Annotated in this window: 49 protein-coding genes, 1 rRNA gene and 1 pseudogene (1 of these 51 running past the window's edge); 15 read left to right on the top strand and 36 right to left on the bottom strand. The window is 45.0% G+C overall.

Annotated elements, in window-relative coordinates; genetic code table 11:
* The 8 genes and pseudogenes from FYJ66_RS08650 to FYJ66_RS08615 all read left to right on the top strand — a co-directional run.
* Positions 1-940, top strand: the 3' portion of a protein-coding gene (locus FYJ66_RS08650; RefSeq protein ID WP_154573102.1) for an alpha/beta hydrolase. It extends 44 nt beyond the left edge of the window; 940 of the gene's 984 nt are visible here — the last part of the coding sequence; its start codon lies beyond the left edge, outside the window; the stop codon is at positions 938-940.
* Positions 941-1585: 645 nt separating this feature from the next.
* On the top strand, positions 1586-3505 hold the full coding sequence (tet(W), locus tag FYJ66_RS08640) for a tetracycline resistance ribosomal protection protein Tet(W) (RefSeq protein ID WP_033523205.1): 1920 nt from the start codon (positions 1586-1588) through the stop codon (positions 3503-3505).
* A 50-nt stretch (positions 3506-3555) separates the two neighbouring features.
* Complete coding sequence (locus tag FYJ66_RS09540) at positions 3556-3726, top strand: hypothetical protein (RefSeq protein ID WP_465250566.1); 171 nt, start codon at positions 3556-3558, stop codon at positions 3724-3726.
* Positions 3680-4042: pseudogene (locus FYJ66_RS09535) on the top strand (recombinase family protein); the annotation flags it as partial. The gene FYJ66_RS09540 and the pseudogene FYJ66_RS09535, both read left to right, overlap by 47 nt.
* A gap of 213 nt (positions 4043-4255) precedes the next feature.
* Entirely contained in the window at positions 4256-4540 is a 285-nt protein-coding gene (locus FYJ66_RS09530; RefSeq protein ID WP_022050196.1) for a DUF4368 domain-containing protein, read from the top strand.
* A 199-nt stretch (positions 4541-4739) separates the two neighbouring features.
* Positions 4740-4883 carry a DapH/DapD/GlmU-related protein gene (locus FYJ66_RS08625; protein WP_154573101.1) on the top strand — a complete coding sequence of 48 codons (144 nt, stop codon included), beginning with the start codon at positions 4740-4742 and terminating at the stop codon, positions 4881-4883.
* An 88-nt stretch (positions 4884-4971) separates the two neighbouring features.
* The gene (locus FYJ66_RS08620) at positions 4972-5514 is read left to right on the top strand and encodes a flavodoxin family protein (protein WP_154573100.1); all 543 of its coding nucleotides are present in this window, start codon (positions 4972-4974) and stop codon (positions 5512-5514) included.
* 340 nt (positions 5515-5854) lie between these two features.
* Positions 5855-7072, top strand: a complete 1218-nt coding sequence (locus FYJ66_RS08615) for an IS256 family transposase (protein WP_417281406.1) — start codon at positions 5855-5857, stop codon at positions 7070-7072.
* 509 nt (positions 7073-7581) lie between these two features.
* Here the strand turns inward: FYJ66_RS08615 and FYJ66_RS08610 are convergent.
* The 17 genes from FYJ66_RS08610 to FYJ66_RS08530 form a co-directional block, all read right to left on the bottom strand.
* Entirely contained in the window at positions 7582-7971 is a 390-nt protein-coding gene (locus FYJ66_RS08610; protein ID WP_154573098.1) for an RNA 2'-phosphotransferase, read from the bottom strand.
* A 91-nt stretch (positions 7972-8062) separates the two neighbouring features.
* Positions 8063-8425 (bottom strand): hypothetical protein, encoded by a 363-nt coding sequence (locus FYJ66_RS08605; protein ID WP_154573097.1) that lies wholly within the window; start codon positions 8423-8425, stop codon positions 8063-8065.
* Positions 8426-8617: 192 nt separating this feature from the next.
* Positions 8618-9340 carry an EcsC family protein gene (locus tag FYJ66_RS08600; RefSeq protein ID WP_235897399.1) on the bottom strand — a complete coding sequence of 241 codons (723 nt, stop codon included), beginning with the start codon at positions 9338-9340 and terminating at the stop codon, positions 8618-8620.
* A gap of 109 nt (positions 9341-9449) precedes the next feature.
* On the bottom strand, positions 9450-11195 hold the full coding sequence (locus FYJ66_RS08595) for an RNA-binding domain-containing protein (protein ID WP_154573095.1): 1746 nt from the start codon (positions 11193-11195) through the stop codon (positions 9450-9452).
* A 156-nt stretch (positions 11196-11351) separates the two neighbouring features.
* Positions 11352-14558: a type I restriction endonuclease subunit R gene (locus FYJ66_RS08590; RefSeq protein ID WP_338071203.1), complete on the bottom strand. Its 3207-nt coding sequence runs from the start codon at positions 14556-14558 to the stop codon at positions 11352-11354.
* A 24-nt stretch (positions 14559-14582) separates the two neighbouring features.
* Complete coding sequence (locus tag FYJ66_RS08585) at positions 14583-15254, bottom strand: GIY-YIG nuclease family protein (protein ID WP_154573093.1); 672 nt, start codon at positions 15252-15254, stop codon at positions 14583-14585.
* Between the two features lie 2 nt (positions 15255-15256).
* Positions 15257-16483 carry a restriction endonuclease subunit S gene (locus FYJ66_RS09205; protein ID WP_206157041.1) on the bottom strand — a complete coding sequence of 409 codons (1227 nt, stop codon included), beginning with the start codon at positions 16481-16483 and terminating at the stop codon, positions 15257-15259.
* The gene (locus tag FYJ66_RS08575; RefSeq protein WP_154573092.1) at positions 16480-18048 is read right to left on the bottom strand and encodes a type I restriction-modification system subunit M; all 1569 of its coding nucleotides are present in this window, start codon (positions 18046-18048) and stop codon (positions 16480-16482) included. Before FYJ66_RS08575 ends, FYJ66_RS09205 begins: the two co-directional genes overlap by 4 nt.
* 5 nt (positions 18049-18053) lie before the next feature.
* Positions 18054-18275: a helix-turn-helix domain-containing protein gene (locus tag FYJ66_RS08570; RefSeq protein ID WP_154573091.1), complete on the bottom strand. Its 222-nt coding sequence runs from the start codon at positions 18273-18275 to the stop codon at positions 18054-18056.
* 684 nt (positions 18276-18959) lie between these two features.
* On the bottom strand, positions 18960-19457 hold the full coding sequence (locus tag FYJ66_RS08565) for a nucleotidyltransferase domain-containing protein (protein WP_009247521.1): 498 nt from the start codon (positions 19455-19457) through the stop codon (positions 18960-18962).
* An 84-nt stretch (positions 19458-19541) separates the two neighbouring features.
* Positions 19542-21086, bottom strand: a complete 1545-nt coding sequence (locus FYJ66_RS08560) for an ATP-binding cassette domain-containing protein (protein ID WP_009247522.1) — start codon at positions 21084-21086, stop codon at positions 19542-19544.
* Positions 21087-21539: 453 nt separating this feature from the next.
* Positions 21540-21917, bottom strand: coding sequence for a TnpV protein (locus FYJ66_RS08555; RefSeq protein ID WP_009247523.1), 378 nt, complete (start codon positions 21915-21917; stop codon positions 21540-21542).
* A gap of 26 nt (positions 21918-21943) precedes the next feature.
* Positions 21944-23104: a plasmid recombination protein gene (locus FYJ66_RS08550; protein WP_009247524.1), complete on the bottom strand. Its 1161-nt coding sequence runs from the start codon at positions 23102-23104 to the stop codon at positions 21944-21946.
* A 334-nt stretch (positions 23105-23438) separates the two neighbouring features.
* Positions 23439-24593 (bottom strand): AAA family ATPase, encoded by a 1155-nt coding sequence (locus FYJ66_RS08545; RefSeq protein ID WP_154573090.1) that lies wholly within the window; start codon positions 24591-24593, stop codon positions 23439-23441.
* The gene (locus FYJ66_RS08540) at positions 24583-24918 is read right to left on the bottom strand and encodes a plasmid mobilization protein (RefSeq protein ID WP_009247526.1); all 336 of its coding nucleotides are present in this window, start codon (positions 24916-24918) and stop codon (positions 24583-24585) included. Before FYJ66_RS08540 ends, FYJ66_RS08545 begins: the two co-directional genes overlap by 11 nt.
* On the bottom strand, positions 24908-25999 hold the full coding sequence (locus tag FYJ66_RS08535) for a site-specific integrase (RefSeq protein ID WP_009247527.1): 1092 nt from the start codon (positions 25997-25999) through the stop codon (positions 24908-24910). Before FYJ66_RS08535 ends, FYJ66_RS08540 begins: the two co-directional genes overlap by 11 nt.
* Complete coding sequence (locus tag FYJ66_RS08530) at positions 26000-26188, bottom strand: helix-turn-helix domain-containing protein (protein WP_009247528.1); 189 nt, start codon at positions 26186-26188, stop codon at positions 26000-26002.
* 448 nt (positions 26189-26636) lie between these two features.
* Between FYJ66_RS08530 and FYJ66_RS08525 the strand changes: the two genes are divergently transcribed.
* On the top strand, positions 26637-27167 hold the full coding sequence (locus tag FYJ66_RS08525; protein WP_009247529.1) for a helix-turn-helix domain-containing protein: 531 nt from the start codon (positions 26637-26639) through the stop codon (positions 27165-27167).
* Positions 27168-27459: 292 nt separating this feature from the next.
* Here the strand turns inward: FYJ66_RS08525 and guaA are convergent, their stop codons facing one another.
* From guaA to FYJ66_RS08510, 3 genes are all read right to left on the bottom strand, one after another.
* Positions 27460-29037 (bottom strand): glutamine-hydrolyzing GMP synthase, encoded by a 1578-nt coding sequence (guaA, locus tag FYJ66_RS08520; RefSeq protein ID WP_154573089.1) that lies wholly within the window; start codon positions 29035-29037, stop codon positions 27460-27462.
* Between the two features lie 64 nt (positions 29038-29101).
* Complete coding sequence (locus FYJ66_RS08515) at positions 29102-30607, bottom strand: IMP dehydrogenase (RefSeq protein WP_154573088.1); 1506 nt, start codon at positions 30605-30607, stop codon at positions 29102-29104.
* Positions 30608-30908: 301 nt separating this feature from the next.
* Positions 30909-32276, bottom strand: a complete 1368-nt coding sequence (locus tag FYJ66_RS08510) for an MATE family efflux transporter (protein WP_154573087.1) — start codon at positions 32274-32276, stop codon at positions 30909-30911.
* Between the two features lie 450 nt (positions 32277-32726).
* Between FYJ66_RS08510 and FYJ66_RS08505 the strand changes: the two genes are divergently transcribed.
* The gene (locus FYJ66_RS08505; RefSeq protein WP_154573086.1) at positions 32727-34226 is read left to right on the top strand and encodes a C40 family peptidase; all 1500 of its coding nucleotides are present in this window, start codon (positions 32727-32729) and stop codon (positions 34224-34226) included.
* 97 nt (positions 34227-34323) lie between these two features.
* Here the strand turns inward: FYJ66_RS08505 and FYJ66_RS08500 are convergent, their stop codons facing one another.
* From FYJ66_RS08500 to FYJ66_RS08430, 15 genes are all read right to left on the bottom strand, one after another.
* Positions 34324-35064 (bottom strand): TVP38/TMEM64 family protein, encoded by a 741-nt coding sequence (locus FYJ66_RS08500; RefSeq protein ID WP_154573085.1) that lies wholly within the window; start codon positions 35062-35064, stop codon positions 34324-34326.
* Between the two features lie 69 nt (positions 35065-35133).
* Positions 35134-36534, bottom strand: a complete 1401-nt coding sequence (locus FYJ66_RS08495) for a glutamate synthase-related protein (protein WP_154573084.1) — start codon at positions 36532-36534, stop codon at positions 35134-35136.
* Between the two features lie 143 nt (positions 36535-36677).
* On the bottom strand, positions 36678-37352 hold the full coding sequence (locus FYJ66_RS08490; protein ID WP_154573083.1) for a C40 family peptidase: 675 nt from the start codon (positions 37350-37352) through the stop codon (positions 36678-36680).
* Between the two features lie 125 nt (positions 37353-37477).
* On the bottom strand, positions 37478-38314 hold the full coding sequence (locus tag FYJ66_RS08485) for a pyridoxamine kinase (protein ID WP_154573082.1): 837 nt from the start codon (positions 38312-38314) through the stop codon (positions 37478-37480).
* 295 nt (positions 38315-38609) lie between these two features.
* Positions 38610-41567, bottom strand: a complete 2958-nt coding sequence (locus tag FYJ66_RS08480; RefSeq protein ID WP_154573081.1) for an AAA family ATPase — start codon at positions 41565-41567, stop codon at positions 38610-38612.
* Positions 41564-42757, bottom strand: coding sequence for an exonuclease SbcCD subunit D (locus tag FYJ66_RS08475; RefSeq protein WP_154573080.1), 1194 nt, complete (start codon positions 42755-42757; stop codon positions 41564-41566). The genes FYJ66_RS08480 and FYJ66_RS08475 overlap by 4 nt, the downstream gene beginning before the upstream one ends.
* Before the next feature lie 191 nt (positions 42758-42948).
* On the bottom strand, positions 42949-43299 hold the full coding sequence (locus FYJ66_RS08470) for a hypothetical protein (protein ID WP_154573079.1): 351 nt from the start codon (positions 43297-43299) through the stop codon (positions 42949-42951).
* A gap of 1 nt (position 43300) precedes the next feature.
* The gene (locus FYJ66_RS08465; protein WP_154573078.1) at positions 43301-43720 is read right to left on the bottom strand and encodes a hypothetical protein; all 420 of its coding nucleotides are present in this window, start codon (positions 43718-43720) and stop codon (positions 43301-43303) included.
* Positions 43721-43819: 99 nt separating this feature from the next.
* A complete protein-coding gene (gene hypB / locus FYJ66_RS08460; protein WP_154573077.1) occupies positions 43820-44491 on the bottom strand; it encodes a hydrogenase nickel incorporation protein HypB in 672 nt (223 codons plus the stop codon).
* 15 nt (positions 44492-44506) lie between these two features.
* Complete coding sequence (locus FYJ66_RS08455) at positions 44507-44866, bottom strand: hydrogenase maturation nickel metallochaperone HypA (protein ID WP_154573076.1); 360 nt, start codon at positions 44864-44866, stop codon at positions 44507-44509.
* Positions 44867-44883: 17 nt separating this feature from the next.
* Complete coding sequence (locus FYJ66_RS08450; RefSeq protein WP_338071198.1) at positions 44884-47691, bottom strand: FAD-dependent oxidoreductase; 2808 nt, start codon at positions 47689-47691, stop codon at positions 44884-44886.
* A gap of 211 nt (positions 47692-47902) precedes the next feature.
* A complete protein-coding gene (locus tag FYJ66_RS08445) occupies positions 47903-48628 on the bottom strand; it encodes a FadR/GntR family transcriptional regulator (RefSeq protein ID WP_154573075.1) in 726 nt (241 codons plus the stop codon).
* Between the two features lie 22 nt (positions 48629-48650).
* Positions 48651-50009, bottom strand: coding sequence for a PFL family protein (locus FYJ66_RS08440; protein ID WP_154573074.1), 1359 nt, complete (start codon positions 50007-50009; stop codon positions 48651-48653).
* 84 nt (positions 50010-50093) lie between these two features.
* A complete protein-coding gene (locus tag FYJ66_RS08435) occupies positions 50094-50357 on the bottom strand; it encodes an ACT domain-containing protein (RefSeq protein WP_154573073.1) in 264 nt (87 codons plus the stop codon).
* Between the two features lie 100 nt (positions 50358-50457).
* Positions 50458-51930 (bottom strand): aminotransferase-like domain-containing protein, encoded by a 1473-nt coding sequence (locus FYJ66_RS08430; RefSeq protein WP_206157040.1) that lies wholly within the window; start codon positions 51928-51930, stop codon positions 50458-50460.
* Positions 51931-52102: 172 nt separating this feature from the next.
* Between FYJ66_RS08430 and dltA the strand changes: the two genes are divergently transcribed.
* The 5 genes from dltA to FYJ66_RS08405 all read left to right on the top strand — a co-directional run bounded on the left by dltA (position 52103) and on the right by FYJ66_RS08405 (position 56639).
* Entirely contained in the window at positions 52103-53632 is a 1530-nt protein-coding gene (gene dltA, locus FYJ66_RS08425) for a D-alanine--poly(phosphoribitol) ligase subunit DltA (protein ID WP_154573071.1), read from the top strand.
* Positions 53632-54789 carry a D-alanyl-lipoteichoic acid biosynthesis protein DltB gene (gene dltB, locus FYJ66_RS08420; RefSeq protein WP_154573070.1) on the top strand — a complete coding sequence of 386 codons (1158 nt, stop codon included), beginning with the start codon at positions 53632-53634 and terminating at the stop codon, positions 54787-54789. The genes dltA and dltB overlap by 1 nt, the downstream gene beginning before the upstream one ends.
* 111 nt (positions 54790-54900) lie before the next feature.
* Entirely contained in the window at positions 54901-55152 is a 252-nt protein-coding gene (gene dltC / locus FYJ66_RS08415; RefSeq protein ID WP_154573069.1) for a D-alanine--poly(phosphoribitol) ligase subunit 2, read from the top strand.
* 133 nt (positions 55153-55285) lie between these two features.
* On the top strand, positions 55286-56512 hold the full coding sequence (gene dltD / locus FYJ66_RS08410; protein WP_154573068.1) for a D-alanyl-lipoteichoic acid biosynthesis protein DltD: 1227 nt from the start codon (positions 55286-55288) through the stop codon (positions 56510-56512).
* Positions 56478-56639: a hypothetical protein gene (locus FYJ66_RS08405; RefSeq protein ID WP_154573067.1), complete on the top strand. Its 162-nt coding sequence runs from the start codon at positions 56478-56480 to the stop codon at positions 56637-56639. Before dltD ends, FYJ66_RS08405 begins: the two co-directional genes overlap by 35 nt.
* A 910-nt stretch (positions 56640-57549) precedes the next feature.
* Here FYJ66_RS08405 and rrf read toward each other — a convergent pair.
* Positions 57550-57666: ribosomal RNA gene (gene rrf, locus FYJ66_RS08400) — 5S ribosomal RNA — on the bottom strand.
* Positions 57667-57671: the final 5 nt, after the last annotated feature.

Genomic DNA, 57671 nt, shown 5'->3' with positions numbered 1-57671 from the left:
GACATTTAAGAAAAGTGATAAGGTAGACCACGGCAAAGTTACATTTGTAAACAGATATGGAATCACCCTTGCGGCAGATATGTATGTTCCAAAGAATGCAGATGGTAAGCTCCCTGCAATTGCTGTATGCGGGCCATTCGGTGCAGTTAAGGAGCAGTGCTCAGGTCTTTATGCTCAGACAATGGCAGAGAGAGGATTCTTAACAATAGCATTTGACCCATCATTTACAGGAGAGTCCGGTGGGAACGTAAGATATATGGCATCTCCTGATATCAACACAGAAGATTTCATGGCTGCAGTTGATTTCCTTTCACTTAATGAAAAAGTAGATCCTGACAGGATTGGAATCATCGGTATCTGTGGATGGGGAGGAATGGCTGTAAACACAGCAGCTCTTGATACAAGGATCAAAGCTACAGCTGCAATGACAATGTATGACATGACAAGAGTAAATGCCAATGGATATTTTGACTCCGAGGACAGCGAGGAAGCAAGGTATCAGAAGAAGGCTGCCATGTGCGCTCAGAGACTTGAAGACCTTAAGGCAGGTGAGTATAAGCTTGGCGGCGGAGTTGTAGATCCACTTCCTGAGGATGCCCCTTTCTTTGTGAAAGATTACTATGACTACTACAAGACCGACAGAGGTTATCACAAGAGAAGCCTTAATTCCAACGGAGGCTGGAATGTGATCGGTTGTGAGTCTTTCGTTAATCAGCCAATCCTAAAGTACAGCAATGAGATCAGAAGTGCAGTATTACTTGTCCATGGAGAAAAGGCACACTCATGTTATTTCTCAAAGGATGCTTATGCAGATATGATCAAAGACAGCAAGTATGCTGATAATAAAGAACTTATGATAATCCCTGATGCGGTGCATACAGATCTATATGATGGCGGAGATAAGGATTATATTCCTTATGACAATGCTCATGTACGGTAAGGAAGCAAGCAACCGAAAACAAGAGATAGACCGCCAGCACTACACTATTCCGAACCAAAGACCAAAAGATAAGCATTTTGAGAAAATCTAAACTTTTGGATTTTCCTACAATGCCGACTACGGCGGAATCCCTCCCACTCCTTATATATTTCTTTCTGTATACATTGAATTTGTATTTAGTAAAATGCAGACAACACCACGGATCGGCTTTTGGCTGGACAATTCCAACCAAACACCGCAGCAGACAGTAGAAACCATTCTGAACGTTAGGAAGCCGGTATGATTGTTACATATAAGGGGAAGAAAAATTTCTTTTAGATACTTGTTTTCCTAAAACTGATGTGATATAATAATTCAATTCCAGAAAAGGAGTAAAAAATATGCGGCAAGGTATTCTTAAATAAAACTATAATCAAATAGTGGGAACAAAGGATTATGATAGTCCCTTTTGTAGGGGCTTAGTTTTTTGTACCCAATTTAAGAATACTTTTGCCTTATCAATTTTGACATATCCCCAAAAACAGCACTCACAAACAGGTGTATGCTGTATATGTGTATGTCCGCAAATTATCATCCCCAGTGGTAAAAGTATTTTACTGCTGGGGATTTTTATGCCCTTCGGGGCAGTAAAGGGAGGACAATCACATGAAAATAATCAATATTGGAATTCTTGCCCATGTAGACGCTGGAAAGACGACCTTGACGGAGAGCCTGCTATATGCCAGCGGAGCCATTTCAGAACCGGGGAGCGTCGAAAAAGGGACAACGAGGACGGACACCATGTTTTTGGAGCGGCAGCGTGGGATTACCATTCAAGCGGCAGTCACTTCCTTCCAGTGGCACAGATGTAAAGTCAACATTGTGGATACGCCCGGCCACATGGATTTTTTGGCGGAGGTGTACCGCTCTTTGGCTGTTTTAGATGGGGCCATCTTGGTGATCTCCGCTAAAGATGGCGTGCAGGCCCAGACCCGTATTCTGTTCCATGCCCTGCGGAAAATGAACATTCCCACCGTTATCTTTATCAACAAGATCGACCAGGCTGGCGTTGATTTGCAGAGCGTGGTTCAGTCTGTTCGGGATAAGCTCTCCGCCGATATTATCATCAAGCAGACGGTGTCGCTGTCCCCGGAAATAGTCCTGGAGGAAAATACCGACATAGAAGCATGGGATGCGGTCATCGAAAATAACGATAAATTATTGGAAAAGTATATCGCAGGAGAACCAATCAGCCGGGAAAAACTTGTGCGGGAGGAACAGCGGCGGGTTCAAGACGCCTCCCTGTTCCCGGTCTATTATGGCAGCGCCAAAAAGGGCCTTGGCATTCAACCGTTGATGGATGCGGTGACAGGGCTGTTCCAACCGATTGGGGAACAGGGGAGCGCCGCCCTATGCGGCAGCGTTTTCAAGGTGGAGTATACAGATTGCGGCCAGCGGCGTGTCTATCTACGGCTATACAGCGGAACGCTGCGCCTGCGGGATACGGTGGCCCTGGCCGGGAGAGAAAAGCTGAAAATCACAGAGATGCGTATTCCATCCAAAGGGGAAATTGTTCGGACAGACACCGCTTATCCGGGTGAAATTGTTATCCTTCCCAGCGACAGCGTGAGGTTAAACGATGTATTAGGGGACCCAACCCGGCTCCCTCGTAAAAGGTGGCGTGAGGACCCCCTCCCCATGCTGCGGACGTCGATTGCGCCGAAAACGGCAGCGCAAAGAGAACGGCTGCTGGACGCTCTTACGCAACTTGCGGATACTGACCCGCTTTTGCGCTGCGAGGTGGATTCCATCACCCATGAGATCATTCTTTCTTTTTTGGGCCGGGTGCAGTTGGAGGTTGTTTCCGCTTTGCTGTCGGAAAAATACAAGCTTGAAACAGTGGTAAAGGAACCCACCGTCATTTATATGGAGCGGCCGCTCAAAGCAGCCAGCCACACCATCCATATCGAGGTGCCGCCCAACCCGTTTTGGGCATCCATCGGACTGTCTGTTACACCACTCCCGCTTGGCTCCGGTGTACAATACGAGAGCCGGGTTTCGCTGGGATACTTGAACCAGAGTTTTCAAAACGCTGTCAGGGATGGTATCCGTTACGGGCTGGAGCAGGGCTTGTTCGGCTGGAACGTAACGGACTGTAAGATTTGCTTTGAATACGGGCTTTATTACAGTCCGGTCAGCACGCCGGCGGACTTCCGCTCATTGGCCCCGATTGTATTGGAACAGGCATTGAAGGAATCAGGGACGCAACTGCTGGAACCTTATCTCTCCTTCACCCTCTATGCGCCCCGGGAATATCTTTCCAGGGCTTATCATGATGCACCGAAATACTGTGCCACCATCGAAACGGTCCAGGTAAAAAAGGATGAAGTTGTCTTTACTGGCGAGATTCCCGCCCGCTGTATACAGGCATACCGTACTGATCTGGCCTTTTACACCAACGGGCAGAGCGTATGCCTTACAGAACTGAAAGGGTATCAGGCCGCTGTCGGTCAGCCGGTCATCCAGCCCCGCCGTCCAAACAGCCGCCTGGACAAGGTGCGCCATATGTTTCAGAAGGTAATGTAAAGATACATAATCGTCAAGACGGCAACAATCAGAAGTTATGGAGGGTAACAATGGAATATAGTAAGGAAGATTTAATGGAAGCAAAAAAGCAAATTTGGGGAGTGGGAGAGAACATGGGAACAGAGGAAAGTAAAAAAATCTGGGAGGAGAACGCACAACCTCGAAAACCGAGAGTACACCGGATGTCTGGTGAACTTCAAAACGGAAAAGCCTTCTTATAAGGTCAAGCACAGCATAGAGAACCCCGTCGAGAAGCAGGCCATTTTCGAGAACCACCATGAGCCGATCATCGACAAGGAAACATGGGAACGGGTGCAGGAGTTACGCAAACAGCGCAAACGCCCGAACCGCTACGATGAAGTGGGGCTGTTCTCCGGGATTTTGTTCTGCGCCGACTGCGGCCATGTGCTGTATCAGCAGCGGTATCAGAACAAAGACCGCAAACAGGACTGCTACATCTGCGGCAGCTACAAGAAGCGCACCCGCAACTGTACGGCGCACTTTATCCGCACCGATCTGTTGACCGCTGGTGTCCTGGCAAATCTCCGGCAAGTGACCGAATACGCAGCCAAGCATGAGAGCCGGTTTGTGAAACTACTTGTCCAGCAGAACGAGATCGGCGGCAAGCGAAAGACCGCCGCAGCCATCAAGCAGCTTGAACAGGCGCAGGAACGCATTTCTGAAATCAGCCGCATTATCAAGCGGCTGTATGAGGACAATGTAAACGGCAAAATCAGCGATGAGCGTTTCATGGAACTGTCGGCTGACTACGAAGCCGAGCAAGCGGAGCTGAAAAAGAGAGCCGCCGCCCTGCAAGCCGAACTGGACAAGTCACAGGCAGCTACCGTCAACGCCGAGAAATTTATGGGCATTGTCCGCAAGCACCTTGCCTTTGAAGAACTGACCCCCACTCTCTTGCGGGAAATGATCGAGAAAATTGTGGTGCATGAGTGCAGCTATGATGAGAACGGCACCCGCAGGCAGGACATTGAGATTTATTACAGCTTTGTCGGCAAGATTGACTTGCCCGAATAACCGCCCGACCTATCCGACACAATGGCCAAGTGTCGGATAGGAACGGCAAAATTTTTTGCACTTCTATTGCTTCTTTATCACACATAAGCAAAACTGGAGCGCTTCTTTAAGGAGAATTTAAAGTAATGATAACGGTTGAAGAAATACTGGAATATCTTAATTCGGACAGAGTAGAAGATATGACAGAAGAGATGCATGAATGTTCCATACGGATTTTGGAAGAAACATTCACATCGGAAAAAATGTATTCATCAATTCCGGATGCAGCTTCCAGGATGGTGTGACAATTGGTGATGGTGCTGTAATTGCAGCCGGAGCTGTTGTGACAAAGGATGTTGAGTAAAACACAATTGTGGGAGGCGTTCCCGCAAAACTGATTAAGAAGATAGAAAATGTCGTGCCAATAGAAAAGAAATAAAGGATGGGATGATATGAGTAAAGTGTTAGTGATTTCTACAAGTCTTCGAGCAAAGAGTAATTCCGATATACTTACGAAAAAGCTTATAGAGGGAGCAAAAGCTTCAGGTCATGATGTGGAACATATAAGCCTGAAAGGGAAAAATATCGGTTTTTGTATAGGCTGTCTTGCCTGTCAGAATACTCAGAGGTGTGTCACTAATGATGATGCTGTTGAGATTGCAGAAAAAGTAAAGAACTCAGACACGTTGGTATTTGCAACTCCAATTTATTACTACGAGATGAGCGGCCAGATGAAGACTCTTTTGGACAGGCTCAATCCTCTGTATCCTTCAGACTATAAGTTCAGGAATGTATATATGCTCTCTGTTGCGGCTGAGGATGAAGAGTTTGTGCCCCAAAAGGCTGAAAGCGGACTCAAGGGATGGGTTGATTGTTTTGAAAAGGCAGAATTCTCCGGTTCCTTATTCTGTGGAGGCATAGGCGATATGGGAGAGGCTTCAAGTAAATCCGAGGAATTAAGTGAAGCCTATGAGTTTGGAAAGGCATTAAAATAGAATGGGTTTGCGATGAAAACGAAATTGATCTTGATGACGTTTAGTGTGTTCATGATGCTTTTTGTCAGCGCCTGTTCAGGTGATACTAAGACAGCATATGCAAATCATGATTCGCTGGCTGCCAGTTATGCATCGGAAAATGTAGAAGAAACTGTTTTATCAGAAGACTCAGAAATATATCGCGCCGATTGTAACATCAAGTTGAACAGGTAAATGAAAGGGACAATAGAAAAAAGTCTGTAAAAATGTTTGACAAGGCCTTTCGTGACAGCAATCATTAATTCATGGAGGGCCTTTTACTATGACCAGAAAACCAAAGAAACCAGTGCATCATGTCGAAATGACTGAAGGAAAACGTGAGATCATCCGCGGGCTGCTTGAAGAGTACGATATAGAGAGCGCTCAAGATATACAGGATGCTCTCAAGGATCTGCTCGGCGGCACGATCAAGGAAATGATGGAAGCCGAGATGGATGAACATATCGGCTATGAAAAATCTGAGCGGGCGAATTCGGATGACTTTGAACGCAATTATCGAAACGGATATAAGAATAAACGAGTCAATTCAAGCTACGGCAGTATGTCAATCGACGTTCCACAGGACCGCAATTCCTCTTTTGAACCTAAGGTCGTAAAAAAGCGTCAGAAGGATATTTCGGATATAGACCGGAAGATCATATCGATGTACGCAAAGGGAATGACCACAAAGCAGATATCTGAAACGATCGAGGACATATATGGCTTTGAGACTTCAGAAAGTTTCATTTCAGACGTAACAGATAAGATCCTGCCGCAGATCGAAGACTGGCAGAACCGTCCGCTGGAAGCGGTATACCCGATCGTATTCATTGATGCAATTCATTTTTCTGTAAGAGAAGACGGTGTTGTACAGAAGCGTGCAGCGTATGTTGTCCTCGGTATCGACGCAGATGGAAAAAAAGATGTCCTGTCGATAGATGTCGGAGAAAACGAAAGCAGCAAATATTGGCTGTCTGTTCTGAATTCGTTGAAGAACAGAGGTGTTCAGGACATATTGATCCTTTGTTCAGATGGGTTGACCGGAATAAAGGATGCTATTTCGGCCGCATTTCCGAAAACAGAGCATAAGCGTTGCATCGTACATATGGTCAGAAATACGCTGAAATATGTGGCAAATAAAGACATGAAGGCCTTTGCAAAGGATCTTAAGACTATATATACAGCTCCTGATGAAAAGTCAGCACTGGCACAACTTGATCACGTTACAGATAAATGGAGTCCGCAGTATCCATATGCTATGAAACGCTGGAGCGACAACTGGGACGCCATATCCCCGATTTTCAAGTTTTCCAGGGATGTCAGAACAGCCTTCTATACGACCAACGTCATAGAATCACTGAATTCAACGTTGCGGCGGCTGAACCGTCAGAGGAGCGTATTTCCAGGGTCTCAGGCGCTACTGAAGTCGCTGTATCTCGCAACATTCGAAGCCACACGTAAGTGGACAATGCCAATTCGTAACTGGGGAAAAGTGCGAGGCGAATTGTCAGTTATGTACCCGGAGCGCCTGCCTGAATAGCAGAGATCACAAGATCATATGTTCAAGACATGCCCTCCTTGACAAGGGCATGTCTTGACATGGAAAGATCATTCTGTTAAACAATGTTCAAGAGCTGGTCAGAAGGAACTGACCAGCCCACTATACACTTCTCACGGAAGACCTTTATTTACAGAAAAAATTACATACCCCCAAATGAAAAGTCGGGTCTATCTTACTTTTCCTGGACATAACAATACCCCCAAGTAGGTTTCATTTTTCAATGTCCTACTTAGGGGTAGCATATCAAAGTGTTTTCGGGATTTATTTCTTTATATTTCGTTATTCCATCTCGCTGCTCTTTTCCAAATACTAAACAGTTTTGTATAGGATCTTTAATCAATTTTGACTTTTATTGACTTCAATTACCATGTTCCCCGGTGTCTATCCGAGCTAATGTTGTCACTGTGTTGTCAGTATTATATCATGTCAAAATGGCTTACTCCATTAAATCATCTATCCTAAGCATCTCTACACAATGACTCTTGATCTTATAATGAACTTGAAAGATAATCCGCTGGAACCTTCTTCGTCAGCCAGACACCATTGACCGATAAAAAGAACTTGTAGCCATCCGCCGACATCCTGGCTGCATCTACCTTATAAACAAACGGCTTTCCATGCCTCTGTCCGACTTTTACCGCGGTATCATAGTCCTGTGACAGATGCACATAGAGCCGAGACTTCGGTATCAGTCCCTGCTGGTCAATGGAATCCTTGTATTTGACACCAGTTCCATGATAAAGAACCACCGGCGACAGCATCTCAGGAAGTTCCACATCCACTGGGATAGAATGTCCCTGATTGGCACGAATCAATGTCTTATCTTCATTAAATGAATACCTCTGCTTATTATCTGTACGGACAATCTCCTCCAACATCTCCACTCAAAACAGACGACTTAGCTATCTCCGGACTCGACATCTTCAATCGAAGGCAGAACACCCTCAAATTCTTCTGGGTTGAAATTTCTTAAAAGTCAAAAGAAATCCCAGTATCATATAGAATAGCTTTCCCAACGTAGTCAAACATCACTTTATAAACAGCGCTGATTATTGGATCTACTTCCTTTTGCAAATGTGTTTCCAGCCAGGTTTTTAAGCGCATACATTTATCTGGGGGAAGAAATTCGTAGTCCCCCCATTCCAAAGGAATCTCCAGTTCATCCCACATTTCTATGAGGAATCCATCGTTTTCAAGTGCATTTGCAACCTTTTTATCAAAATAGTATTCTTCACTACTCTGACCATCGATATAGGAGTAGCCACTATGGTCATTATAATGAACCGAGTCCTTACTTATGGCTACACGCAACCACATTTTCATTTCCTCCATCAGCACTTCTAATCATTTTATTGCTTATCGCTTGTATTCTTTGCAAGCGATAACAATATCATTCTACACTAGTACAGTTGTTCCTCGTTGATATTCCAATAGTTTATACCGAAAGCCAAATCAAAATATCGCTTGTTTAATTGCTTGTCGCTTGTTTTCTATAGATAATAGCAAGCTATTCTACAGTTCCAATCATTCCTCATCTTGAAATTCGTAATCGAAGAACTCATCGGTTAAATCATCCTTCACCCCTTGCAGAATGCCATCATCCTCTAATGGTTCAGCTTCAACTTCGTAATCTCCGAATGCCATAATATCCGCTTCATAGAATGACTTATACGCCCTATTTGCAATCAGCTTTGTTTCCGCGAGATTAAAGCCTCCACCGATTGCGCCACCGACACCTGGGACCAGCTTGCCTAGATTTACTATGCCCGTCTGGCCGAACTTAGTTACAAAACGAAATCCCACAGCACGGTTAATTTTTGTCAGTACTTCTCCCGGAACTTTCTTAATCATCGCTTCTGCAAATTTCATTGAGAACTTTATCCCTGCATCGGCAAGGGTTTTGTCAATAGATACTCCTGCCAGGCAAGCATAAATAAATGTCTTCGTCTGATCGCTATCAAGTTCATAGCCCGACATATATGCAGTTGCCGCTACCATCCGCAGCTGAACATACAGAACTGATCCAATGTCTGCTGAAACTGCAACAGGAAGTGTAATGGCTCCACCCAGGCCGGTCATTACTCCGGTCACTGTACATTTCGTAACCTGATTCCTAAGCATTTTCTTTATCGCAATATTGGTATTCGAATAACGCTTGGTATAGTCGTATGCCAATTCACTAACCGGCTTACTCACTTTAGGAATTCCGTTAACAACTTGATTGTATAAGGAATCCAGCAAAGTCATAGTCCTCTCTTCTGTCATCGCACCCATATCTTGCTCCCTGATTCAATACATCAACTAATACATCAACTCAAAGTCCAATACATCAACTAATACATCAACTCTTATTAATCTATTTCCCTACCAATGTATAGAAAATGTGTCTTCCTTGACGTTCCTTTTGCATTAATCCTTTTTTAATGAGTCGATTCAACGCAACTGAGGCTCCCGATGTCGTGCCGATAGATGGTGTAATATCAACCACTTGCTGCGTTGTGATCATTCCATTAATCTTTGCAAAATCAAAAATCTGTTGATCTGTTGCATTTAGTTCAACTGATTCACCAATTATCGACGAAATATCAATTTGTGATTGATTTTTAACATAATCACTGTTGATATAATAAGTACTCCATCTCCCTCGAGAGTTCATAATCAGGTATCCATTCTGTGTCAGTTGAGCTAATAATTTTCCAATCTCAATAGGGTTAAGGTCTAATAGTGACTGCAACCTATTGTTGCTCACTTCCTTTTCCAAATAGGCGGTTGCTAATACTACCTGCTCTGGAGCAGACAAAGTATCATAATCTGTTCCGATCAAATTCTGTAAATACGTTGTACACTCTGCAGGCATCATTGAAATCATCCATAACTTCAATTCGACAAGATGAAGTTCTGTGTTCTCACTCAAATCCGGCTTTCTCCAATTCTCATTCCCCCATGCAGATAAGATAGTAGGGAATCCTGACCCAATATTATCACCTGCACCAATCATGCGGAACATTGTCTGTATTCTTGGATTTCGAGCAACGGAATTACCACCTTCATAGATATCGTGAATAGGAAGCTTCAAATTCCCAGGATTGGAAAACAAGAACCCATCCTCTTTCTTAACAACCTTAAGCACACCATTTATCATATAATCCGCATGAATGATAAGATTCACTACAGCTTCTCGCATTGCTTTATGGATCGAAGTATCATCGGTGCGTGCCATTCCTTCCAGTCTAAATGGACGTTTCAAATCACTAATAAGTTTTGGCATTACTCGCTTCATGAAGTTGTACAGGTTATTCTCCCACATACCATCATATGTGAGTCGATCGCTCCATCGTGCCCCCTCTGAAAGGTTCGTCTCATCAATGTAATCCATGCGAATGTTATCAAACCTCTCACGAATGGATAAGCCTTTACCGAACATAAGCAGTCCAGCAGTAGTGAGTCCCTCTTTTCCGGTTTCACGCTCCACTGTGTATCCGCCGATATTGCGTAGGAAACTCTTGTCATCAATATTATTCCAGATATGATCTGGGTTATTACGAGAGTATTCGATTCGATATGCATTCAATGTATCCTTATCAACATCTTCCATTGTATATCCATCGACAAGGCCACCATCGTTTCCGGAATCATTACTGTCACGCAACATAGCTTTAACTTCTTCCTCAGTACAGTGATAATCACCTTCATGATTTCTCTTGTACGAGCCTTTAAGAGGATTCCCATTTATATATACTGGTTTACTTTTATAACTAGCCTGAGGAACATCAATTACAATAATTGTCTTCCCCTCATATTCAACTTGATATACATCATCATCAACCAAAAGGTTCACATTGACCTTTTCGCTATTAATAGTATTCCAAAAGTCGCTGATGATCCGCTCAGGATTCTCGATGTCACCAACCGTAAAACGCTTATTAAAATCTTCTTCCGACATGTTCTCTTTAATACCGAACAGTATAGTTCCTCCACTTGTATTCGCGAAGGACGAGTAAGTCTCCCAAACTGATTTGGGAAGTCCCTTTTCAGCTTTTTTACACTCAAGAGATAAGTGCTCACCGAACTTCAGTAATTCACCTATATTTATGTCCTTCATAAAGCTCTCCTCTACTGCATTATCCAGTATTTATAACTTAACGCCTTCGACAACCTGCAAAAGCAACTTACCAGCAAGTTAAATCATCGCCTGCAAGCCCTTGCAATTCCAACATTTCTTCCGTCAGTAATATTTTACTACTACCCGAAAAGCAAGTTAAATCTCCGATTTCTCCGCCACCATCATCAGCGTTTCTCCTTCTTCCGGCAGTGGATAATCTACCATCTTATCGGCCTTGAACTCGACTCCGCCAACACCGAAGAACTTCTCGAAGAATCCCTTCAGCTTGCCAATGACATTCTCCTTCTTCTTGTCTCTGCCGCCACCGAATCTGGATACCGGTGGCATGATTTTATCGATATCTGTTCCGGTAGTCTTGATTTCTCCATCCCGGAAAGCATTCTCAATGAACTTCCTGGTTTCATGTTCCTTGAGCTTCTCTTCTCGAATGATCGTCTCGAGTTCTTTCTCGCGCTCTTCTGCTACATATCCACGCCATTCAACCAGGACATCTTCAGCATCGTTGATACCAGCAATAAAGGTCTCAATCAGCTGCTTCTTACTGCGCAGTTCCGGACTGGCATCGATAGCCTTCTGAATCGTAATCAGAACTTCTTTATCAGTACAATGACTGTCGTGATACTTCTTGACCAGAATCAGGATGTAATCAATATTTATCTCGATCTGCTTGATCAACTCCACTTCGAATATTACATCATCCGTGATATCCGCAAGCTCGCCCTTCATTTCTTCACGGCGTTTCTTCCACTCGTCTCGCAGATCCTGGTAACGTCCCAGATAGTCCTGCATATCACGTTCCGAAATCATCTCCATTCCTGCGAACTCATCAAAGGATAAAAGCAGGTTTCGCATCCGCAGAATAGCACCGAACAGCGAAATGAAATCCTTCTGATTCTGCTCACCAGTAATCTGTGGCTCAGACAAAGGAAACTTCTTCAGCAACTCATCCACCATCTCTACATAGCCAGGATGATGAACGTCATCCGCATCCTCATAGCCCTTGTAGTAATCTTCAAAGGTCTTTAGCAGAACGATGCCCCCTGCATCTTTATCTCCGAACAGAGAAATCGCGTCATCAACTCTCTTCTGGAGATTACGGAAGCATACGATATTACCGAAGGTCTTGATAGAATTCAGGATTCGATTCGTTCTGGAGAAGGCCTGAATCAGTCCGTGCATCTTCAGATTCTTATCAACCCACAACGTATTCAGCGTTGTAGCATCAAATCCGGTCAGGAACATATTGACCACAATCAGCAGGTCCAGCTCCTTATTTTTCATTCGAAGTGACACATCCTTATAGTAGTTCTGGAACTTGTCGCTGGATGTATCATAGTTAGTGTGGAACATCTTATTGTAATCCCGGATTGCTTCATCCAGGAAATCTCTGGACGGCTTGTCCAGTGCACTGGTGTCTTCGGAGTTTTCCTCTCCCATCAGGCCATTTGCTTCGTCCACTTCCTCATTCGGGGCAAAGCTGAATATGGTTGCTACCCGCAAATTCTTAGTTGGATCAGCTGCCATCTGTTTCTTGAACTCTTCATAGTAGAGCTTTGCCATAGGTACAGAAGCAACTGCAAATACTGAGTTGAAGCCACTGATACGCTGCTTCTGCTTCACCTCATCAACCTTACCGCGATCTGCTGATGCAACATCAGCTATATTAGTCAGTGTATTGAAGACATAAGTCTTATCCCCACGGTAAGTCTTCTGATCAAAGTGCTCCAAGATGTACTTTGTTACAAGCTGAATACGAGCCGGAGCCATAAATGCCTTCTCACGATCGATATCCCATACCTTCTCATCATCGATATCCGGATCAGTATCCATGGTCTTAATATAGTCTACCCGGAAAGGAAGTACATTTTTATCGTTAATCGCATCAACGATAGTATAAGCATGGAGCTGGTCTCCAAAGGTCTGCTCTGTGGTAAAGAACTGAGTCTTGGATGCTCCTGCGTTCGCAGCAAAGATCGGAGTTCCGGTAAAACCAAATAGATGATATTTCTTAAAGTTCTTTACAATCGCAGTATGCATATCTCCGAACTGGCTTCGATGGCACTCATCGAAGATGATAACCACATGATCCAGGTATACCGGATGTTTCGGATTCTTCTTGATGAAAGTCGACAGTTTCTGAATCGTAGTAATGATGATGCGAGCATTCGGATCCTCCAGCTGTCTCTTGAGGACTGCCGTGGAGGTATTGCTATTCGCTGCTCCCTTCTCGAAGCGGTCGTATTCTTTCATTGTCTGGTAGTCCAGATCCTTACGGTCTACAACGAACAAAACCTTATCGACATATGGCAAATAGCTTGCTAGTCTTGCGGTCTTAAAGGAAGTCAGAGTCTTTCCTGATCCCGTTGTATGCCAAATATAACCGCCACCTTCGACGCTGCCATACTTCTTATAGTTATTGGCGATCTCGATGTGGTTCAGAATTCGCTCTGTGGCAGTAATCTGATAAGGTCTCATTACCATGAGCATATCTTCAGAAGTGAAAATACAGTACTTGGTCAATATATTCAGGATCGAGTGCTTAGCAAAGAAGGTTTTGCTGAAGTCTACCAGATCCGGAATCACACGGTTATTTGCATCGGCCCAGTAGGACGTAAACTCAAAGCTATTGCTTGTCTTCTCTTTTTTCTTCGTCCCACTCTTTGCATCCTTGATTGCATTGAAGCGCGTACTATTGGAATAGTATTTTGTATTTGTTCCATTGGAGATGACGAATATCTGAACGTATTCATATAGGCCGGATCCTGCCCAGAAGGAATCCCGCTGATAACGCTCGATCTGATTGAATGCTTCTCTAATAGGCACACCACGTCTTTTCAGCTCCAGATGTACCATTGGCAGTCCATTTACAAGCACAGTAACATCATACCGGTTATCATACTTGGCTCCGGCTTCTGTTCCGATGGCATACTGATTGATTACCTGAAGACTGTTGTTATGGATGTTGTGTTTGTCGATCAGCTTGATGTTCTTGGATGATCCGTCACCACGCTTCAGGACTTGAACAAAATCTTCCTGGATTTTTCTCGTCTTCTCAACGATATGCTCGTTAGGGTTTGCTACAGCCTCACTAAAAAACCGACTCCACTCATCGTCAGAGAACTGGTAGTTATTCAACAGCTCCATCTTCTGACGAAGGTTCGCGATAAGCTCTTCTTCCTTATGAATCGGCAGGTATTCATAACCCTGTTCACACAGAATGCGGATAAAGTCTTTCTCCAAATCTGCTTCACTCTGATAGCTGTCAGATCTGACCTTGACTGGTTCGTATTCTGTTACAACCGTATTTTCATTTGTCTGGGCAACAATATTGAAATATGGCACAATAACTCCTTTCAGAAATAACGACTATTTATATTCGCCTAGTTTTTCAAGTTCTTCTCTGTAATCCTTCAAGGACTTTCCCTGATAATACCAATAGATAGTCCCCTGAACCGGATGTTCGACATTCTCTATCATCTGTGCAGATGCAGATAGTGAAGTAACCGTTCCATTAAATTTGATAAAGCGATCATCATAAACCTCTGCTTTGATATCATCACGGTGGTAGTAATCAAGCTGCGTTCCAGGTTTCAGATGGCACTTTTCAAAAGAGAATGGACTCTTTCTTTCCTTACGCTCGGTTCTGATTTCCTCGGCTAGTTCTTCATCTGTGATCTCATGTCCTGTTGGATCGCATTTATGTAGCTTACTCGATGTACCACTGATAGCTGCAATGTTTTCGAGAAGTGCATATGCTTCTTCCGCAGACATCTCATAGAACTCACGGATCCTTGGTTTTCCATCGAATTCTTCGACTGCACGAAGATTTGGGTTCAGCTGATCAATCAGGTTATGTACCTTTTTATCGCTTAGCTTTTCCTCAACATCATAAGTCGCATACACACGAAAAGCATAAGGAATGCATTCGCTCCTGTTGAGTTCACCAAGTCTTCTTTCAATGTTACTAGCATATCCGATCTTTACATAGTCTGGGAAAGATGGATTGGTAAGAATATATATACATCCTTTCGTACTCATGTCTATGCCTCTTTTTCTTTGAATGTGAGCAACTTATCTCGGTAGTATTCGTACTGCTTTTGGCGTGCTTCGATTTCAGCCGGGATACTTGTCTTAATTCCTCCACACAACACATCAAAGTTATCCAAGCAATCAACAATATAATTCTGTACTTCGATATCCGGCACCGGCACTTTGACATCCTTAACTTTTGTGGCTAATACATGTTTTATAGTCCCACCAGTGATTGCTAGTTTTAAGCTTTTGAATCCAATTGCAGTATGAAAGTAGTGCATATAAAATCGTGAATTGCACTTACCCCCGTTACTCATAATAATTAATGCATGACAATTCGATCCCTTATACTTCTCTCCAACAACTGCACACTCCCCGATGTGCCCAGATTGTACCATTAATAAATCATCAGCTTTAAGTTCATTGCGAATATATTTCTGATGAAATTCTTCCGTTACATACAGCACTTCATTATCTGAAATGATACCATCATGAATATTGGTACCCTCTAAATACCTTACCCCATGCTCCTCATCAGTAAAGTACGGTTTAATTGTGCCTACAAATCCATTTCTTATATATGGAAAAAGTTCACCTAACTTCTGAAACTTAACATTCTCAAAGTTCATCATTTGCTCTCTATAGAATTCATATTGCTGCTTTCTAGCTGTAAGCTCTGCTGTAAGCTCTGCTGTAAGTAACGTGAAAGAGTCCAGGATACGGACTATTTCACGCTGTACCTCCAGTGGAGGTACTGGAAGCAGAATTGCATCAAGTGCTGACGGTGTTACCTCAATGACCTTGGTTCCATGAGCGAGTTTTACCTTCTGCTTATAAAACAAATTCGAGTTAAGATAATACGATAAGTATTTTGGTTCTAGTTCATGATGAATTATCGCTGTATGTCCGCTCACTGCGATTTCGCCTTCACCGAGCCAAGCAACACATTTGCAAACATCCTCAATATTTTCACTGGTAACAGCCATGATGATGTCACCGGATGTAGCCTTCTTTTGCTTCACTGCCTTTTCTTCGGATATAAAACTGACTGTCTTATCTAAATACAGGTTATAAATCGTGTATATCTGCCCATAATGGATACATGGTACTCCCGATTCAATATAATCCCTCTTTTGAAAACTTCCGCCTCTACTTATTGTCGCTATATCACCAAGTCTTTTATACTCCACACCATCCGGGCAGAGCTCCTGGATCAGTTTACTGAGTCTGCTCATTCTCCCACCTCGATTTCTTCGATGATGTTACGAATGGCTTCGCGCAGTTCATCTTCACGCATAACGATTTCTTCGATTTCCGCATTGAGCTTTACGATATCGATTTTCTCTCTTGTATCCTCAGCTTCCACATAAGTCGAAACGGAGAGGTTATAGTCGTTCTCTTCAACCTCTTCGAATGCAGCCAGATGAGAGAAGTACTCAACTTCTTCACGCTTTGCGAATGTATCAACAATTTTATCGATATTCTCTGGGGTCAGCTTGTTATTGTTTGTAACCTTGATGCACTCGTTGGTAGCATCGATGAACAGTGTCTTATTATCCGTCTTTCCCTTCTTCAGAACCATAATGCATGTGGCAATACTGGTTCCAAAGAACAGATTACTCGGAAGCTGAATGATGCAATCTACGAAGTTGTTATCCACCAGATACTTACGGATCTTCTGCTCCGCACCGCCACGGTACATGATGCCCGGGAAGCAAACAATAGCAGCCGTTCCGTTAACAGCAAGCCAGGAGAGACTGTGCATGATAAATGCCATGTCGGCCTTGCTCTTTGGTGCCAGTACACCGGCTGGAGCAAATCTCGGATCATTGATCAGAAGAGGATTGTCAGTTCCATCCCATTTAATGGAATACGGAGGATTGGAGACAATCAACTCAAATGGTTCTTCATCCCAGTGCTGCGGCTCTGTCAGCGTATCTTCGCAGGCGATATTGAATTTATCGAACCCGATATCATGCAGAAACATATTGATTCTGCAAAGGTTATAGGTCGTAATATTGATTTCCTGACCATAGAATCCATTACGGATGGCCTCTTTACCAAGGATTTCTTCGGCTTTCAGCAGAAGGGATCCAGATCCACAAGCCGGGTCATATACCTTATTGATCTCTGTTTTTCCAACAGTGCCAAGTCTGGTCAACAACACAGAGATATCTGCCGGAGTGAAGAACTCACCACCGGATTTACCTGCATTGGAAGCATACATGGACATCAGATATTCATAGGCATCGCCGAATGCATCAATATCATGGTCCTGAACATTGCCAAGATTCATGTCAGAAATACCATTCAACAGCTTTGCAAGTTTATCATTTCGCTTAGCGACAGTCGCACCGAGCTTATTACTGTTCACATCAAAGTCATCAAACAGTCCGGCGAAATCAGATTCACTCTGGCTACCCTTTGCCGAATCTTCAATGTGACGAAAAACAGTTTCCAAGGTCTCATTCAGATTCTCATCATTTGGAGCCTTCTTGCAGACATTACAGAAAAGCTCACTCGGCAGAATAAAGAATCCTTTTTCCTCTACCAGACCTTCTCTTGCAACCTCTGCATCCTCATCTGGCATCTGAGCATAATCAAAATCAGTATTACCGGCAGCAGCTTCTCCCTCGTTAACATAGCTACAGAGATTCTCCGAGACGTAGCGATAGAACATAGTACCCAGTACATAGTTCTTGAAATCCCAGCCGTCTACCGCACCACGCAGTTCATCCGCAATCGCCCAGATAGCACGATGAAGTTCATCTCTCTCCTGTTCTTTCTTAGTATCTACCATTGTTATTACTCCTTTACTTCATCCTGTTCTGGTACAAATTCAAGCATCTGATCAACGCTACATCCCATAACACCACAGATTTTTTCTATGCTGTCCAATGAAATGTAACGATCATGCTTCAATTTGGATATAATGTTCGCACTGATTCCCGCTCTTTTCCTGAGCTCCGCATTACTGATCTTCTGATCAATCATCAGCTTAAACAGCTTGTTATAGCAAACGGCCATGCTGACCCTCCTACTGTTTTCTACACTAAAATATACTAATATCGTATCACGAAAAGATGAATTATTGAATATTAAGATTATCGCTCTATGTCAATTGTCCCATTTTACGACCAGCAAATAGATTCAACTTGGTCATTCCACACCCAAATGACCAAGTTATTTTCTCAAATGACTAAGTTAACTATCCCAGTAACCGTATGGATGAACTCCGGACAGCCGGCTCCCCAGTCTGAAGATAAGTAAATCGAATTATTCTAAGCATGCAAAAAGGCCTTTCTAAGCTAATTCACATTAGCTCAGAAAGACCTTATTTTTATTTACGGGTAGTATCTGATATAAGCTATATCAAGCAATCAGATACCCATGGTAATTATGATGTTGTCAATTTGTTGTCAACAGCCGATTTTCCATTCAAGAAACCCAGTATTTGCAAGGATTCCAGAGGTTCATCAACTTATTCCATCTCTACAAAGACTAACGCTTTTTGTTTAGGAATTATTCTCTGTAATGTTTCTCGTTCTTTTGATTATTTGATATATCCATATTATCCTGCCTATACGAGCTAATGTTATCATTTTGTTATCGGCATTGATAACACCTACTCGATAACTGTGGATAATAACTATATGTAGCATGTCAAATTATAAGCTATTTTGCTTAGAGATTCAACACAAAACTGAAATTTTACTTTTCCTTATATTCATCTGGTATTGCTATTTGAAATGTTTCACACAACAGCATCACATCATGCACATCATTTTTATCGTGTTCATATCCCAAATGAAGCATTACCTGACTCAATGGTTCAATACAAGAAACAGTTATATCTCCAACTTTTCCAATACCGGAAAAAGTTTTTGATGGAAATATATCTCCCTCATAAACAATTCCGTCATCTGTAAATTCAAAACAATGTAAATCAATGATTCTTTGTTTATCATCTTTCCAGACAGTATGACCATCCGTTGTATAATCAGTATTTACTTCCTCAAATCCATGCTGCTTAATCACATAAATATAATCATGATAATGTTTCAGTTCAACAAACAAATCAATATCATTGTGTATTCTTGATTCTCTTTTAAGAAGTGCATCAACACCCCATCCGCCATCTAAATATACTTTAATTTCGTTTTGCAAAGCATATTTTATAATTTCACATGCATCTTCTGTACGTACCATAATCTATCCTCCAAATTCAAATCTTTGTATGCTTTCCAACTCACTAAAAGCCTGAAATTTGTCAGTCTTTCATCCTTTTTGTTATCAATCACCAATTAGCTGTAATCCATTAGGATTTAGCTGATATATTTTATCGCACACCTCTTCAATATACTTTCTATCGTGAGAAATGCTAATGACAGCCCCCGGAAATTCTCGGAGCATTTTTCTTATTACCGGACCGGACAATGGTGAAAAATTTCTTGTCGGTTCATCCAGAATAAGAACATTTGCACCACTTAAGCTCATCCTCAAGAGAAGCACTTTCGCCTTTTGTCCGCCTGATAACTCCCGAATCGGATGCTCCATTTCATCTGGTGTGTATTTAAGTGAACCAAGGTATGTTCTAATTCTTGTACGCTCTTCTTTATCTCCTGTTTTATCAAGGTAATCAACCGGTGTAACATCCAAATCCAGCAGGTCTTCATAAGTTTGAGGCATATATTCTGCTTTAATGTCATTCCGATTTAGGAGTTCTTCCGCTATCTTTTTTAGAAGAGTCGTTTTTCCTGCCCCGTTGGCTCCTATCATACAGATTTTTTCTGAACCTTTTATTTTTAAATGAATTCCTTCTGCTAAAATTCTTTTGCCATCCGGAGTCACAAGCTTTGAAAGTTCATATTCTATGACCGTTTTTCCTGCGGGAATGTGTGAGTTTTCATCCCCTAATTTGACAAAGATTGCTTCTTCCTGTTCCGGCATCTGAGTCATATTTTCATCTTCTTTTTCAAATCTTCGTTCCATTGCCTTAACCGTATGCATTTTGTCCTTTAAGTTTTTGGCAACAGACGGTGCTTGTCTGGTACAACTTCTTAATGCACCTTGTACACTCTGCATAACTCTTTGATATTTTTCATCGCGAATCTTTTTCTCCCTACGGTCACTCAGTGCCCGCTGTTTTTGGATTTCAAATTTATGAAGCCGTTCTTCCACATAGCGTCTATAGGGAAGCTTTGCCACGGTATATCTCGCCTTTGTTTTTCGTATAATCTGCTCGATATGTATCACCATGTTGGCAGTACGCTCTATCAGCGTTTCATCGTGTGAAATAAAAAGCACAATGTGCTTCCAGTCATTTATGATTTTTTCCAGTAATGTAAGCGTCGCAATGTCGATGTCATTGGAAGGTTCGTCCAACAACAGCACAGAAACATCGCGAATGAAAAGCCTCATAAGTTGTGTCTTGACTTTTTCGCCTCCTGAAAGACTACCCATTGTCTGGTTACTGTAGAAAAAATCATTTTTCATTCCAAATTTTCCCGCAATAACAGACAATTCTTTAGGCGTTTTCTCCCAGAATATTTCCTCTTCAGAAAAATATTCGTATATTGTTTTTTCCTTATCTTCATCGAGCATCTCCTGCGGAAGATAACCAAGACGTTCGTGTCCCATTATCCTTTCCCCATCTGCTTCTATATAGTTTTCTACAAGCGACGGATTGTATATCCACTTCATTAATGTCGATTTCCCATTTCCCTCTTCTCCAATAATAACTGCCTTATCTCCATCATTTAGCACAAGGTTGAAATCATTAAGAATTATTCTCAGGTCTTTTTTATGTGTTAAATTTAATTTTTTTATCTGCAACATTAAAGTTTCTCCTTTTCGAAGTCTGAGCCAATTATTATTTTGAACACACAAAAACGAGTCTTTTTTGCATACGCAAAAATAGACTCGCTAAATAGACCCTTATTTCTTTTCCAAAAGGAAAACAAAGGAAATGCCTCTTGCGATAATCCAACTTAAGCGTACACAAAACAAACCTATTCTCTACAGGCTCAATAACTATATGTGTCTTACTTAAATCAAATTATCTATTAATCATTTCCTCACCTTACACAAAATGTGCCTTTCTTTCTTCTAATGGCAATACTATCATACTGTATTTTTTGTGTCAATACATTTCACCTTATGGAAGTGCAAATTAAAATTTTCACTTCCTAATTATACATCCAACCATTACGAAATTCAATCTTTCACAACCTCTTTACAACCACAACCACAGCACTCCAGCAAACGCAGGAGCACCATACCGTAAAACGCTTATGTGTAAATCAACTCCGTTCCTACAACTTCCCTCACACAAGCCTGAATATTATTCATTCTTCCAATCCATTCGTAGGGATTATCTTTCTTTAATTGTTCCGTCACATCTTGTCTGTCGGCATATTCCTTTACCAGTCGAAGAAACATATCCTCTGCTTGCTTATCGACTTCTGCAAGATAACTATGCAGCTTTCCGCTTGTCAGCAGGTTCATATATAACACTTTATAGTGTTCCTTTAAATGCCTTGCATGTCGTTTCCCCCATAAACCAATCGGCTCTATTTCTTCTTCGGCTGGTACTGTGATGTTCGGCAATAAATAATCACCCACCTGTCTATAAGTTCCGCCCATTTCTTCAAAAATTGTCTTTGTCATTTTCCTTTTCCTCCTGTGATTTTTGTCTATCGTGATCGTGTATTATCACGCTTGCGACCTTTAACTGTTCTTGCCTGCTCCAACAAATCATCTATCTGTTTGCGACCAAAAACCTTACGGAGCAGGCTGTAATCTTTATTTTCTGCTTTTAGGATTTTGTTTTCTTCGGTCAATCTTTCATTGACTTTCTCCAAACGCTGATTGGTGCGGTATAACTGTGCATTCGCTGTATTCAGCCTATGATAGTTGTCCCACCCCTCAAAGCAGCGGGCAAGCACCGTTTTGACAAGTTGCTTCAATTTCCTTACAACCGGCTCTGCCATTTTGGTTTTATATGCCTTTGCAGTCATAAATTTCTCTGGTTCTGGCAACTGATATTTCGGTGCAGTATCAAGCTCTATTTCAAGATTTGACAGCTCGTCTTTTGCCTTATCATAGTTCAATACTCGTTCCGACAACACATCAAATTCAATCTGTTTCTGCTCGATTTTCGCACCTAATGCCGCCACTTCTTTTTCTCTTTCCTGCTTTTTATAATCCAAAACAGAAAGATGTTTTTCGTGTGTGCCTAAATGTTCCCACTCAATCCCATAACGTTCCATCACCGCCGCAAGCTGTTCTTTTTCGGACTGTATCCATTGCGACCACTCCGTATCGCCACGACTGCCGCCCTTAAAACCTTGCGTTGCAAGAGCCTGCTTTAGTGACACTCTTGTATCAAGTCCACGCTTGCTGCCTGTGGTAAAAGGTACAAAATCTATGTGCAGATGTGGTGTAGCTTCATCCATATGCAGATGAGCCGAGAACACCCGAAGCTGTGGATTTCGCTCCTGAAAACCCTGATAGTATTCATCTAAAATCTGCTTTGCCAGTTCTCCGTTTTCCGTATCGGCGTTCATATTTCCCTTACCGCCCACCTGTAAAATGATTTCGTGGAACGGTTTTTCCTGCTTGGAACTTCGGATTTTTTCATAATAATCTTTTATCTTTCGGTCTGACCTTATCTGCTTGGCATTGTATCTTTCCAATGCTTCATCAAACAATTCGTGATAAACTGTCTTTATATTTTCATTGCAGTAGTCGATATTGAGATGAGTACGAGTTCCGTCTACATTTTCTGCTCGGAACTTTCGGCTATTGTGATTGACCGAGCCTTTACCGACCATTGCACTTATCGTTCTCTGCATTTTTTCATCTCCCATCTGTAAATTTCAACATTCTCAGGTTTTGTTACTTTTGTCAAAAGTAACGCAAAAGCACTTTTGACGGGTACACCCATCAAAAATGCGACCTGTAAACAGGTTTTGCGTTCTCCGAAGGCTCTCCGAGGGGTGAGCGTGTGCCGGTGGCACACACGCCTGCGAACCGACCGAGCCAGCAGGCGAGACCAAAGAGCCGCCTTTGAAAAGGCACTCTCTGCACACTCCCCTAAACTTTATCCGGTGTCAAAGTGTGACGATGGTGACAATGTTTTTCACAGCGTGCTGCTCTCAAAAACATTGACACCTTTGACACCGTTTGTCACGCCGTCTGCTCGGTTTCTTTCCAAAGTGAAACCTTTCTTCCGTCGTGTGTGCGGCTGTTCTGATAACGGATACCGTAATCACGAAACAGCCTGCTTGCGTTGATACTGAGCCTTAAAGAAAGTACATTCGGCTTTATATCCACCGCAAGCCTTTCGCAAAGTTCCGAAGCAGTTCCTTCCCATCTGTCACTTTCCGAAAAGAGCGTATCCGCTATCTTCTCAAGCAGAGGTTCGGGCGGTTCTTTCCACATCTCCGTTTCCGATTTTGCAAAGTTCCACACCAATCGCTCGCTGTCCCTTACAAGATGGATTTTCATATCCTGCTGGTCTCTGCCAGCAACATCAAGTGTGGCATTGTTGGAAGTACGCTTGTCCTTACTGAGAACAAATGCACCGTCTGCCGCACCCATCAGACCATTCGTGCCTGAAATCATATCGAATATATCTTCCGATTTTTGTTTGCGTGTATGATGAACAATAAGCATTGAAACCTTGTAACTGTCTGCCAACGCTTTCAGCCTTGCCACAACATCATAATCACTTGCGTAGCTGTAATCTGCTCCGCCTGCTTCACGCACACGCTTTAAGGTGTCTATGATAATCAAGCCTGTGTCTGGGTGTTCCCTCATAAACCCTCTTATCTGTTCTTCCAGTCCGCCATTGACCGTTTTACATTCCGTTGCGAAATACAGATTGCCTGTCTCCTTTGCACCGAACATCTGAAACAATCGCTTCTGCAAACGTGGGTAATCATCTTCAAGGGCAAAATAAAGCACCGTTGCCTTACGCACCTTATACTCCCAAAGCGGTGTGCCTGTGCTGATATGATAGGCAAGCTGTGCCATCATAAAGCTCTTTCCCACTTTCGGGGAACCTACGAAAAGGTAAGTTCCCCTTTGGAGCAGACCGTCGATAAGTGGTGTCTGAACCTCAAACACCGTATCATACAGCGTTGTCATTGATACTGTTTTCAGATAGGAAGGGTCTAACTGTCTGAGTATTTTCCTTTGCATTTCTTCAAAAGATTGCTCGTACCCCTTGAAATCCGTATCCTGATTGACTATACTATTGTCAGTACATTTGGAAAGTGACTGTTCCGCATCTGTTGCCGCAGATACATTTGGAATAGTCATTTCTTTTTTATTCTCCATTCGCATCCTCTCCTTTCAAACCGCCGAGAATAATGGAAATCAGTTCTATTACACTCAGCAGTTCATCATCCACACCTTTTCCTGCTTCAATCCTTTTCAGTTCCGCAAGGACTGTGGCAAATTCCGTTTTCAACGCCTTATACACTCTCGGATTGCCCTGTACCACCACATCCTGATTTAAGCAACGGCGGTAACAATACTCCTGTTTTGGCAATCCTGATAGAGCTACAGCTCTGTTAATGAGTTCGTTTTCTTCGGGCGATACTCGAAACCCTACTGTGATATTCCTCCAACGATTTTTGTTATCTCTGTTCTTAGCTGACATTTTCAAAATCTCCTTTCCCTAAATCATCTAATTTTTCTGCCATCTCAATCTGCTTTGACGGAAAGAGGTGTGCGTACTGATAAGTAATATCAATACTTTCGTGACCAACTCGGTCAGCAATCGCCACCGCAGAAAAGCCCATATCAATCAAGAGTGAAATGTGGCTGTGACGGAGATCGTGAATGCGGATACGCTTCACGCCTGCCGCCTTTGCCCCTCTGTCCATCTCGTGATGAAGATAGCTTTTCGTCACCGTAAAGATACGGTCTTTCTTCTTCAATCCGTAAAGCATACCGAGATATTCTTTCATTTCCTCACACAGAAACTTCGGCATTTTAATCGTGCGGTTGCTCTTTTTCGTTTTCGGAGAAGTAATCACATCCTGCCCTTTCAAACGCTGATAGGATTTATTGATTGTGACTGTTTCCTTATCAAAGTTGAAATCTGCCGGAGTCAAAGCTAACAGCTCGCCCTCTCGGATACCGCACCAGTAAAGCATTTCAAACGCATAAAAGGAAACAGGCTTGTCCATCATCTCAAAAGAGAATTTCTTGTATTCTTCCTTTGTCCAGAACAGCATTTCCTTGTGTTCCTCACGTCCCATATTTCCCACCTTTGCCGCAGGATTGGAACGCAGTTCATAGTAGCGGACAGCGTGATTGAAAATGGCGGACAACTGATTGTGCAGCGTTTTCAGATACGTCTGTGAATAAGGCTTTTTCTTCTCATCACGATAGGCAAGCATTTCATTCTGCCAAGTAATAATCTCCTTTGTGGAAATCTCGCTGATTTTCAGTTTCCCGAAATACGGAAGTATCTTTGTGCGTATGATATGCTCTTTGGTAAGCCACGTGTTTTCCTTCAAACGGTTCTTCACATCATTGATATAAAGCTCCGTAAAGGCTTCAAAACTCATATCAAGGTCTGAAGAAGTCTGCAATTTGAACATTCTTTCCCATTCCTGTGCTTCTCGTTTGGTAGCAAAGCCACGCTTGCATTTCTGCTTGCGTTCCCCTTTCCAGTTCACATACCTTGCCATCACATACCAAGTACCGTTATCTTCATTCTTAAATACCGGCATTTACATTTCCCCCTTTCCTGCTCCGTAGAGCCTTTCGTAAAAATACTGGCGATTTACACGCCCTGCAATCGTAATAAAGCCCTTTGCTTTCAATTCCTCATTTAATTGTCTGATGAGTTTATATGCATAAGGTTTTGATACGTTTAGTTCCTGAGCCACATCTTCGGCTCGGATAAATCTGTTTTCCATATCCTTTTTCTTCCTTTCTTAAAATAATTTTTTGCTTGCCGCTTTCTCCGTGTTAAAGTTCCAACAGGCACTCCTGCTTGTCGGCAGGCGCTGTGCTGTCCCAATGCACCGCAGTACATCAGGCGCTCGCTCGTATAGGGGTTCCCGAAAAGTCGGAGACTTTTGGGGAAGAGGAGGAGCAGTGCAGCGAATGAGCTTTTGTGCTTGCACACAAGCGAACGATACGGAACTTGCTCCGACGAGGTCTTGGCGGTTTGGCTTTTCGGACGGTCATTCAGTTGTCGCATTAAGCATATTTGTTTAATTCGTAATTTATTTTACTAAACATATTTGCTATTGTCAAGTGGTTGCAAAGAAAATATTAAACATTTTTGTTTCGGTTTTTCTTGACTTCCACTAAACATTTCTGCTATACTTATTTCACTAAATATAAAAGGAGCGTATCATTATGGCTATCAGCGAAAGAATACATTTTTTCAGACTAATGCGTGGTATGACACAAAAGTATCTCGGTACAGCAATCGGTTTTCCAGAAAAGAGTGCTGATGTGCGTTTGGCACAGTACGAAACTGGTACACGCAAACCGAAAGCAGACCTTACAAATGCATTGGCACAGGTGCTTGATGTTTCTCCACAGGCTCTTGATGTTCCTGACATAGACAGCTATATCGGTCTTATGCACACTCTGTTTACCCTTGAAGATATTTACGGTCTTACTGTCAGTGAAGCAGACGGAGAGGTATGCTTAAAGGTCAACAAGGACAAAGGCAGAGAAGCATATGAACTCCTCAAAATGCTGTATGCTTGGAAAGAACAGGCAGACAAGCTATCTTCCGAAGAAATCAACAGAGAAGAATACGATAACTGGCGTTACCATTATCCAGAGTTCGACACCACACAGCGTTGGGCAAAAGTTCCATCACAGGAATTAAGTGACGCTCTCGTGGAAGCATTCAAAGACCACTTGAAAGATAAATAAGCACCTACAGGACCTGCCACTGGCAGCTCCCTACAGATGCTTTGGCAACGACAAAAAAGCCCTTAACTATGGTTATTAACCACAGCTAAGGGCTTAGTTTATAATATGGAATTTGTTCAGAGCCAAGCTCCGAACTTTAGTCTGCAAGCCACCTGTTAATTGTTCCGTTACCCATAAACCACTGGATAACAAGAATAATGGCACTTGCTATGACTGTTATCAATTTGTTATCAAAAGACTAATCGAAATCGCTGAAACCCGCATAAACACTGGCTTTTTTAAGCAACTCGATTTATTCAAACTCCACTGTCCCCGGCGGTTTCGAGGTCAGGTCGTAGAATACTCTGTTTACGTGATCAACTTCGTTGGTGATCCGGTTCATCACCTTCTGGAGGATCTCCCACGGAATATTCACTGCTGTGGCAGTCATAAAGTCAGATGTCTCTACGGCTCTCAGGACCACCGCATAATCGTAGGTCCTGAAGTCACCCATTACCCCTACGGAACGGACGTTTGTGAGGGCTGCAAAGTACTGGGCAGGCTTCCACTCCGGCTGCTTTCCGCCGTGGGCCTCAGCGTACTCTGCTGCAGCCTTGTCCACCTCTTCACGGTAGATGGCATCTGCCTCCTGGACGATCTTGACCTTTTCTCCGGTAACCTCTCCGATGATTCTGATCCCAAGGCCCGGACCCGGGAACGGCTGTCTGTTCACCAGATAATCCGGAAGTCCCAGCTCTTTTCCCAGAGCTCTGACCTCATCCTTGAAAAGCATTCTCAGCGGCTCGATGATTTCACGGAAATCCACGTGATCCGGCAGTCCGCCCACGTTGTGGTGAGACTTGATTACAGCGGATTTTCCAAGGCCGCTCTCGATCATATCCGGATAAATAGTTCCCTGGACCAGGTAATCCACCTTGCCGATTTTCTTCGCCTCTTCCTCGAAGACCCGGATGAACTCTTCACCGATAATCTTCCTCTTGGACTCTGGCTCAGTTACTCCGGCCAGCTTCTCGTAATATCTGTCCTGAGCGTTGACCCGGATGAAATTCAGATCGTACTGACCTTCCGGTCCAAAGATCGATTCAACCTGGTCTCCCTCGTCTTTTCTCAGGAGGCCGTGATCTACGAAAACGCAGGTAAGCTGCTTGCCAACGGCTTTTGCAAGAAGAACTGCTGCAACGCTGGAATCCACTCCGCCGGAGAGAGCGCACAGCACCTTGCCGTCCCCGACTTTTTCCCTGATAGCCTTAATCTGTCTCTCTGCAAATGAACCCATCTGCCAGTCAGCATCGCATCCGCAGATGTGGATGACGAAGTTACGGATCATTTTGCTGCCCTGAACGGTGTGGTTTACCTCAGGATGGTATTGAACTGCGAAAAATTTCTTCTCTCTGTCTTCCATTGCGGCAACAGGGCAGTTTTCGGTGTGCGCAGTTATCTCGAAGCCTTCCGGCACCTGGCTAATGTAATCTGTATGGCTCATCCAGCACACAGTCTCATCATCTACGCCTTTAAGCAGTCCTTTTTTTCCTGTAACAACTACATCTGTCCTGCCGTACTCGCTGACAGGAGCTGTTGCGATCTTTCCACCCAGCTTGTAAGCCATGAGCTGGGCGCCGTAGCAGATTCCCATAATCGGAATTCCCAGCTTGAAGGCACCGTCGTCGATTGAAGGAGCTCCCTCCAGATAGGCGCTCTGAGGACCTCCTGTGAAAATGATTCCCTTAGGGTCGAAGGCTTTAATGGAATCCAGTGTTACGCTTTCGTAGCTCTTAACTTCAGAGTAGACACCGCATTCTCTTACCCTTCTGGCAATGAGCTGATTGTACTGACCGCCGAAATCCACGATCAAAATTCTGTTCTGGGCCATTTCTCCCCCTTAATTTTCTCAGATATACAATGTGGTCTCTATGAATTTCAAAGCGAAAAAGCAATTATCTTATGTTGCTTCTGCTTTCCTTCAGAATTACGTCGTGGGCACCGCCTTCAACAATAGATGTAGCTGAAACCAGTGTGAGCTTTGCATTCTTCTGCAGTTCAGGAATGCTCAGTACTCCCACATTGCACATTGTGGATTTAACCTTGTTCAGTGACATGTTAACGTTATCGTGGAGAGATCCAGCATATGGAACGTAAGAGTCAACGCCTTCCTCGAACTTCAGCTTAGCATCTCCGCCCAGGTCGTAACGCTGCCAGTTTCTGGCTCTTGCAGATCCTTCGCCCCAGTATTCCTTAACATAGTTGCCGTTTACCATCAGCTTTGCAGAAGGAGACTCGTCGAAACGGGCGAAATATCTTCCCAGCATGATGAAGTCTGCTCCCATAGCCAGTGCCAGAGTCATGTGATAATCGTAAACGATTCCTCCATCTGAACAGATAGGAATATATACACCTGTTCTCTCGAAGTACTCGTCTCTTGCCTTTGCTACTTCCAGTACTGCTGATGCCTGTCCACGGCCGATTCCCTTCTGCTCTCTTGTAATACAGATGGATCCGCCGCCGATTCCGATCTTTATGAAGTCAGCACCCTGTTCTGCCAGGTAATAGAAGCCTTCAGCATCTACAACGTTTCCTGCACCGATCTTTACAGTGTCGCCGTATTTCTCTCTTACCCACTTCAGTGTGCGGCCCTGCCACTCGGAATAACCCTCAGAAGAGTCGATTGTCATGATGTCTACGCCAGCATCTACCAGAGCAGGAATTCTCTCCTCATAGTCTCTTGTGTTTACTCCGGCTCCTACGATATAGCTCTTGTTCTCGTCCAGCAACTCGTTTGGATACTCTTTGTGTGTATCATAGTCTTTTCTGAATACAAAATACTGGAGTCTCATGTCATCGTCGATAATAGGAAGCTGATTGATCTTGTTCTCCCAGATTATGTCGTTAGCCTCCGACAGAGTAATTCCTGTTTTTCCATAAACCAGCTTGTCGATTGGTGTCATGAACTCTGAGATCTTTGTTTCAGGATCCATTCTGCTGACTCTGTAGTCCTTGCTTGTAACCATTCCAACCAGCTTGCCTGCTGCTGTTCCGTCTTCTGTTACTGCCACTGTGGAGTGACCTGTCTTCTCCTTAAGTGCAAGGATATCAGAAAGAGTCTGGTCTGGTCTGATGTTGGAGTCTGATGTTACGAATCCGGCTTTGTAGTCCTTTGCTCTCTTGACCATTGCTGCCTGATCTTCAATTGACTGGGAACCGAAAATAAATGCGATTCCACCTTCCTTAGCCAGGGCAACAGCCATCTTGTCGTCGGATACCGCCTGCATTACTGCTGAAACCAGCGGAATATTCATTGTAATCGCAGGTTCTTCACCCTTTCTGAACTTCGTTACAGGAGTTCTCAGTGATACGTTCTCAGGTCTGTCTTCGGCGCTGGAATATCCAGGAATAAGGAGATATTCGTTAAACGTTCTTGATGGTTCTGACAGTACTGTTGCCATTGTACACCTTACCTTTCTTCATGCTCTGGCGTGATTGCTGATACTTTACTTCTATATTATCTGACCATTTGAAATAACTGATATCTTATTGATACCCTGTTACAGAAATTATAGGAACCTATAAAAAATGACGAGTCCGCAGCACACATCCCGGCACCACTTAACTCATCACAAGAATGCTAGATTACGAGAGAGTATAACAGAAAACGCCTTATTCTTCAAGCCTTATAATAGTTTGTCCTAATGCACTGAAATACTGGTTAATCTCTGTAAATCCAAATCATTCTTGCCGGGTTCACCATCAGGATATATGCCTGCCCATCCTGAGATATATCTTATCCCTGGTTAACAAATACGTAGTCGTTACAATAATACCCGTTATCACCCACGTAATAGGGTATATAGCCATTAGCAGATAGAAATTGTGATGGAGCCTGAATATTGTCCATACGAACACCAGCCTGAGAATACACGACCCGAACAGGGTTTCCACTGCCGGTATCATTGACATTCCCATTCCTCTCAGGCAGCCTCCCGAAATCTCATATGTTCCTGCAATGGCTTCCATGGCTGCAACAATAATCAGCCTGGCAAGAGCATACTTCATTACCTCCGGTGATGAAGTAAATATGTGAAGCAGCGGATATCTTCCAATGAAAAAAACAAAGGACATTATAATCGTAAGTCCCATTCCTGCGGCCGTTGCTCTCACGTAAATCTTATTGCACCGCTCCTTGTTGCAAGCGGCAAAGTTCTGGCTGGTAAAAGTGGTGGCTGCCTGACCGAATCCGTTAAGCATGAACCAGCAAATAAACTCAAAGTTCTGGGCTGCAGCCGAGCCAGCCACTGCACTGGATCCAAAACTGTTGATAGCAGACTGAATAACTACATTTGAGATGGAGAACACCGCACCCTGAATTCCTGCAGGCAGTCCGATGCCTATCATTTTCCGCAGAATTCCTCTATCTATCTGAGGCTTTCTGATGTCAAGATGGAGATATCCTTTTTCCCTTATAAGAAAGAAGAGAACCAGCCCTGCATTTATCATATTGGAAATGGTAGTTGCAAGACCTACTCCTGCAGCAGCCATGTGCCACACAATAACGAAATAGAGATTCAGTACAACATTGACGCATCCTGCAATAATTAATGAATACAATGGCCTCCTGGAATCTCCTTCTGCCCTGAGGACAGCACTTCCGAAGTTGTATATCATTACAAACGGCATGCCCAGGAAATACAGTCTCAAATACTCTTCCGCCATTCCTATAACATCTGGCGGGCAGGAGATCAGTCTCAATATCTTCGGCGCTACTATTATTCCAAAGAAAGTGAGAAAAACACCGCTTATTACAGCTATGGTCATTGCTGTCTGAACAGCATCTTTTACCCTGTTGTGATGGCCGCTGCCGATCATGCTGGCAACAACTACGTTTGCACCAATGGAAAGTCCCACAAAAAGTGTAACTATCAGGTTGATGACAGATGCGTTACTTCCCACTGCTGCCATGGCCTGGGCAGATGCAAACTTTCCAGCAACGGCAGTGTCTGCAGAGTTGAAAAGCTGCTGTAATATTCCTGATAATGCAATCGGCAGCGCCAGACCGCACAATCTTGTTAATATAGGCCCGTTAAGCATATCTATTGAGTGCTTACTGTCCTTCGTCATGAATTATCCTTTCGGTTATATAGTTTCTATGTTTATGCTTTTCTGGCTGAGAGCGTGACCCGTCCTCTTTCAGAACAGTACGATTCAGCCTGTCTTTCAATTAATAATTTTATCCGCCACAAGTTCTCATTGCAACGCAGGGTGCGTGAAAAATGAATTATACAATTTGATACAGACCGGAATAAAACGGATAATCATTTTATCGTATTTTATTTTTTTGTATTTTTCTTGTCCTGATTTTCTTTACAAAACTATAGTGCCTTTCAGCAAAACTCCCGGTTTTTCAAGGAAAGCAGCGAGGTATTCACCTGTATTACCGCGCAGGAAAGCTCTGTTTTTACTTAACAATAATTGCAATGTGGTATTGTTACGATAAAAGTTTTATGGTATTATTTCCACAAATTAGCAGATTTGTATTTATTGTTTCGTATTATGGAAAAGGAAGTTGATATGAAGAAAAGGACCAGAAGATTTCTTGCTACTTTCACTGTAGTAGCCGCTGGAGCTGCATTTTTCATGGCAATGGATATAATCAGACCATACGCTGATGCCCAGTGGGTTAAGGATATGCAGTTTGATCATGTGGTTTCAGTAGCCAGCTCAGAAGCTGGAAGCACTGTGGAAGCAGTTACAGATGGTGCGGTAAGCGCTGGTAAACTTGCTTTTGAGAAATCCAGTGGTGTAATTCAGAAGATAATGGACACCGCTGCAGCCTCAGACGAAAAAACTGAAGAAAAAGCTGAAAGCACTGAGAGCTCCACAGAAAAATCAAAGGACACTGCAGTTCCTGACCTTTCTGAAGAGTCCGGCACACAGTCAGAGTCTCTGAAGAGTGATCAGTCAGGAACCCAGCAGACAAGCAGTTCTACTGCTGCAAGCCAGTCCTCTGCTCAGTCTCCGGCACAGAACAACCAGCAGAACAGCCCTTCTGCAGCTCCTGAAAGTTCAGGAAAAACCGAAACCTCTTCAAGCACAGACAAGAAATCTGAAAGTGCTTCAGATGACAATAAGCAGAACTCCTCTGAAAAATCTGAGTCCGTAAATCAGAATGACGCCCTTGCTTCTTGCAAGACTGTAATTTCAAAGGCAGTTGCTGCTCCAGTTACGAAGGCAAATTCAGTAATAAACTCGACAAAGAAAGCAGATGAGGAGAAGGCTGCTCAGGAAGCTGCCGCCAAGGCCGCCCAGGAGAAGGCTGCTCAAGAAGCTGCTGCCAAGGCCGCTGAGGAGAAGGCTGCTCAGGAAGCTGCCGCCAAGGCCGCCCAGGAGAAGGCTGCTCAGGAAGCTGCCGCCAAGGCCGCTCAGGAGAAGGCTGCTCAGGAAGCTGCCGCTAAGGCCGCTCAGGAGAAGGCTGCTCAGGAAGCTGTAGCCAAGGCCGCTCAGGAAAAGGCTGCTCAGGAAGCTGCCGCAAAAGCCGCTCAGCAGAAAGCTGCTCAGGAAGCTGCCGCAAAGGCCGCTCAGCAGAAGGCTGCTCAGGAAGCTGCCGCAAAGGCCGCTCAGCAGAAAGCTGCTCAGGAAGCTGCCGCAAAGGCCGCTCAGCAGAAAGCTGCTCAGGAAGCTGCCGCAAAAGCCGCTCAGCAGCAGGCCGCCATTACTTCGGCACAAAAGCGTGCCCAGGTTGCTTCCTTCGCCCGTCAGTTTGTAGGATATCCTTACAAGTGGGGAGGCACAGACCCTACCAGAGGCGGTGCTGACTGCTCAGGCTTTGTATATTACGTATACCGCCATTTCGGATATAATGTGCCACGACTGGGCTTTGAGAATTACTATCCTCACGTTTCATACAGCAACCTCCAGCCTGGAGATATAATAAGATATGACACTCACTACACCATCTATCTTGGAAACGGTCAGGAGATCAGCGCAGAGAACGAGCGGAACGGAGTTCAGATCAGAAACATGAGTTACAGATATGGAAGAATGATTTCCATCTGCAGAGTAATTCTTTAGTAGCTGCGAAATTAATATTAGTTAAAATTTGCCCCGGGAGACAGACCAGAAGTCTGATTCCCAGGGCATTTTCAATCAATATAAAATATCAGCAGGTTTATTTGCTCCCTTCCTCTTCCTTTCTGGAAAGGTAATCTTTCATACGGGGCTTTACAACAGAAGCTATCTTTTTCCTGTATTTAAAGAAAATAACCGCTCCCACCACAATCAGCAGAACAATAAAGGCCACAAATCCCGGGCTGTTCATAGCCCGCAGAATTCCATCACCTGCAACAATGAAAATCACCGTACTTGGCAGGCAGCCCATGGCAATAGCCTTGATAAAATCAAGGGCCCGGATATCCGTCCTGGATGCGATGAACGGAATAAGCCCGTTGGGAATCAGAGGAATGGTGCTTGCTACCAGAAAAACTTTTTCCGGATGATGAGTATGATCCAGCAGTTCCTGAAACCATGGATTGCCGTGAGCCCCAAGAACCTGATCTGTCAGCCTCTTGGAAAACCTGGCCAGCTTGAATATTATCAATGTCATCACCACATTTGTGACATAACACATCAGTATTCCTGTGAGTTTTCCGAATATTATTCCGTCGCAGATATAAATTGGAAAAAGAGGCAGCACTATAGTTGCCATGCAGGCACCCTGAAGAAGTATCATAACAATTGCTCCTGAACTTCCCTGGGCCCTCACATATTCATCTATCTGAGAGATTCTTCCCTCTTCCACCATTTTGAACAGCGCCGGTGAATGCTTCTTGAAAATATAAACAATTATCAGGATAGTTACAATTAACGCAACTCCCCGAACAATAGTCTGAAACTCCGGTTTCTTTTTCATTCAACAATACCCTTCATCTGAATCAACGAAAAAACAATATTCAACTGCCACTATTCTTATTTGTGCCGGTTATCTTCTTATACCTGTTATCTCCTCAATATTCCTGTCCAGTGTTATGAGATCCGCCTTTGTCAGATCATGAATGTTCCTGTGACCTGTAACCCTTCCGAATGTTCTCAGTTCCTCCTTAGTTGCATTCAGGAAATTTCCAACTCTCATGGCAGCTCCCGGCAGATCAAACCTCTTCCTCAGATCCGGATCCTGAGTGGCAATTCCTACAGGACATTTTCCAGATCCGCAGATTCTGTACTGCTGGCATCCTGCGGCAATCATTGCAGCCGTTCCAATGGCCACAGCATCGGCACCCAGAGCCAGAGCTTTTGCAAAGTCAGAAGAAATTCTTAAACCACCTGTAATAACCAGCTGTACATCTGAATTATGTTCATCCAGATATCTTCTGGCACGGGCCAGGGCATATATAGTCGGTACGCTGGTGGCATCTCTCAGGTGCTTAGGGCTTGAGCCTGTGGCACCTCCCCTTCCGTCAATAGTAATAAAATCAGGACCTGCATGAAGAATGAACTCCAGATCTTCCTCTATGTGCCCGGCAGCAATTTTTACACCAACCGGTCTTCCACCAGACCGTTTACGCAGGTCTTCCACCAGATTTTTCAGATCTTCCCTGTTGTTGATTCCAGGGAATCTCGATGGACTCTGAACATCCTCTCCCGGCTTTTTCCCTCTGATTTCAGCAATTTCAGGAGTTACCTTTTCTCCCGGAAGATGTCCGCCCATTCCCGGCTTTGTACCCTGACCTATTTTTATCTCAATAGCATCAGAATTCCGGAGATTCTCATCAGTAACACTATATTTATTAGGCACATACTCAAAAATGTATTTATAAGCAGCCGCCATCTCCTCCGGCAGAATGCCGCCCTCTCCGGAACACATTGCAGTACCAGCCATGGCACTTCCTTTTGACAGAGCGACTTTCGCTTCCTTGGACAAAGCTCCAAAGGACATGTGGGTAATATATACCGGGCTGTCCAGCACCATTGGCTTAACTGCATTATGTCCGATTACAGTTGTCAGGGACACAGGTTCATTGTTTTCCAGAGGCATGTGGGCCAGCTGACCACCCAGGAGCAGAATATCGTCCCATTTCGGAAGTGGCAGCGTAGTTGCCATTGCCCCTGAAACAGGCTGTCCGGTAAGGGCCATAGTGTGAATGTCTTCCATGTGAGGTATGGAATCGTCATGGCGTGCATATGGATCTGTAAAAAACAAGTTTCCCTCCTGACCAGGTTCCGGGGACTCTGGGGCAGAACTTTTTTCCGCAGTTTCCTCTGTTTCCGTCTTCTCCAGTGGAACCAGATTTTCTCCTGTAGCCTTGCACACAGGGCACACTGGTTCACCCTCACCATCCCATTCAAATTCCGCACCGCAGACAAGACATTTATATTTTTTCATAAAGCACCTCCGTAATCACTCCTCAAGTTTCCAGCTCATATCTACCTTTGTATTATCTTACATTTTATTATAAGTCACTGTAATACAAAAGCCGGGAATCAGTTATCCCGGCTTCTTCTTTATTTCATTATCTGTCTGACTTCCTACAGGATAACCCTGCAGGCCTTTATTCTGCGGCTGAATCTGAAGCTCATGTCCCTGATCTGAATTCCGTTGGACTCGTTTTCAGCGCTGATCTCCCTGCCGTTTCCAAGGTAAATCGTATAATGCCCGCTGTAATACAGAATATCACCAGGCTGCAGCTCATCCCATGACACCTGCTTATACACTGTCTGGAAACCGTTTCTCGGTACATCATAGCCGAAATGGCGATATACAGAATACACAAATCCGGAACAATCACAGCCATCTGTCAGGCTTGTGCCTCCGGCTTTGTAAGGATTACCCACAAACTGAACTGCATAGTCGGCTATGGCCTGCCTTGCCGAAGCAGCAGCAGCTGCCTTCGCCTGTTCCTGCTTCTCTGCTTCCTGCTTTTCAATCTCATTCTGTACTGTTTCGTCAGATGTGATGGTTTCAGCAGAGACCTGAACAACGGATTTCCTGGTTTCGTTCACCTTCTCAGTCAGCTTCTCTCCCTTTTCAAAGCTTTTAGATACATCATCTGAAATCCCTGAGATTCCAGAGGTTCCATAGAGATTTTCCGTATCTGCCTGACTGACAAACAGGAAATGGGTCATGGAAAAAATAAGGACTATAGCCATGGCTATAAAAGCCACAAGGAACTCGTTAGTAAGTTTCTTTACAGCCTTTGTCATATAAGTTAATCGCCTTTCACTAAGAAGAAGTGACGGATGAAAATTTAAAAATATACTTTCTTATATCAATTCTTTGTGATAATCCGGTGAAAAGCTTACATAATCGTTGTGATTTATCCCGAAAATTATTTCTCCAGCTCCTTTACCAGGAATGGAATGGCCTCTTCAAAATTCACTCCATACCATCTGCTGTCAGGATCTGCCAAAGTCTTCTTCATGCACTCAAGAGTGTAGTCAACAGCCAGCTTAATTGCTTCACCAATGGTACGGCCTCTTGTGAGAGCACCAACCATGGTACTTGCGAAAATATCTCCCGTACCGTGGAACTGTACTGGCAGCTTCTCATTGTAGTATTCGAAAAAGCTGTCATTTTCCCGGTCGTAGCAGATTGCCCCCAGCTTGTCCTGACCTTTTGGTGCCCCTGTAATCACACAATATCTGATATTTCCCTGAGCCAGGCACTTTGCCACTTCCTTCATTTCTTCATTGGAAAAATCATCTCTGTATTCTTTTCCCGTCATGAGGCAAGCTTCGGTAATATTAGGAACGATTACGTCTGCAGCCTGGCACACTCTTTTCATTTCCTCCGGGAATGACTCTGAAAATCCCGGATACAGTTTGCCTCCATCAGCCATGGCTGGATCTGCAAATCTCAGAGCCCCTTCTGCTGTGTAATCTTCAAACATCCTGATAACCAGGTCGCACTGTTCTTTCGAGCCCAGATATCCGCTGTACACAGCATCAAACTTGAAGCCTTCCCTTGTCCAGTGATCCAGAATGGATGGGATTTCTCCAGTAAGATCGTGGAAAGTAAAACCTTCTTTAAAAGCAGTATGTGTTGAAAGAACGGCCGTGGGAACTACTGCAGCCTCCACTCCCATTGCAGAAATTACAGGAAGGGCCACTGTAAGGGAGCACCTGCCTACACAGGAAATGTCCTGTACTGTTACAATTCTTTTCATCTCGTTTCTCCTGAAATGCGGTTAATTTGTTTATGGGTTACGGCTCCTGCCACCTGCACCAGGTGCAGCTCAGACCTGGCAGTTACCTTTCAGATATTTCACGATGAATATGTTATGTCATTAAGATGCAACAAACAAGAGACAGATACACACAAAAAAATCCGGGATGTGTATACAATCACCCCGGATTCCGCAATCTGTACTTGTCAAATATCCATATTTATGAATTTCAGTAATAACAGATGGCTGTTTTCCTCCATTTCGGCCACAAATTCACAGGATAGAAGGAGACAAATCAGGCTGTTATGATTCTGGCCCTGGATCCTGTTGCCGGATCTTTTGTGATGAGGATCTGCTTGTCAATTCTGTTTTTTAATTCTTCCACATGGGAGATGATGCCCACCAGCCTGTTTCCCTCTGCCAGGTCTGCCAGGGCCCGGACAGCATGGTCCAGGAACTCCGGGCTCAGGGTTCCAAAGCCTTCATCAATAAACATGGTGTCCAGTTTGATCCCTCCGGCAGAGGCCTGGATCTCGTCGGCCAGGCCAAGGGCCAGGGACAGAGAGGCCAGGAAGGATTCTCCTCCTGACAAGGTGTTTACTTCCCTCTCAGTTCCGTTGTAGTGATCGATGATATCCAGCTCCAGGCCGGACTGGCTTTTTCTGTCAGATGCTGTTGTCCTCCGTATGAGCTCGAACTGACCAGAGGACATTATCATGAACCTGGTGTTTGCCCTGGAAATGATTCTGTCAAAGTAGTGCATCTGAATATATGTTTCCAGCTGGATCTTATCCTTTCCGGAAAGGCTGCCGTTAAAGGTATCGGAAAGTTCTTTCACATCTGTCAGCTGTTCAAGAACTTCCGCCTCCTCCTTAAGGTTCGACTTCACGCTCCCCAGGGCGCTGGCAAGGGCCCGCCCCCGGGCCCCCAGGTCCGCCGCCAGCCCGTCACACCGTTGGCGGCCGGCGGCCAGGACCTGGCGCCTTGCCGCCTCCTTTTCCGTGTCCACGGCAGGCAAGGCTGCCTGCGCCCTGTGCAGAGTCCCGTACCGGGACTCTGCACTGCTGAGCTGGCGCTCAGCAGACCCTTTGTTGTCTGCGGCAGCCTTCAGTCCATTTTTTATTTCAGCCTGCTTATCTGCAAGGCTTTTTATCTCCTTCTCAGCTTCCTTCCGGCTGCCGTATTCCAGACCGGCGGAAAGCTCTGATCTCCTTGTTCTCAGAGCTTCCAGTTTAGCTTCAGCAGAAACAACCTGAGACCTGACACTGGTGATTTTGTCATTGTCCTCGTTTAACTGCTGCCTCAAAACGGGAATATTTTCTCTCAGATGATTCAATTCATCCACCTGTCTTGAAGCAATCCTGTATTCATCTACCAGGCTGCTTCTTATTTTCAGAAGCTCATCTTTCTTTGCTTCTGTGTGTTTTTTCAGCTTTTCTGTCAGCTCAAAGCCAGCTCCCTGAATCTCATTGTTCTCATTGAAATCCTGCCATGTTTTCGGAATCTGATTTTCCTCAATCACCTGATTTTCGGCGGCCTTCTTCCATAGGGCTGTCATCAGTGTCCCCAGCCTGCTCCTCAAGGAGCTGCAATTGTTTCCCTGGTTTTCCAGCTCCTTCCTGCTTCTGTCAAGAGCTCCTTTAGCTTTGTCAAGGTCCTTCTTTTCCACTGGTTCCCCGGTTTCATCTGTAAAATCAGCTGGAGCCGGATGATCTGTAGATCCACATACAGGACAGGGCATCCCATCCTGGAGATCTCTGGCCATTATTCCTGCCTGGCTTGCAAGGAATCTGTGATACAGGTCTTCATAGATCCTGTTTTTTTCCATTTCTTCCCGGGTCTTCTTTCGGAAGGCTTCTTCGGCACTGGCAAGTTCTGCTTCCAGTTTTCCCCCCTGGTCTATGTCGTCTAAGAGATTCGTAAGGCTGTCAATGGAGCTTTTTACCGCCTTACCCTTCTCACCAGCTTCTGCTTTTCTGCCCTCACAGCCTTGAAGAGCCTTTTCCCTTTCTGACAATTGTTCCAGATTCTTCTTTTTATCTGTCACATTCTTTTCCAGATTTTCTGCCTCATCCTTTTTTTCCTTGGTTTCTTTCTCCCCTTCTTCAATGGCTCTTAATATCTGGTCCAGCTTTGAATAGTCTTCCAGCTGTTTTTCCAGAATCGCCTGCCTCCTGCCATACTGTTCAGTCAGCTTCTCCCTGTCCTCCCATCCTCGAAGGTCAGCCTCTGATTCTTTCAGTTTTTCCTTCAGCATTGAAACGTCTTTCTCCGCCTGAGAAAGGTCAGCCTCCTGTTTTTCTCTCTGCCTTCCTGTTTCCAGCAGCTTGTCTGTCTTTTCTATTTCGCCGTAGATGATCTGTCTTATTTCATCTACCTGCCTGTATCTGAAGTCGTTTCTCTCTTTCAAAAGGGCCAAAGCCTCAGGCACATCTTCTACAGGACCTTTTCCTTCTGCTGCCAGGCTGATCACCAATTCAGGGCTGTATTCTCCTTCAGAGTCGGAGTCCATTTCTCCTTCCTGGTTTTCTGTGGATTTTTCAGTATTTTCAGGTTCCCCGTTTTCTGGCAGAAAAGCCAGAAGATCCTCTGGTATTTCCGGATTCTCTCCCTCAATTGAAGCCAGAGTCTCACCAGATTTTATCTGAAGATCGTGATACTTCCGGTTCAGGTCAAGGCCCAGGTTTTTAATATCTGTCTGAAACTGGTCGTAGATTTTCGTATCAAAAAGTTCACGGAAAATTTTCTTTCTCTCATCTGTTGTTGCGTTCAGAAGCTTCCGGAACTCTCCCTGGGCAATCATGGCTATTCCTGCAAACTGCTTGTGATCAAGGCCTGTGATCTCTTTCACCGCCTGGTTTACGGGAGAAACTCCTGTAATTATTTTTCCCCCTGGCATAGTAAGCTCCGCATCAGCCCCTACCTCCACCATGCCGGTACCTCGTTTCTTGGGACGTTGCTGGGCCGGATTTCTCCTGATGCGGTATTCTTTTCCTCTGTATTCAAAAGTAAGCTCCACCGACGTCATCAAATCCGGAGAAGCATAACCTGACCTCATGCTGGTTCCTGAACGGCTTTCTCCGCTGGTGGTTCCATAGAGGGCGTACATTATTCCGTCAAAAATAGTTGTTTTCCCTGCTCCGGTGTCTCCGGCTATAAGATACAGCCCTCCTGTGCCCAGTTTCCTGAGATCCAGTACTGTTTCACCTGCATAGGGTCCAAATGCTGTCATTTTAAGGATTTCCGGTCTCATCTCTCTGCCATCTCCTTCTTGCTCAAGCCTTCGAAAATGCTTTTGCAAACAGCCTTCTGATTATCATTCATTGAATGGCCGTTCACTCTGCTGTAGAAGTCTCCGATCAGCTCTTCCGGTGTTCTTATATTCTCGTTCCCCCCTTCTTCGGGTGTCCAGTTATTCCTGGTCCTTGCATTATCGTAATCCAGTCTCATCAGGTTCTTGTATATAGACCTGAGCCTGGCCATAGCGTCAGGAATATCCTGTTCGTCAGTTAGTGTTATTCTCACATAATCTTCCTGCCAGTTGGTGTCCTTGTAAAAATCCCTTTCAGTTACCTGACTGTAAGTACCTTTTATCTCCACCATTTCTCTTAAAGGCTTCAGAGGCAGATTCCTGGTTTCCATCTTTCCCCCGGCTCCTGTTTCCAGAACCGTTATGGATTTTTCCTGGCCTGACTCTGAGAAAGAGTATTTAAGAGGTGTTCCGCAGTAGCGTATTATCTGCCCCGGTTTTCCTGAAATGGTCTGAGGTCCGTGAATGTGACCAAGGGCAATGTAGTCGAAGTTTTCATAGGCGGAAGCATCCACATTGTCCAGGCCGCCTATCATAACTTCTTCTGATTCTGATCTCACTGCTCCGGTAACGAACTGGTGGGAAAGGATTATGTTCACTGCGTCCTTGTTTACCGGCAGTTCCTTGAGAGCTTCTTTCACCGCCTCTGTGCAGGTGCGTATTTTCTCTGATTCCTCCTCATTGTCAATCTTGTCAGTCTTATTGCTGTTTAATGCGGCTCTCACATGGGCAGGCTTAATAAACGGAAGGAGGTAAAAATCCACAGGCCCCCACTGATCTTCCAGGGTAACCCTTTTTACTGTTCCATTGTAGACAGGAGAAATATACACGCCGGATTTCTCCATCAATCCTCCGCCAAAAGCTAGTCTCTCCGGTGAGTCGTGATTGCCGCTTATAATGAAAATGGCAGGGCAGAGCTCTGCCATTTTTTCCAGAAAACTGTCCATAAGAGAAACAGCCTCTGCCGGCGGAACCGTCCTGTCGTAAATATCCCCCGCCAGGATTACTGCCTCCGGCTTCTCGGCTTCAGCCAGGTTCAGAATCTGATTCAGGATGTATTCCTGGTCCGGAATCATTGAAAAATCGTATACTTTCTTGCCTATATGCAGGTCAGACAGATGGAAAATCTTCATGGCGCCTCCTTTTCTCCATATAAGTATATGACGGAATCCCTGTCCATGACAATCTGAATGATATGGGCACACAAAAATACCCGGAACCGGGTGAAGAGCCTGGAGGTCATTTCCTGCTGTCATTTCTCTTCGCCCTTGTCCGGGTACTTATTGGTTTGCCTTTTTCAGCCCTGACCGGGCCGTTCCATGCCTTATCTCCTGTCTGATGCCGCCTTGTTCCGGCCGGACTCATTCTTTCTGCTTAGCATCTCTCTTATTGCTCCCTTAGGGTCCAGAATCAGAAGTCTTACAATCCAGATCGTAAGTCCAAGTGCAACTACTGCCAGTCCCAGGAATGCGTCGTTAAGCATGTCTGCAGGTGCCGGTGTGAAATAAGCTGCCTTAAGCTCCCTGTATTCCACCACAGCATCTACCAGCCACATAAGAGATGCGCCCCAGTACATCCAGCAGAGAATACCGGTTCTCATACGGTCATCCGGAAGTCCTCTGTACCAGAGAGCTGTACTTATTACAGCTGCGAAAACAGTAATCAACAGGGTCATCTTACTTCACCTCTTCTGCCACATTCTTTACAGATCTTTCTGCCAGCTTGCAAAGGGCAACCCAAACCAGTGTTACCAGTGCTGCCATTCCCACTCCTGTTGTAGCCATCTCGTGAAGCATTTCCATAGTGTCACCTGTAGATGCTGCAGTCAGGAACGGGAACCATGGTGTTACCTCACCGTGCCAGATGTGCTCAAAGGCCAGAAGGAAGGAACCGCCGGCCAGAAGTTTTACCAGCCAGTTCAATTTTCTGGAAAAAGGTATTCCATTTGCTGAAGTTTTGGCGACGGATCCGTGGGATTCCATGTTAATCTGGGCATGGGCTGTAACTGCCTCTCCCTTCATTTCCTTTTTCTTCTGATGAAGCTCAATTGCCTTTACTATAACGGCTTCTGCTGCCGGTACTACAAAACATGCCATTTTTATTTCCTCCGTATTATCTGATTTATTAAATCATTCAGACCTGCTGGTCCTCTCCATGCCTTTTGTGTTTGCTATGAAATGGCGGCGATCATTACCTTATCTGCCGATCCACTGGTCTGTCTGTTCTTTCAGCCAGTTCTCCCAGGCTTCAAAACCCTCGCCTGTCTTGGCTGATACAGGGAAAATCCTGATTTCAGGATTTCTTTCCCTGGCAAACTCTTCTACCTTCTTCATGTCGAAATCAAAGTAAGGCAGAACGTCGATCTTGTTAATGATCATTGCCTGGCACACCTGGAACATCAGCGGGTATTTCAGTGGCTTGTCGTGACCTTCTGGAACTGACAGGATGGCCACATTCTTTACAGCTCCCGTGTCGAATTCTGCAGGGCAAACGAGATTTCCCACATTTTCCAGAACTACCAGATCCAGATCAGATGATCCGATCTCATCCAGGCCCTGCTTTGTCATTCCTGCATCCAGGTGGCACATGCCGCCCGTGTGAAGCTGTATGCTGGACACTCCTGTTTCTGCAATTGTTATGGCATCAACATCGCCGTCAATATCAGCTTCCATAACGCCAATGGAATAGGAATCCTTCAGGTCTTTAATAGTTCTGCACAGGGTGGTGGTTTTCCCGCTTCCCGGAGAAGACATGAGGTTCATCAGGAAGGTTTTATCTTCCTTAAGCTGCTCCCTTACCTTGTCAGCTTCTCTGTCATTGCTTGCGAACACGCTTTCCTTCAGTTCTATCACTCTTACGTTTTTCATTATCATCTACCTCAATCATTCACTGCCGCTGTCCGAGATTTCAATCTCGTCTATTATGAACTCATTGCCCTGAAGGAGCCAGGTGTTTGGGCTGCCGCACTTTGGACAAATCTTGCCGTGGGGGATCGTATCGTAATCCTCTCCGCAGTCGTCACAGTGGGTAACAGCCGGAACTGTGAGGATCTTAAGCTCTGCATTTTTCATCATGCTTTCCTTCTTCACAGCCCACTTCCAGCAATCGGTAAGATAGCTCGGAATTACCGTAGACACCTGTCCAATGAGAAGTGTTACGGAATCAATGTGGTCTGCATTATTTTCAGTTGCCACTTCTTTGGCTCTGTCTATGACATTGAAAACCACTCCCAGCTCGTGCATTATTCCTCTCCCTGTAATTATTGCCTGTGAAATTTGATCTTCACAGCCTGCTTAATACCGTGCTTGATAGCCAGCTTCTTGGATTCCTCAGCTGAGTACATTCTTGAGCAGTCAGGGTTCTCCCTGTACAGGTGGATTGCATCGAAGGCACATCTTGTTGTGCAAACTCCGCAGCCCAGGCATCTGTTGGTGTCGACGATGGAAGCTCCGCAGCCCAGACATCTGGCTGTTTCCTTCTTGATCTGCTCTTCCGTAAATCCGGTCCTGTCGTCGCTGAATGTCTTCCTGAGAGCATCGTTGTATCCTGGTCTCTGGCGTGGCGTGTTGTCGAAGGACTCCTCATCGACCTTTATATCCTTCTTGTTCAGCTCTATAAACTCTCTCCTGTTCCTTCCGATGGTGAGGGTTGTATGAGGCCTTACATATCTGTGGATGGATACTGCGCCTTCCTTACCAGCGGCAATTGCATCGATGACGAACTTCTGTCCTGTCACTGCATCTCCGCCGGCGAAAACGCCGTCCTCAGCCGTCTCATATGTCACAGGATCCACGATCACTGTTCCGTTTCTGTTGAACTCGGCCTTTGTGCCCTTCAGCATGTCCTTCCACTGGATCTTCTGACCGATACAATACAGAACCACATCTGCGTCTGCCACGATCTCCTGGCTCTTATCGAACTTAGGATCGAAACGTCCTTCTTCGTTCTTTACAGAGAGACATTTAACGAACTTGATGGCCTTGCACTTTCCGTTCTCTGTCACGATCTCTGTCTGGCCCCATCCTGCGTGAATGGTAACGCCGTCTCTCTCAGTCTCACCTCTGTCCTCAGGTCCACAAGGCATTTCATCGTATGACTCAAGGCAGTACATATCCACACTGTCCGCACCACATCTTACAGCCGCTCTTGCCACGTCACAGCCGATGTTTCCTCCGCCGATAACAACTACTTTTCCCTTGAGAGTGCCTGTTCCGTCCAGGTTCACCTTCCTGATGAAATCAATGCCGGCCTGTACGCCTTCTGCGTCCCCTCCAGGGATACCCAGTTTTCCGCCGGACTGGAGACCAATTGCCAGATAGAAGGCCTTGAATCCCTGTTCCTTCAGCTCAGGAATGGACACGTCTGTTCCAACCTCGATGCCGCAGCGGAATTCTACTCCCAGTTCCTTCAGGATATCAATCTCTGCCTGAACTACATCCTTCTCCAGGCGGAAGTTAGGAATGCCGTTCATCATCATGCCACCGACTCTGGATTCTTTTTCGAATACTACAGGCTTATATCCTTTTATCGCCAGATAGTAGGCGCATGAAAGCCCTGCAGGGCCTCCGCCGATGATGGCGATCTTCTCGTCGAATTCGCCGTATACCTTCGGAACGATTTTCTCCGGTATGAATCTTGTTTCAGCATCCAGATCTCTCTGGGCGATGAATCTCTTTACCTCGTCGATGGCTACCGCCTCGTCGATGGTGCCTCTGGTGCAGGCCTCCTCACACCTCCTGTTGCACACTCTTCCGCATACTGCAGGGAAAGGATTCTCTCTCTTGATCAGCTCCAGAGCTTCTGTGTACTTGCCCTGGGCTGCCAGCTTCAGATAACCCTGAACTGCGATGTGGGCAGGACAGGCTGTCTTACATGGTGAGGTTCCTGTATCGTAACAATTGACCCTGATGGTGTTTCTGTAGTCATAATCCCATTTGTCCTTGCCCCACTTCTCCAGTGAAGGAAGAGATCTCATAGGATATTTAACTTCTGTACCGTCTTCTTTGCACAGCTTCTGTCCCAGCTTCACTGCACCTGCAGGACATTTCTCCACACACCGGCCGCAGGCAACGCACTTTTCCTTATCCACTCTTGCCACATAAGCAGATCTGGAGAGGTTCGGCGTGTTGAACATCTGGGATGTTCTCAGTCCGTAACATACATTTACGTTGCAATTGCATATGGCGAAAATCTTATGCTCTCCATCGATGTTGGTGATCTGATGAACGAATCCGTTCTTCTCAGCTTTTTCCATTATCCGGAGAGCTTCTTCCTTATCTATATACCTTCCGCCTTTGTTCTGCTCCATAACATAGTCAGCCAGGTCACCAACGGCGATACACCAGTTTTCCGGATCGTCCCCGCAATTGTCATCATATGTGCTCCGGGACATTCTGCATGAGCACGGGCTGGCAGCATATTTCCCTTCATATTTGTCCAGCCAGTAAGAGATGTGTTCCACGGATATGGATTCGTTTTCCATTTCAATGGCTTTTTCCACAGGTATCACGTGCATTCCTATGCCGCCGCCACCTTCAGGAACCATGTGAGAGATCGGCCCCAGGGATACTCTTGCCATCTGGTCGAAGAAGTTTCCCATTTCGGGATGTTCAGCCATGAGCGCGTGGTTCATGTTCGTGAACTCACCGATCCCCGGGATCAGGACTGGAAGTATCCATCTTTTCTCGTGATCCGGATTCTTTCCATCGAGGTTCTCACAGTTGTACTCCAGAAGTCCTGTCCATGTCATGTGATCAAGCATCTTCTTAAGATCCTCATCCTTCATTCCCGAAAGGCTCTTAAGCTGCTCAAATGTTTTAGGGTTTCTTAATCCCATCTTGCAGGCCAGTTCTGCTTCCTCGTCAGTAGCGATGATAGCAAGGCCCCAGTACTCATAATCATCCTTGGTTATCGGCTCCAATCCCAAGTGTTTCTTAGGTCTGGTGGTAAGCAGCTTTGCCAGCTTTGCAACAGGCTGTCTGATCGGCTCGTCATTTTTAATAAAATCAGGTATCTTTTTCTTCATTCCTTCGAACTGGCGAAGCTTTTCTTCTGTGGCTTTATCCATGATCTTTAACTCCTCCAACAAATAACTCCGATTATTGCGTCATAAAAATAACGTATTTCACAAATGAAGCATATCTTTTTTTCCAGTTGTTTTCAATTTCAGACAAAGCCAGAATGTGAAAAACATGTCAATACTTCTCTGGTTCTGATTTAATCAGAGCACAGTGTGCAATATAAAAGGCAGGGTGAGGTTTTCTCACTGCCTGCCTGTTTTACTTGGTGCACACGCCCTTCTCCAGATCGTCCTTGAAAAGCTCTACTTTTGACTTGTACGCTTCCAGGGCTCCTTCGCTGTCTCCTTCATCTATGAGCCTTGTAAAAAGCTTTAACAGATTGACTGCCCTGTCCATGCCGCAGATGCTGATCCAGTCCTCCCACATGGGAATAGCAATGTCATGGAAGGCGTTAAACATCATGGGCAGCACAAGGTCTCCCCCAAGAACAGCAATGGTCAGATGGTACTGGAATATCATCTCAGCATAGTCATGAATGGTTCCCTTATTCTCTACCATCTTCTTCAGGATATCATCTGTGGTCTTCTCCAGAACGGCAATATCAGCTTCCGTGTGGTCATGGGCCAGAATCTGCATGGCCTTTGCCTCAATGGCTTCTCTGAAAGTGAGGATGGACTCTGCAAGGCTTTTGTCTAAATCCTCTCCCTGGACCTTGAGAATGGTAACGAGAGTCTCCAGATTGCCAGTTCTGTAGTAATCAGCCACCTCCACCTTCTGCCGGGGTGTAACTTTGAGAAAGCCCTTTTTTTCCAGAGACTTTATTCCGATATTTACGGCACTTTTGCTTATTCCAGTGGCCTTGGCCAGTTCACTTTCTGAAGGCAGTCTCGTTCCCGGTGTAAGCTCACCAGAAATAATCATTTCCAGTATCTGATCCTCGAACATCTGGGAAACTGTTGAACTTCTTATTGATTGAAACTCCATTGACTCACCTCCTTCAGCAGAACTAATTCTTCAGGCTCTGGATTGGAGCTGGAATCCTGCCTCCCCTGTTTATCATCTTAGCAGGTGAAAGTTTTGAAACAGGCATTACAGGACCTGCGCCGAACAGGCCACCGTAATCGAATTCCTCTCCTTCCTTCAGTCCGATGCCGGGAATAACCCTGACCGCGGTGGTCTTGGTATTTATCATGCCTATGGCTGCCTCGTCTGCAATAATTGCGGATATAACCTCAGCAGTGGTGTCTCCCGGAATGACGATCATATCCAGTCCCACAGAACATACTGCGGTCATAGCCTCCAGCTTCTGCACTGTCAGAACTCCCTCTCTGGCTGCTCTGATCATTCCTGCATCTTCTGTTACAGGAATAAAGGCTCCGGAAAGACCTCCAATGGTACTTGATGCCATTACGCCCCCCTTCTTGACAGCGTCGTTCAGCATGGCAAGGGCGGCAGTTGTACCGCAGGCTCCTACTCTCTCCAGTCCGATTTCCTCAAGAATATGGGCAACAGAGTCTCCGATTGCCGGAGTTGGTGCCAGTGACAGGTCCACAATGCCAAATGGAACGCCCAGCATTTCGCTGGCCACAGTTCCCACCAGCTGGCCCATTCTTGTGACCTTGAAGGCTGTTTTCTTTATCTTGTCTGAAACCTGCTGGAGATCTGCATTCTCATCCATTGACGCAATGGCGGATCTTACTACTCCCGGTCCGGAAACGCCTACGTTTATTACACAGTCAGGCTCTCCTACTCCGTGAAAAGCTCCTGCCATGAAAGGATTATCTTCCGGTGCATTGCAGAATACCACCAGCTTCGTGGCGCCAACACACTGTCTCTCTGCCGTAAGCTCTGCGCACTGACGTACGATTTTTCCCATTAAGGCTACTGCATCCATGTTTATGCCGGCCTTGGTGCTTCCAATGTTTACCGATGAGCAAACTCTCTCCGTAACTGCCAGGGCTCTGGGAATGGACTGGATCAGCTCTTTGTCTCCAGGTCCGAAGCCTTTCTGTACGAGGGCAGAGTAGCCGCCAATATAGTTTACGCCTATGGCCTCAGCCGCCTGGTCAAGAGCCTTTGCGTATTTAACCGGATCTCCTCCGCTGGCACCAACCAGCATGGAAACAGGTGTTACTGAAACTCTCTTGTTTACAATAGGAATTCCGTATCTCTTTTCGATTATTTCCCCTGTCTCTACAAGCTTGCCTGCACATCTCTTGATTTTTCTGATAACCTTCTCACACGATCTGTCTATGTCGCTGTCCATACAGTCCAGCAGAGAGATACCCATTGTAATGGTTCTTACGTCCAGGTTATCTTCATCGATCATGTCGATAGTTTCTCTTATTTCCTGCGGATCGAACATTTATTAATCCTCTCTTACTATTTTCATTTATTTAAAAAATCTTTTCTGTTCCGGTTATGTTTACGAATACCGGAGATAATTTTCCTAGATGCGGTGCATTTCATAGAAGATGTCTTCATGCATTACCCTGTTCTTTGTTTCAGGCAGTCTTTCATCCAGCAGATTCTGAAGCTCTCCTATGGTGCAGGTCATGTCTTCTACCTGAATTATCATGGTCATTGAAAAATATCCTTCAACTACCGACTGGGTTACGGCCACTATATTTGCCTTCTTCTCTGCGCAAAGACCGCTTACCTTTGCCAGAATCCCGATCTCATCCTTACCGATCACTGAAATAATAGCTCTCATTAGTATCTCCTGTTCTGTGCAAACATGTAATTATTTCCCGTCGCCTGGTTGTACGCCGACAACTGACAACATTTTATCAGATGATTTGTGTCAGTACTACTCATTTCCATTTATTGTTTTCGTATGTATCTTTTCTTTCTTTTAAATACCTGAATATGGTTTCCAAACCAGATTCCAGCTGCATTGCCGAATGCCTTCCTGCCAGGGTAATTCTGAGATAGACGTTTCCATTTCCCGGATCCACAGCATATCTCCAGGAATGAGCAACCTTCACTCCCATTTCCTCCAGTTTTTTCTCCATCTCCGGTCCGCTTACCCGGTTATCTGCAGGGAGCCAGCGATAGAAGGAAAAAGGATTTCCGTTTACTTCTGGGGGACGTCCCCAAACCCTCTCAAAGCAAGATTCAAATCTGTTATTTGCAGCGGCTGCCAGTCTTCTCTTCTTCCTGACTATCTCACCGGCTCCGCCTCCGCTAATAAGCTCCGCATAAACAGCTGAACTGAGAGCCGACGCCCTGGTGCCAGACACATCACCAGCCCTGAACAGCGGCTTCCTTACCAGATCTCCTGCTACCATGAACCCGGCGCTCAGACCTGTACTCACTGATTCTGCACCACTGATAATATATACTGACCGCCCCGGCACATGCCGTGATACAGGGCCCTGATAATCAGGATCAAGATCTGCAGAGAAAAAGGCGAAAGGATCGTTTTCCAGTAGAATCAGTGATCTTCTGAGGATTACTCCGGCTATGGCCTTCTTTCTCATTTCCGGCATAGAAGAAGCAGTAGGATCACTGCAGGAGGGCATCAAGTATACTCCTGCCAAGGGATTCTTTCTGTGAATTCTGTCCAGCTCTTCAGGTATCATGCCGTATCTGTCCGAGGGTACAGGCACCAGGATGATTCCCCGCAGCCTGGCCACTTCCAGAAAGCTCCGGCTGATAAAAGGTTCTGTGGCGACTCTGTCTCCCGGAACAAAGAGAGCTGAAAGAGCCAGATCCACTGCACTTCTGGAGCCGGAAACAAAAAAAAGATGATCTCCATCAGTCTTCAATCCCAGGTTTCTCAGCCAGTTCACAGCCGTTGACCTGTAAGCCATCCTGGTTTCATATATAGAAGTTCCCATTATGTTTTCTATGTCAGAGCTGACAGCCACCTTCTTCACAGCAGAGGCCACAATGTCATTACACTGGTCGAAAAAAGCATCTGAACCCAGATCGATAACTCCGTCAACGGTACCTCCCTTCAGATCAGGCAAGAAAGCCTGTGAAGGAGAAGATACATATGTGCCGCTCCCCGGTACTGCATATACCAGGCCCTTTTCCTGACACATTTTATAGGCTCTGGTAACGGTGGTCATGTTCACGTCAAGATAGTCTGCCAGATCTCTCTGCCCGGGAAGTTTAGTGCCCGGCGAAAGTCTTCCGGAAGAAATATCTGCTTCCAGCATCCGGGTCAAAGTCATGTATATTGGCCTGGTCAGGTTTGTCCTGTCCGGCCTCCAGGACATTGGCATCTCCGGCACGTTGCCTCTCTTGTTTCTCAGCTCCCTGTCATTTTCAGGAAACATCTCCATCCTCCAGTCAACACTCCATTTACCTGCATGTTTCTATTTTATCACAGCCGGAAAATTAAAGTTCTTTTAAGAATCAGTTTAAAGCCATTTAAGACAGCTCTTCTATACTCGTAAACGTAATAAGAATAGAAACCTGTGGACAGAAACATGAAAAGGAGCTGTCGTAATGAATATTATTAACAGAATAGAAGGCTGGGCAAAGGAACATCCTGGTAAAACAGCCTTTCACTTCAGAAACGGAGAAATAAGCTACGGTGAGCTGTGGGAGCGTTCAGGACGCCTGGCCAATTACCTTCTCATTAATAAAGACATATGTGACGGTCAGCCAATTCCCGTTTACGGCCACAAGAACATATACATGCCAGTATGTTTCCTGGCCTGTGTCCGTTCCGGTCATCCTTACGTTCCAATTGACACAAACATGCCGGAGCAGCGCATAAGAGACATAATGGAATCTGTAGGATCACCTGTAATCCTGGGGGCCGACAAGCTTCCATTTGTCCCTGAGAACGTTCTGACCGTTGGAAGAGATTACCTTGAGGAAATCACTTCTGATAACGAGGAAAAGGATTTCTGTTTCTCTCCAGAAGTTCCAGCTGAATATAACAATGGAAAAGATGACGTACATTATATTATTTTCACCTCAGGAAGCACGGGAAAGCCTAAGGGAGTCCAGATAACCACAGGAAATCTGGAGGCCTATCTGGACTGGTCTGTCACCCTTGTAGATGAGGAGCCGGGAGTGTTCCTGAACCAGGCCCCATTTTCATTCGATCTGTCAGTAATGGATCTTTATACTGGACTGGCTACCGGCTCTACCATTGTATCTGCAGACCGGGCCCTTACCGAGGATCTGGGAGAGCTGATGGAATATTTGAAGAAACAGCAGCCTACCTACTGGGTTTCCACTCCCTCATTCGCAGACCTGTGCCTGGGAGCTCCTGATTTTTCCGGAAAAACACTTTCCTCACTGCGAAAGTTCCTCTTCTGCGGAGAACCATTTCAGAAGCATACTGCTTCGAGGCTGCTAAACCGGTTCCCTGAAGCTGATGTAATAAACACCTACGGTCCTACTGAAACAACGGTTTGCGTAACAGCTGTAAAAATCACCTCACAGATGACTGAAAGTTCCGGCGACCTGCCTGTAGGCATTACAAAGCCGGGCACAGTTATTTATGCAGCCGGCGAAGATGGACAGCCTCTGGAGAATGGATGTGAGGGTGAGCTGATCATCTGCGGTGACACCGTAAGTCCCGGATATTTCAAGGATCCGGAAAAAACCGCTCAGGCTTTCTTCACTCTTGGTGACGGAACGAGGGCCTACAGAACAGGAGACAAGGGCTATGTTGACGAAAACGGCATGGTCTTCTGCGGCGGACGAATGGACGGACAGGTTAAGCTTCACGGTTACAGAATCGAGCTGGGAGATATTGAGAAGAACCTTCAGGATCTGGATGGCGTGGAAAACGCTGCTGTCTTCCTTGTAAAGAACCGGGGAGCCGGGGAGTCTCTTTCTGCCTGCATATTGCAGAGCCCTGATACGGACACTTCCTACAGCCGCAGAAAATGGATCAGGCAGACCCTGGGCCAGCGGCTGCCGGCATACATGGTCCCTCGTAAAATCGTGTTTTTCAATGAATTCCCAATGACTCTCAACGGGAAACTGGATAAAAGAAAGCTTGGAGAAATGATCTGATGCAGCTTTTTCAGGACAACAACTTTTTCATACTTCTGGCGGTGTTCTCTATTCCGGCCCTGATAATGGGATACTTTGAGAAGCCTCTACGAATATATGGATTTGCAGTTTCACTGGTTTTTCTGTGGCTGGTTATGGGAGGCACCCACAGGGCACTGGTGTATCTGGCAGTCTTCCTTCTGTGGGAAATCGTTGAAGCGAAAATATATCTCAGGGTAAGGAAAAAATACGGGCGGAACAGGAAGCTTTACTACTTGTTCCTGATTTTGTCCCTTCTACCGCTGATTTTAAACAAATACGACCACGCAACGGGAGGAGTTCTCCACTGGTTCGGTTTCCTGGGTATTTCCTACATGACTTTCAAGTCCGCCCAGGTTATTATCCAGATCTTCGACGGACAGATCAAAGAGGTGGAATCCTTTCCTTATGTATACATGATGATCTTTTTCCCGGTCATTACCTCCGGCCCAATCGACAGAAGTATGCGGTTCAGAGATGATATGTACCGGGTCATCCCAAGGCAGGAATACATGGACATGGCCGGACAGGGCCTGTTCAAAATCGTCCTGGGTGTGGTATACAAGGTGGTGATTGCTGCCGGGTTCTACCAGCTGGAAATCAGACTTGGACACGGCCTGGATCTGAAGGGTGCTCTGATCTACATGTACACCTACGGGTTCTACTTGTTCTTCGATTTTGCGGGCTACAGCCTGATGGCGGTGGGAGCTTCCTACCTGTTCGGCATAAAAACACCTGATAACTTCAACAAGCCTTTTATCAGCGTGGACATGAAGGATTTCTGGGATCGCTGGCACATCACCCTTTCCCACTGGTTCCGGGATTTCGTATTCTCCCGGGTAACAATGAACCTGATCAGAAGCCGCAAGATAAAAAGCCATCTGACCATTGCAGTTATTGCCTTTTTCATAAACATGGGCCTGATGGGCATCTGGCACGGCACGGAGCCCTATTACATAGCCTACGGCCTCTATCACGGAATGCTTCTTTCCGTCACCGAGGTCTATCAGAAAAAAAGCAAGTTCCATAAGAAACATAAAAAAGAAAAATGGTACCGCTTCGTTTCCGGTGTCATTACCTTCAATCTGGTGATGTTCGGATTCTTCATCTTCTCCGGACGAATCATGAAATTCATTTAAACCGCTATTTCACTTCTCCCCGCCAACTGAGGAGAAGCCGCAAATATTTTTTTCAAGGAAAAAGCAATTAATTAACGCGAAAGTTTAACGACACAAAAGGGAGAAAACCAAATGAGCGACAAGACTAAAATCTACGAAACAGTTATGGATATTCTGGCAGACGTTACTGGAGATGAGGTTGTTAAGGAAGAGCCTGATATCAACCTGCCTGAGGAGGGTCTCATCGATTCACTGGGCTATATCGAGCTGCTGCTGGACATCGAAGAGTCTCTGGGCATCGTCATTGCCCCAACTGAATATACAAGGGAAGAGATGGACACCCCTGCAAAAATTGCTGCAGTAGTTCAGAGCAAGGCAGAGTAACGGAAACCACTGGCGCGGAGGTATACTTTCACCACGAAACGCGCGGGTATACTTTCACCGCGAGAACGCGTGGGTATACTTTCACCACGAGAATGCGCGGGTATACAACATACAACAAACAGCGAGTACACAGATGAAAAGATTAAAAGCTTTTATAACTGCACTGGGTATCTTTCTGATATTGTCTGTTTCGATTCAGCAATTCGTGATCAGCACCGACTATCCGAGAAATGAGAATTTCAAGTACTGGTACAGCCCATATAAAGACAAAAGTGCCCAGGCACTGGAGTCGAACCTGGACAAAGACACCATGCTGATTTTCGGATCCTCTGAGCTTGGACACGAGAAAAACAGCAAATACTATGTCAGAAACATGTTCCACAAGAACGACCTGAATGCAATGATAATCGGCCAGCCCTACACCCAGGATCTTAATCACACAACAACGCTGGCGGCTCTGGCCCCTAAATTGAAAAACAAGAAGGTGATTCTTCTTCTCTCCCCTACCTGGTTTATGGGAAGGGATGTAGATCCGGGGAATTTCAGTATGAGATTTTCAGATTCTGAATATGTAGCCATGCTGAAGAATCCTGATCTTTCAAAATCTCTGAAAGAAAAGATTGCAAAAAGGACTTTATATCTGCTGAGGTCGGACAAGAAGGCCGCTGCAAGAGTCAGGGCTTATAACAGAGTCTACCTGTACGGCTCGAGCAGGCTGTCCGACAGGCTTCTGGCAAGATACTACAAGAATCACACCGAAGTTCAGGAGCGGGCTGCACTGTTTTTCGCAGAAAAATTCCAGAAGGACCCGCTGGATCTTGTTACGGACGGAATAACCAAACAGGGCCTTGCCAATGACCCGGCCCGGAATGGAAAGCCTACCATTCCTGCAGGACAGACACCAGACTGGTCTAATCTGAAAAAAACGGCAATAGACAGTTCCACAGGCCATTCAAACAACCCTCTTAACATGAGGGACAAAAACTGGAACAGAACTTTCAAAGACAGATATAAAAATAAGAAATCCCGGGACCTTCACAAGTTCACATCAACAGACGATTCAAAGGAATACGGTGATCTTGAGCTTTTCCTCCAGGTATGCCAGCAGGAAAACATCAAACCTCTTCTGGTTATTCAGCCAGTAAACGGCTACTGGTTCGACCACACAGGTATGGGCCCTGAAAAAAGAGATGCCTACAGGCAGTGCATCAAGGATACTGCCGAGGAATACGGAGTTCAGGTAAAGGATCTTTCAAAATACGATTATGAAATGGGTGTTCTCAGCGACGCTGTACATCCATGGGCGAAAGGATGGGTGATTTTAGATGAAATTTTCTACAATTATTACAAAGCTGACTAGCACATTCCACGACAAAGAATTCCTGAAATTCACAGGCCAGTTCCTTCTTATGATGCTGGTAATCTATTTCTTCAACATGTTCTCCATGGGAATTCAGTCTCCAACATTCTCATACGCTGCATTCTAAAAAGCTGCGTTCTATAATCGGCGTTCTAAAAATCGGCGCTGCACGCTAGGCCGCGGCTCGATTGCAATGGGCGCTGCTGGTAAAATACAATCTACAGCTGATATTTTATGCTATAATGAAGCCGCCTATCGATTTGCCCCCTTTGTTAAGTGGATACGGCTAAAAGCCTATTCCACTTACGAAGGGGTTTTTATTGTATTTATATATCAGTATACTGTCCCATAAAGTAGGCGGATTTCCATGGTATGGAAATTTCTTTATATATCATGGAAAATCTCCTTGCAGACTTCCATGGGATAGAACGATTTCCGTATACCATGGAGATTTTCTTCATCTCCTGTCTACAAAAGAATGCTCCAGCAGTACTGCTCAAGTATTTGAAAGATAGAACTGCTCTTTGTTACAGTCTCGAGCAGTTCTATCAGCCGATATGCCGATTTCTACTGCTCGTGTGACAAGAATCGAGCAGTACTCCTTCCCCTTTTTCACTTTTCTACTGCTCAAACTCTTCTCTTCGAGCAGTAGTGATTAAGCATTCTTTTATTTCTACTGCTCCTTGTTACTGTCTCGAGCAGTTCTATCACCAGATATGCCAATTTCTACTGCTCGTGTAACAAGAATCGGGCAGTACTCCTTCCCCTTTTTCACTTTTCTACTGCTTCTACGCCTCTCTTCGAGCAGTAGTGATTAAAAATTTTCTCGTTTCTACTGCTCCTTGTTACTGTCTCGAGCAGTCCTATCACCAGATATGCCAATTTCTACTGCTCGCGGAGAACTTATCGAGCAGTACTCTTTCCACCTTTTCACTTCACTACTGCTCTCTTAGCTGCCCACGTAACGCTGCACTTCTCCGAGCAGCTTTCAAGCACATATAACAAAAGAGACACTCTTTCGAGTGTCCCTTCTTCCTAACTGGCGACGTCCTAATTTCCCGGGCAGCTTCCCGCCAAGTATCATCAGCGCTGAAGAGCTTAACTTCTGTGTTCGGGATGGGAACAGGTGTATCCTCTTCGCTATTGTCACCAGATATGA

The sequence above is a fragment of the Allobaileyella intestinalis genome (assembly GCF_009695865.1).
Classification (GTDB): domain Bacteria; phylum Bacillota; class Clostridia; order Peptostreptococcales; family Anaerovoracaceae; genus Allobaileyella; species Allobaileyella intestinalis.
This window is presented reverse-complemented; position numbering and strand designations above follow the sequence as displayed.

What these genes read in the sequence shown, in the direction of transcription:
- FYJ66_RS09540 (WP_465250566.1), top strand. Translation starts at nt 3,556, where the DNA reads ATGGAATATAGTAAGGAAGATTTAATGGAAGCAAAAAAGCAAATTTGG.
- FYJ66_RS09530 (WP_022050196.1), top strand. Translation starts at nt 4,256, where the DNA reads ATGGAACTGTCGGCTGACTACGAAGCCGAGCAAGCGGAGCTGAAAAAG.
- FYJ66_RS08625 (WP_154573101.1), top strand. Translation starts at nt 4,740, where the DNA reads ATGTTCCATACGGATTTTGGAAGAAACATTCACATCGGAAAAAATGTA.
- FYJ66_RS08620 (WP_154573100.1), top strand. Translation starts at nt 4,972, where the DNA reads ATGAGTAAAGTGTTAGTGATTTCTACAAGTCTTCGAGCAAAGAGTAAT.
- FYJ66_RS08615 (WP_417281406.1), top strand. Translation starts at nt 5,855, where the DNA reads ATGACTGAAGGAAAACGTGAGATCATCCGCGGGCTGCTTGAAGAGTAC.
- FYJ66_RS08610 (WP_154573098.1), bottom strand. Translation starts at nt 7,971, where the DNA reads ATGTTGGAGGAGATTGTCCGTACAGATAATAAGCAGAGGTATTCATTT.
- FYJ66_RS08605 (WP_154573097.1), bottom strand. Translation starts at nt 8,425, where the DNA reads ATGGAGGAAATGAAAATGTGGTTGCGTGTAGCCATAAGTAAGGACTCG.
- FYJ66_RS08600 (WP_235897399.1), bottom strand. Translation starts at nt 9,340, where the DNA reads ATGACTTTGCTGGATTCCTTATACAATCAAGTTGTTAACGGAATTCCT.
- FYJ66_RS08595 (WP_154573095.1), bottom strand. Translation starts at nt 11,195, where the DNA reads ATGAAGGACATAAATATAGGTGAATTACTGAAGTTCGGTGAGCACTTA.
- FYJ66_RS08585 (WP_154573093.1), bottom strand. Translation starts at nt 15,254, where the DNA reads ATGAGTACGAAAGGATGTATATATATTCTTACCAATCCATCTTTCCCA.
- FYJ66_RS09205 (WP_206157041.1), bottom strand. Translation starts at nt 16,483, where the DNA reads ATGAGCAGACTCAGTAAACTGATCCAGGAGCTCTGCCCGGATGGTGTG.
- FYJ66_RS08575 (WP_154573092.1), bottom strand. Translation starts at nt 18,048, where the DNA reads ATGGTAGATACTAAGAAAGAACAGGAGAGAGATGAACTTCATCGTGCT.
- FYJ66_RS08570 (WP_154573091.1), bottom strand. Translation starts at nt 18,275, where the DNA reads ATGGCCGTTTGCTATAACAAGCTGTTTAAGCTGATGATTGATCAGAAG.
- FYJ66_RS08565 (WP_009247521.1), bottom strand. Translation starts at nt 19,457, where the DNA reads ATGGTACGTACAGAAGATGCATGTGAAATTATAAAATATGCTTTGCAA.
- FYJ66_RS08560 (WP_009247522.1), bottom strand. Translation starts at nt 21,086, where the DNA reads ATGTTGCAGATAAAAAAATTAAATTTAACACATAAAAAAGACCTGAGA.
- FYJ66_RS08555 (WP_009247523.1), bottom strand. Translation starts at nt 21,917, where the DNA reads ATGACAAAGACAATTTTTGAAGAAATGGGCGGAACTTATAGACAGGTG.
- FYJ66_RS08550 (WP_009247524.1), bottom strand. Translation starts at nt 23,104, where the DNA reads ATGCAGAGAACGATAAGTGCAATGGTCGGTAAAGGCTCGGTCAATCAC.
- FYJ66_RS08545 (WP_154573090.1), bottom strand. Translation starts at nt 24,593, where the DNA reads ATGGAGAATAAAAAAGAAATGACTATTCCAAATGTATCTGCGGCAACA.
- FYJ66_RS08540 (WP_009247526.1), bottom strand. Translation starts at nt 24,918, where the DNA reads ATGTCAGCTAAGAACAGAGATAACAAAAATCGTTGGAGGAATATCACA.
- FYJ66_RS08535 (WP_009247527.1), bottom strand. Translation starts at nt 25,999, where the DNA reads ATGCCGGTATTTAAGAATGAAGATAACGGTACTTGGTATGTGATGGCA.
- FYJ66_RS08530 (WP_009247528.1), bottom strand. Translation starts at nt 26,188, where the DNA reads ATGGAAAACAGATTTATCCGAGCCGAAGATGTGGCTCAGGAACTAAAC.
- FYJ66_RS08525 (WP_009247529.1), top strand. Translation starts at nt 26,637, where the DNA reads ATGGCTATCAGCGAAAGAATACATTTTTTCAGACTAATGCGTGGTATG.
- guaA (WP_154573089.1), bottom strand. Translation starts at nt 29,037, where the DNA reads ATGGCCCAGAACAGAATTTTGATCGTGGATTTCGGCGGTCAGTACAAT.
- FYJ66_RS08515 (WP_154573088.1), bottom strand. Translation starts at nt 30,607, where the DNA reads ATGGCAACAGTACTGTCAGAACCATCAAGAACGTTTAACGAATATCTC.
- FYJ66_RS08510 (WP_154573087.1), bottom strand. Translation starts at nt 32,276, where the DNA reads ATGACGAAGGACAGTAAGCACTCAATAGATATGCTTAACGGGCCTATA.
- FYJ66_RS08505 (WP_154573086.1), top strand. Translation starts at nt 32,727, where the DNA reads ATGAAGAAAAGGACCAGAAGATTTCTTGCTACTTTCACTGTAGTAGCC.
- FYJ66_RS08500 (WP_154573085.1), bottom strand. Translation starts at nt 35,064, where the DNA reads ATGAAAAAGAAACCGGAGTTTCAGACTATTGTTCGGGGAGTTGCGTTA.
- FYJ66_RS08495 (WP_154573084.1), bottom strand. Translation starts at nt 36,534, where the DNA reads ATGAAAAAATATAAATGTCTTGTCTGCGGTGCGGAATTTGAATGGGAT.
- FYJ66_RS08490 (WP_154573083.1), bottom strand. Translation starts at nt 37,352, where the DNA reads ATGACAAAGGCTGTAAAGAAACTTACTAACGAGTTCCTTGTGGCTTTT.
- FYJ66_RS08485 (WP_154573082.1), bottom strand. Translation starts at nt 38,314, where the DNA reads ATGAAAAGAATTGTAACAGTACAGGACATTTCCTGTGTAGGCAGGTGC.
- FYJ66_RS08480 (WP_154573081.1), bottom strand. Translation starts at nt 41,567, where the DNA reads ATGAGACCGGAAATCCTTAAAATGACAGCATTTGGACCCTATGCAGGT.
- FYJ66_RS08475 (WP_154573080.1), bottom strand. Translation starts at nt 42,757, where the DNA reads ATGAAGATTTTCCATCTGTCTGACCTGCATATAGGCAAGAAAGTATAC.
- FYJ66_RS08470 (WP_154573079.1), bottom strand. Translation starts at nt 43,299, where the DNA reads ATGACCCTGTTGATTACTGTTTTCGCAGCTGTAATAAGTACAGCTCTC.
- FYJ66_RS08465 (WP_154573078.1), bottom strand. Translation starts at nt 43,720, where the DNA reads ATGGCATGTTTTGTAGTACCGGCAGCAGAAGCCGTTATAGTAAAGGCA.
- hypB (WP_154573077.1), bottom strand. Translation starts at nt 44,491, where the DNA reads ATGAAAAACGTAAGAGTGATAGAACTGAAGGAAAGCGTGTTCGCAAGC.
- FYJ66_RS08455 (WP_154573076.1), bottom strand. Translation starts at nt 44,866, where the DNA reads ATGCACGAGCTGGGAGTGGTTTTCAATGTCATAGACAGAGCCAAAGAA.
- FYJ66_RS08450 (WP_338071198.1), bottom strand. Translation starts at nt 47,691, where the DNA reads ATGGATAAAGCCACAGAAGAAAAGCTTCGCCAGTTCGAAGGAATGAAG.
- FYJ66_RS08445 (WP_154573075.1), bottom strand. Translation starts at nt 48,628, where the DNA reads ATGGAGTTTCAATCAATAAGAAGTTCAACAGTTTCCCAGATGTTCGAG.
- FYJ66_RS08440 (WP_154573074.1), bottom strand. Translation starts at nt 50,009, where the DNA reads ATGTTCGATCCGCAGGAAATAAGAGAAACTATCGACATGATCGATGAA.
- FYJ66_RS08435 (WP_154573073.1), bottom strand. Translation starts at nt 50,357, where the DNA reads ATGAGAGCTATTATTTCAGTGATCGGTAAGGATGAGATCGGGATTCTG.
- FYJ66_RS08430 (WP_206157040.1), bottom strand. Translation starts at nt 51,930, where the DNA reads ATGTTTCCTGAAAATGACAGGGAGCTGAGAAACAAGAGAGGCAACGTG.
- dltA (WP_154573071.1), top strand. Translation starts at nt 52,103, where the DNA reads ATGAATATTATTAACAGAATAGAAGGCTGGGCAAAGGAACATCCTGGT.
- dltB (WP_154573070.1), top strand. Translation starts at nt 53,632, where the DNA reads ATGCAGCTTTTTCAGGACAACAACTTTTTCATACTTCTGGCGGTGTTC.
- dltC (WP_154573069.1), top strand. Translation starts at nt 54,901, where the DNA reads ATGAGCGACAAGACTAAAATCTACGAAACAGTTATGGATATTCTGGCA.
- dltD (WP_154573068.1), top strand. Translation starts at nt 55,286, where the DNA reads ATGAAAAGATTAAAAGCTTTTATAACTGCACTGGGTATCTTTCTGATA.
- FYJ66_RS08405 (WP_154573067.1), top strand. Translation starts at nt 56,478, where the DNA reads ATGAAATTTTCTACAATTATTACAAAGCTGACTAGCACATTCCACGAC.